The sequence below is a fragment of the Pantoea sp. Pa-EAmG genome, from assembly GCF_030024295.1.
In the GTDB taxonomy this organism is placed as follows: Bacteria; Pseudomonadota; Gammaproteobacteria; order Enterobacterales; family Enterobacteriaceae; genus Pantoea; species Pantoea dispersa.
Genome location: NZ_JASEWO010000002.1, coordinates 1 through 57095, shown reverse-complemented (window position 1 = coordinate 57095; position 57095 = coordinate 1). Strand labels below are relative to the sequence as shown.

Genomic DNA, 57095 nt, shown 5'->3' with positions numbered 1-57095 from the left:
CATCGAAGATTTACGGCCGTTTAAGGCCGCCGATTTTATTGAGGCACTGTTTGCCCGAGAGGAATAATTGGCATGATTCGCTTTGAAGAGGTCAGTAAGGCTTATCTGGGAGGACGCCAGGCGCTACAGGGCGTGGATTTCCATCTGCGTCCCGGTGAGATGGCGTTCCTGACCGGCCACTCAGGGGCGGGGAAAAGTACCTTACTGAAGCTGATTTGTGGCATTGAGCGCCCGAGCGCCGGGCAGATCTGGTTCAGCGGTCACGATATTTCCCGGCTGCGTCACAGCGAAGTGCCTTTTCTGCGCCGCCAGATCGGCATGATTTTCCAGGATCACCACCTGCTGATGGATCGTTCGGTCTACGACAACGTGGCGATCCCGCTGATTATTTCCGGCGCCAGCGGCGAGGATATTCGCCGTCGCGTGTCGGCGGCGCTGGACAAAGTCGGCCTGCTCGACAAAGCAAAAAGTTATCCGATTCAGCTCTCTGGCGGTGAACAGCAGCGCGTCGGCATTGCCCGCGCGGTAGTGAATAAACCGGCGGTGCTGCTGGCGGATGAACCGACCGGTAACCTCGATAACGCGCTGTCAGAAGATATTTTGCGCCTGTTTGAAGAGTTCAACCGCGTGGGCGTTACGGTACTGATGGCGACGCACGACATCGGGCTGATCGCACGCCGCAATTATCGCGTGATGACGCTTAATCAGGGACGTCTGCACGGAGGCCACGATGGTCAATAAACGTAACAAGCGTCCGGCTGCGCCGAAAGCGGCGAAGCAGCCGTCAAAGAGCAAAGCGCTGAAGGGCGGCTGGCAGGAGCAGTGGCGCTACGCGTGGCGCGGTACGCTGTCCGACATGTATCGTCAGCCGCTGGCGACGCTGCTGACGGTAATGGTGATCGCGATTTCGCTGACGCTGCCCAGCGTGTGCTACATGGTGTGGAAAAACGTCAGCCAGGCCGCCGCGCAGTGGTATCCGGCGCCGCAGCTGACGGTTTACCTCGACAAAGCGCTGGATGACACGGCGGCAGAGAACGTGACCGCCGAGCTGAAAAAGCTCGATGGCGTTGACAAGGTGAACTACCTGACGCGTGAAGAGGCGCAAAGCGAGTTCCGCAACTGGTCCGGCTTTGGTGGTGCGATGGATATGCTGGAGCAGAACCCGCTGCCGGCGGTGGCGATCATCACGCCGAAGCTGAACTTCCAGAACTCCGATACCATGGCCAATCTGCGCGATCGCGTGGCGAAAGTGCAGGGCGTGGATGAAGTGCGCATGGATGATAGCTGGTTTGCGCGTTTAGCCGCACTCACCGGGCTGGTGGGGCAGGTGGCGTCAATGATCGGCCTGCTGATGGTGGTGGCGGTGTTCCTGGTGATTGGCAACAGCGTGCGCCTGAGCATTTTTGCCCGGCGCGACACCATCAACGTGCAGAAGCTGATTGGCGCGACCGATGGCTTTATTCTGCGGCCTTTCCTCTACGGCGGCGCGCTGCTCGGTTTCAGCGGTGCGGTGCTGTCGCTGATTCTGTCGGAAGTACTGGTGCTGCGCCTGCAATCAGTGGTGGCGCAGGTCGCCTCGGTGTTCGGCACCAGCTTCGCGCTGGAGGGCTTTTCGTGGGATGAAGGTCTGCTGCTGCTGTTAATCGCGGCCATCATCGGCTGGATTGCCGCGTGGCTGGCGACAGTGCAACATTTACGTCGTTTTACGCCGCAGTAACCCATAGCAACGATTTTTTGATATACTCTTCCTCTGCTGCCGACGACCTGGGAGCAGAGGATTTCTCCGATTTCCCCCGCCGTCATCTGTGTGTAAAATATTCACTGCTATAATTGAACTTGTGGATAACTTTGACGTCCAAGTAGCACAGATTGCTTTTGGTTTTCACGCGTCGTTGACATAATGTAACGGCTGCGCAGGGAAACGAGCAGCAAGTCCATTGAATTTGTGAGGGTTTGAATGACCAAAGAAATGCAAACTTTAGCGATTGCGCCTCTGGGTAACCTGGAATCATACGTCCGGGCTGCCAATAACTGGCCGGTATTAACGGCAGAAGAGGAGAAAGCATTAGCGGAGAAACTGCATTACCAGGGCGATCTGGATGCAGCTAAGACGCTGATCCTGTCTCACCTGCGCTTTGTTGTTCATATCGCTCGTAACTATTCCGGTTACGGCCTGCCGCAGGCGGACCTGATCCAGGAAGGTAACATCGGCCTGATGAAGGCGGTGCGTCGCTTCAACCCGGAAGTCGGGGTGCGTCTGGTGTCATTTGCCGTACATTGGATCAAAGCGGAGATTCACGAGTACGTGCTGCGTAACTGGCGTATCGTGAAAGTTGCCACCACCAAAGCACAGCGCAAACTGTTCTTTAACCTGCGTAAAACCAAGCAGCGTCTCGGCTGGTTCAATCAGGATGAAGTCGAAATGGTGGCGCGCGAGCTGGGTGTCAGCAGCAAAGACGTGCTGGAAATGGAGTCGCGCATGGCGGCCCAGGATATGACCTTCGACATGTCGTCTGATGACGATGCGGGCGAAGGCAAGCCGATGGCACCGGTGCTGTATCTGCAGGATAAAACCTCTGACTTTGCCGACGGCATTGAAGAGGATAACTGGGATGCGCACGCCGCTGACAAGCTGAGCGATGCAATGCTGAGCCTGGATGAGCGTAGCCAGCACATTATCCGCGCCCGCTGGCTGGATGATGACAACAAAACCACGCTGCAGGAGCTGGCCGACCAGTACGGTGTGTCTGCCGAGCGCGTGCGTCAGCTGGAAAAGAACGCCATGAAGAAACTGCGTATGGCGATTGAAGCCTGATTAACGGCTGACAGATAAATGGGGCGACCAGCGGGTCGCCCTTTTTTATGCGCGTAATAACCGGCGATGACTTATGACCTGTGCGGATTACAGCACGGTCGCCATGAATGGCGACCCTACAGGACACGCATGCATAGGCATCGTTAATCACGATCCCACGCAATCTGTACACTCGTCCTGCGCATTCATGCGCACCGCTCTGCACGGCGTAAAATCGCCGCTTAACGCACCCACCCGTCGCTCTGCGCGCGGAAACCACACGCCTGCATAAACGCCGCGCGTACGCGCTGATCGTCTTCGCCGTCATCGGCAACCCACCAGTGATCCAGCGCGCTGTTCTGCGCTATCGTCTCTTCCAGCAGATATTGCCCTACGCCGCGCCGCCGCGTGACTTCACGCACTTCCAGCTGCGTAATCTTGCCCAGCGTACCGCGAATCTCCAGCCGCAGCGCGCCAAGCAGGCGATCGTTAAAGCGCGCTGCATACAGCCGCTGCGCTTCACTGAGGCTGGCTTCCAGCTGCGCGATATCCTGCTGCGGCCAGACTTTGGCTAAATCCAGTCGATCCTGCGGCGTCAGCGTGCTGATGCGCTGAATAGTGAGCTTCATAACCCTTACCTGTACTGGCAGAAAGGCCTTAGTGTAGCGAATTTAGACAGTCAGAGCGCTGTCACTTTTTTGCGATGAAAAGAGGTCAAATGCCAGCCACTTTGCCAGGATTGTGGAGTAAGCCAGCATCGATCGCTGAAAAAGCCAGCATAACGCGCTGGCCTGGTGGTGAAAAACCGGCCATAAAAACCAGAGTAATCTGCTGTTCCCGTCAGCTTTTACTGAATATGTCAGTTGATTTACAGAAGAAAGTTCCTGTTTAATAACCTGAAAAATAAAGCCTTATTACCAATAAATGCCAAAAAAGAGCGCTAACTCATTATTCTAAAATCAGTTTTCCTCTTTGACTGGCAGAAAATAAACCAAACACAACGACACACGACACAACAGATGGGGAAGTTCGCATGAAAATGAGTAAAGGACGCGCATTACTGGCGGGTTGCGTAGCGCTGGCGATGAGCCATGCGGTACTGGCGAAAGACATCAAAATTGCGATTGTCGGTGCGGCAACCGGCCCGGTGGCGCAGTACGGTGACATGCAGTTCACCGGTGCGGCCCAGGCGATTAAGGACATCAACGCCAAAGGCGGCGTAAACGGTGACAAGCTGGTCGGCGTAGAATATGACGACGCCTGTGACCCGAAACAGGCGGTTGCGGTGGCCAACAAAGTGGTCAATGACGGCATCAAATACGTTATCGGCCACCTGTGCTCCTCCTCCACTCAGCCGGCATCAGACATTTATAACGATGAAGGCATTCTGATGATCACCCCGGCGGCTACCGCGCCTGAACTGACCGCGCGCGGCTATGCCGACGTGATGCGTACCACCGGTCTGGATTCCGATCAGGGCCCGACCGCTGCCAACTACATCCTCGATCAGATCAAACCAAAACGTATTGCCGTGGTGCATGACAAGCAGCAGTACGGTCAGGGCCTGGCGGAATCCGTGCAGAAAACCCTGAAGGCGAAAGGCGGCAACGTGGTGCTGTTCGAAGGGATCACCGCTGGCGATAAAGACTTCTCCACGCTGATTGCGCGCCTGAAGAAAGAGAACGTCGATTTCGTTTACTACGGCGGTTACTACCCGGAACTGGGCCAGATTCTGCGTCAGGCCAAAACCGCCGGTCTGAAAGCCGGCTTTATGGGACCAGAAGGGGTCGGCAACGCTTCCCTGTCTAACATCGCGGGTGACGCCTCTGAAGGCCTGTACGTGACGCTGCCGAAGCGCTACGACCAGCTGCCAGACAACAAAGCGATTGTGGACGCGATCAAAGCCAACAGCGCATCAAACCGCAAAGATCCAACCGGCCCGTTCGTCTGGACCACCTATGCGGCTATTCAGTCACTGGTGGCGGGCATTGAGCGCAGCAAAAGCGATGAGCCTGATGCGATTGCTAAAAACCTGAAAGAGGGTGCGCCGGTACCCACCGTGATGGGTAACCTGAGCTGGGACCAGAAGGGCGATCTGAAGGGCTTCGAATTTGGCGTCTTCAAATGGCACAAAGACGGTTCTTCTACCGCAGTTAAGTAAGCACGCTCCTGAATTGTCCCTCTCCTGATGGGCGAGGGCAGGGTGCGGCACCGCGCGCACGCGCTGAATGAGGCGCTGCGACGCGGTGCTCTCACCCTAACCCGGTGCCGAACGCACCGGGGATTTCCCGTTTACATGCAGGTCCTCACTATGTCCGAGCAGTTTCTCTATTTCATTCAGCAGATGTTCAACGGGGTCACCCTCGGGAGCACTTACGCGCTGATCGCCATTGGTTACACCATGGTTTACGGCATCATCGGCATGATCAACTTCGCCCACGGCGAGGTGTACATGATCGGCAGTTATGTCTCCTTTATCGTGATTGCCGCCCTGATGATGATGGGTATCGACACCTCGTGGCTGATGATTGCTGCCGGGTTCGTGATGGCGGTGATTATCTCCAGCGCCTATGGCTGGAGCATTGAGCGCGTGGCGTATAAGCCGGTGCGCTCCTCCAAACGCCTGATCGCGCTGATCTCGGCGATTGGTATGTCGATCTTTCTGCAGAACTACGTCAGCCTGACGCAGGGCTCGCGCGATCTGGCGCTGCCCAGCCTGATCACCGGCCAGTGGACGTTGGGTGAGAGCAACGGCTTTGCCGCCACGCTCACCACCATGCAGCTGGTTATCTGGGTCGTCACCTTCCTCGCGATGCTGGCGCTGACGCTGTTCATTCGCTATTCGCGCATGGGCCGCGCCTGCCGTGCCTGCGCTGAAGACCTGAAAATGGCCAGCCTGCTGGGCATCAACACCGACCGCGTCATCTCACTGACCTTTGTGATCGGCGCAGCGATGGCGGCCGTGGCTGGCGTGCTGCTGGGGCAGTTTTACGGCTCCATCAACCCGTTCATCGGCTTTATGGCCGGCATGAAAGCCTTTACCGCGGCGGTACTGGGCGGCATCGGCAGCATTCCGGGCGCGATGATTGGCGGCCTGGTGCTGGGCATTGCGGAAGCGCTGACATCAGCCTATCTGTCGACCGAATATAAAGACGTGGTGTCGTTCGCGCTGCTGATCGTGGTGCTGCTGGTGATGCCAACCGGTATCCTGGGCCGTCCGGAGGTGGAGAAAGTATGAAACGCCTCGGTCTGGTTAACGCCGTGGTCTCCACGGTGATGCTGCTGGTACTCGCCAGCTTCTTTATGGGTATGCGCCTCGATCTCGACGGCACCAAACTGGTGGTGGCGAATGCGGGCGCCGTGCGCTGGAACTGGATCTTCCTCGGCTGCGCAGTGGTGTTTGTGTTCCAGCTGCTGCGTCCGCTGTTGCAGGGCAAGTTCAAGCGCAGTGGCAAAGGGCTGGTGCTGCCGGGTTTTGACGGTTCGACACCAAAACAAAAGCTGCTGATGCTGCTGGTGATTGTTGCCGCCGTTGCCTGGCCCTTCTTCGTGTCGCGCGGCAGCGTGGATATTGCCACCCTGACGCTGATCTACGTGATGCTCGGCCTCGGCCTGAATGTGGTGGTGGGCCTGTCCGGCCTGCTGGTGCTGGGCTACGGCGGCTTTTACGCCATCGGTGCTTACACCTTTGCGCTGCTGAATCACTATTACGGTTTTGGCTTCTGGGAAAGTCTGCCGCTGGCCGGCATTGTTGCCGGTGCCTTTGGCCTCCTGCTGGGCTTCCCGGTGCTGCGGCTGCGCGGTGACTATCTGGCGATTGTGACGCTCGGCTTTGGTGAGATCGTGCGTATTCTGCTGCTGAACAGCACATCAATCACTGGCGGTCCCAATGGAATCGCGCAGATTCCCAAGCCGAGCCTGTTTGGTATTGAATTTGGCCGGCGCGTCAGTGAAGGCGGCTGGACCACCTTCCACGATCTGACGGGCCTGGCGTACGATCCCAATCACCGCGTGATTTTCCTTTATCTGGTGGCGCTGCTGCTGGTGGTGCTGACGCTGTTCGTCATTAACCGTCTGCTGCGCATGCCGCTGGGCCGCGCGTGGGAAGCGTTGCGTGAAGATGAGATCGCCTGCCGCTCGCTCGGTCTCAGTCCGACGCGCATCAAGCTGACGGCCTTTACAATCAGCGCGGTGTTCGCCGGTTTCGCCGGTACGCTGTTTGCCGCGCGTCAGGGCTTTGTCAGCCCGGAATCTTTCACCTTTGTCGAGTCCGCGTTTGTGCTGGCGATTGTGGTGCTGGGCGGCATGGGTTCGCAGCTGGCGGTGATCCTGGCCGCGATTCTGCTGGTGGTGTCGCGCGAGCTGATGCGTGATTTGAACGAGTACAGCATGCTGGTGCTCGGTGGGTTGATGGTGCTGATGATGATCTGGCGTCCGCAGGGGCTGCTGCCGATGAAGCGTCCGCACCTGAAGCTGAAACAAGCAAAACAAGGAGAGCAGGCATGAGTCAGCCTTTATTAGCCGTTGAAGGCCTGATGATGCGCTTCGGCGGCCTGCTGGCCGTCAACAACGTGGCGCTGGAACTGCATCCGCAGGAGATCGTCTCGCTGATTGGCCCGAACGGGGCGGGGAAAACCACGGTATTCAACTGCCTGACCGGTTTCTATAAGCCAACGGGCGGCACCATCAAACTGCGCGATCAGCCATTGCAGGGCCTGCCGGGGCAGAAGATTGCGCGCATGGGCGTGGTGCGAACTTTCCAGCACGTGCGCCTGTTCCGTGAGATGACGGTGATTGAAAACCTGCTGGTGGCGCAGCATCAGCATCTGAAAAGCGGCGTGTTCTCCGGGCTGTTTAAAACCCCGGCGTTCCGGCGCGGCGAGAGCGAAGCGCTGGACCGCGCGGCCAGCTGGCTGGAGCGCATTGGCCTGCTGGAACTGGCTAACCGCCAGGCCGGCAATCTGGCTTACGGCCAGCAGCGCCGGCTGGAGATCGCCCGCTGCATGGTGACGCGTCCGGAAATCCTGATGCTCGACGAACCGGCCGCCGGCCTCAACCCGCGCGAAACGCACGAGCTGGATGAGCTGATCGCTGAACTGCGCGGCGAACACAAGGTGACGGTGTTGCTGATTGAACACGATATGAAACTGGTGATGGGCATTTCTGACCGTATTTATGTGGTGAATCAGGGAACGCCGCTGGCCAACGGTACGCCGGAAGAAGTGCGTAACAACCCGGATGTGATCCGTGCTTATTTAGGTGAGGCGTAACATGGCGAACCCGATTTTAACTTTACAGGGTATCAGTGCGCACTATGGCCCGATCCAGGCACTGCATAACATCAATCTGCACATCAGTCAGGGCGAAATCGTGACGCTGATTGGCGCTAACGGCGCGGGTAAAACCACGCTGCTCGGGACGCTGTGTGGCGAGCCGCGCGCCACCAGCGGCACCATCACCTTTGATGGCAAAACGATTACCGACTGGCAGACGGCAAAAATCATGCGTGAAGCGATTGCCATCGTACCGGAAGGCCGGCGCGTATTTTCGCGCATGACGGTGGAAGAGAACCTAGCGATGGGCGGCTTTTTCGCGACGCGTCAGCAGTATCAGGAGCGCATTGAGCGCGTTTATCAGCTGTTCCCCCGGCTGGCGGAGCGCAAAGTGCAGCGCGCCGGCACCATGTCCGGCGGTGAGCAGCAGATGCTGGCGATTGGCCGCGCGCTCATGAGCCAGCCGCGCCTGTTGCTGCTGGACGAGCCGTCGCTGGGTCTGGCGCCGATCATTATCCAGCAGATTTTCGACACCATCGAACAGCTACGTAAAGAGGGCATGACCATCTTCCTCGTCGAGCAGAACGCCAACCAGGCGCTTAAGCTGGCCGATCGCGGTTACGTGCTGGAGAACGGCCACGTGGTGCTGGAGGATAGCGGTGAAGCGTTGTTGTCCAATGAAGCGGTGAGAAGCGCGTATTTAGGCGCCTGACCTGGCTTACTTGTCAGATTGCGGTTGGGCAGTGCTCGCCATCCTCACGTACTACATGTACGCTGCGGTGGCTGCGCGCTGTCCGCCCGTAATCTGACTGCGCCGCCGACGGTCATTAACCGGAGTGCGGAATAACAAATAATTCCCACCCACTTACACTCCATCGCCCCTGCGCTTATCCCGTCACACTCCCGTCATAATCCTGTTATTTTTCCGTCATTTCCTCGTGTCATGTTACTTCGCGAACAAAAAATGCGTGATATCGCGCGCGCCACAAGCACAGGAAACCCTTATGTCCGCTTTTACGCTTCGTCCCCGCCTGATGAGTCTGCTGCTCGGTCTGGCGATCAGCGGTAATGCGCTGGCTGCTACCGAAATCCCTTTCTGGCACTCAATGGAAGGCGAGTTAGGCAAAGAAGTCGATTCTCTGGCACAGCGTTTTAACCAGGCTCACCCGGATTACAAAATCGTTCCGACCTACAAAGGCAACTACGAGCAGAGCCTGGCTGCGGGTATCGCTGCGGTGCGCAGCGGTAAGGCACCGGCCATTCTGCAGGTTTACGAAGTGGGCACCGCCACCATGATGGCCTCTAAAGCCATCGTGCCGGTGCATGAAGTGTTTAAAGACGCCGGCGTGCCGATGGACCCGAAACAGTTTGTTCCTGCGGTTGCCGGTTACTACAGCGACAGCAACGGCCAGCTGATCTCACAGCCGTTTAACAGCTCCACGCCGGTGCTGTACTACAACAAAGACGCGTTCAAAAAAGCCGGTCTTAACCCGGATCAGCCACCGAAAACCTGGCAGGCGCTGGCGCAGGATGCCGCCGCGCTGCGTAAAGCCGGCATGAGCTGCGGCTATGCCAGCGGCTGGCAGGGCTGGATTCAGATCGAAAACTTCAGCGCCTGGCATGGCCTGCCGGTTGCCACCAAAAACAACGGCTTTGACGGTACCGACGCGGTGCTGGAGTTCAACAAACCCGTGCAGGTGCGCCACATCCAGCTGCTGGAAGAGATGAATAAGAAAGGTGATTTCACTTACTTTGGCCGTAAAGATGAGTCGACGTCCAAGTTCTATAACGGCGACTGCGGTATCACCACCGCCTCATCCGGTTCGCTGGCCGACATTAAGCATTACGCCAAATTCAACTTTGGCGTGGGCATGATGCCGTACGATGACACTGTGCCGAACGCACCGCAGAACGCCATTATCGGTGGCGCCAGCCTGTGGGTGATGAAAGGCAAAGATGCAGCGACTTATAAAGGTGCGGCGGAGTTCATGAAGTTCCTCGCCCAGCCGGATATCGCGGCAGAATGGCACCAGAAAACCGGTTATCTGCCGATCACCACCGCGGCTTATGAGCTGACCAAACAGCAGGGCTTCTATGACAAAAACCCGGGCGCGGACATCGCCACGCGGCAGATGCTGAATAAAGATCCGCTGCCGTTCACCAAAGGGATGCGTCTGGGCAACATGCCGCAGATTCGTACCATCGTCGACGAAGAGCTGGAAGGCGTGTGGACCGGAAAACAGTCGCCACAGGCAGCGCTGGACAACGCGGTGAAACGCGGCAACGAACTGCTGCGTCGCTTTGAACAGCAAGTGAAGTAACTCCGTAATGGCGGGATGGACGGGTAAGTCCGTCCCGCTGTCTCATTCTGACGAGCCTGCTATGTCCTCATCATCACGTCCGGTTTTCCGCGCCCGTTTGTTGCCGTATCTGCTGGTGGCACCGCAACTGGCGATCACCGCGATCTTTTTTCTCTGGCCCGCCGGAGAGGCGCTGTGGTACTCGCTGCAAAGCATCGATCCGTTTGGCATCTCCAGCACCTTTGTTGGCCTTGATAACTTCCGCCGCCTGTTCAGTGACGACTACTACCTTGATTCGTTCTGGACCACCCTCGTGTTTAGCGCGCTGGTGACGGTATGCGGCATGACATTCTCGCTGCTGCTGGCGGCACTGGTGGATTACGTTATCCGGCTGAAAAAGCTCTATCAGACGCTGCTGCTGCTGCCCTATGCGGTGGCGCCGGTAGTTGCGGCGGTGCTATGGATGTTCCTGTTCAATCCGGGGCTGGGGCTGTTCAGCCATCTGCTGAACCAGCTTGGCTACAACTGGAACTATGCGCAGAACAGCGGTCAGGCGATGTTCCTGATTGTACTTGCGTCGATCTGGCAGCAAATGAGCTACAACTTCCTGTTTTTCTTTGCCGCGCTGCAGTCCATTCCTAAATCGCTGGTGGAAGCCGCGGCGATTGACGGTGCCGGACCGGTGCGCCGTTTCTTTAATCTGTCGCTGCCGCTGATTACGCCGGTCAGCTTTTTCCTGCTGGTGGTGAATCTGGTTTACGCCTTTTTCGACACCTTCCCGGTGATCGATGCCGCCACCGGCGGCGGGCCGGTACAGGCCACCACCACGCTGATCTACAAAATCTACCGCGAAGGCTTCACCGGACTCGATCTCTCGTCGTCCGCCGCGCAGTCGGTGGTGCTGATGTTGCTGGTTATCGGCCTGACCATTCTGCAATTCCGCTTTGTCGAGCGTAAGGTGCAATACCAATGATTGAAAACCGACGCGGGCTGGATATCTTCGCCCACACGCTGCTGGCGCTGGGGGTGCTGACCATTCTGTTCCCGCTGTACGTGGCGTTTGTCGCCGCGACGCTGGATAACAACGCGGTGTATCAGGTGCCGATGACGCTGGTGCCGGGCCCGCATCTCATCGACAACATCACCCACATCTGGCGCGATGGCGTCAACGGCAGCGCGGCGTTTGGCCTGATGATGCTGAACAGCCTGATCATGGCGCTGGGCATCACCGTGGGCAAAATCACGGTGTCGATGCTCTCGGCGTTTGCGCTGGTGTGGTTTCGCTTTCCGCTGCGCACGCTGTTTTTCTGGCTGATCTTTATCACCCTGATGCTGCCGGTAGAAGTGCGTATTTTCCCGACGGTGGAGGTGATCTCCACGCTGCACATGCTGGACAGTTACAGCGGTCTGACATTGCCGCTGATGGCCTCCGCGACCGCCACGTTCCTGTTCCGCCAGTTTTTTATGTCGCTGCCGGATGAGCTGATTGAAGCGGCGCGCATTGACGGCGCCAGTCCGATGCGTTTTTTCTGGGATATCGTGCTGCCGCTGTCAAAAACCAATCTCGCCGCGCTGTTTGTCATCACCTTTATTTACGGCTGGAACCAGTATCTGTGGCCGCTGCTGATCATCAACGATGCCGGCCTGAGCACTGCCGTGGCGGGGGTGAAAAGTATGATCAACACCAGCGGCGGTCCGACGCAGTGGAACGAAGTGATGGCGGCGATGTTATTAACCCTGATCCCACCGGTGGTGGTGGTGCTTGTGATGCAGCGCGCTTTTGTGCGTGGCCTGGTGGAGAGTGAGAAATAGATGGCAGCGGTAACCCTTCAGACCGTGACGAAATCGTATGACGGCAAAAACCAAATCATTCAGCCGCTGAACATCACCATCAATGACGGTGAATTTATGGTGATGGTCGGCCCATCCGGCTGTGGAAAATCGACGCTGCTGCGCATGGTGGCCGGGCTGGAGCGCGTCACGTCGGGCGATATCTACATCGATGATCGGCGCGTCACCGACATGGAGCCGAAAGATCGCGGCATCGCCATGGTATTCCAGAATTACGCGCTCTACCCGCACATGACGGTGGGAGAAAACATGGCTTACGGCCTGAAGATCCGCGGCATGGGCAAGGAACAGATTACCCAGCGGGTGATGGATGCGGCGCGCAGTCTGGAGCTTGATCACCTGTTGCAGCGCCGTCCGCGCGAGCTCTCCGGCGGCCAGCGTCAGCGCGTGGCCATGGGCCGCGCCATCGTGCGGGAACCGGCGGTGTTTCTGTTTGATGAGCCGCTGTCGAACCTGGATGCGCGCCTGCGCGTGCAGATGCGTCTGGAGCTGCAGCAACTGCACCGCCGGCTGAAAACCACCAGCCTGTACGTCACGCACGATCAGGTTGAAGCCATGACGCTGGCGCAGCGCGTGATGGTGATGAATAAAGGCGTGGTGGAGCAGGTGGGCACGCCGGTGGAGGTGTATGAGCGTCCGGCCAGTCAGTTTGTTGCGTCGTTCATCGGCGCGCCGGCGATGAACCTGCTACCCGGTCAGATCAATAGCGATGGCTCGCGCTTTACGCTCGATGCGCTCAACAGCCTGCCGCTCGGCGCCGGCAAAGCACGATGGGCCAACCGTCCGCTGACGCTCGGCATTCGTCCCGAGCATATTCAGCTCAGCAGTCGTGAGGCCGGCGGTGTGCCGCTGGTGGTGGATACGCTGGAGATCCTCGGCGCGGACAATCTTGCGCATGGCCACATTGGCAACACGCGGCTGGTGGTGCGTTTGCCGCATAGCGAGCGGCCGCAGGCTGGCAGCAGCCTGTGGCTACAACTGCCGCCAGATGCGTTACACTTCTTCGATTCTACCCATGGAAAGCGTCTGGAATGAGTGTAAAAAACTGGCCCTATCCGCACATTGTTGCGCATCGCGGCGGCGGCAAGCTGGCCCCGGAAAACACCCTGGCGGCGATTGATGTCGGCGCGCACTACGGTCATACCATGATCGAATTCGACGCCAAACTGTCACAGGATAAGCAGATTTTCCTGCTGCACGATGACACGCTGGACCGCACCAGCAACGGCTGGGGCGTGGCGGGCGATCTGCCGTGGCAGCAGCTGGCGCAGCTGGATGCCGGCAGCTGGTTTAGCCGTGAATTTGACGGTGAACCGCTGGCATTGCTGAGCGAGGTGGCCGCGCGCTGCCGCCAGCATCAGATGATGGCCAACATTGAGATCAAACCCAGCAGCGGTACAGAGGTGGAAACCGGACGTGATGTGGCGCTGGCCGCACGAACGCTGTGGCAGGGACAAACGGCACCGCTGCTGTCCTCGTTCTCGTACGCGGCGCTGGAAGCGGCGATGCAGGCCGCGCCGGAGCTGCCGCGCGGCCTGCTGCTGGATGAGTGGCACGACGACTGGCAGACGCTTACCGCCGCGCTCGACTGCGTCTCCATCCATTTAAATCATCGCTTACTGGACGCCGGACGCACCGCCGCGCTTAAAGCCGCCGGTCTGCGTATTCTGGTGTATACCGTGAATCAGCCCGCGCGGGCGCGCGAGCTGCTGAGCTGGGGCGTGGATGCCATCTGTACCGATCGCATTGATGCTATCGGCCCGGACTTCCGTTAATTGCCGTACTGCGTTTGTGTATTGCTGTTCTGCTGGCCCGGCTGCGACTGAATCACGCGCTGCCGGGCGCTATCGCGCCGCTCCTGCAGCTTACGCTGCATCTCCTGATTTTGCTGCTGCTGATCCTGACGCAACTGCTGCTGCTGTTGCTGCTGCTGGACCTGCATGCGCGTCTGCATCCGCTGCTGGCTTGGGTTATAGCCGGGTTGATTCGGTTGGTTAGTGTTGTTCAGCATGTTCGCCATGCCGCTCAGCGGCATCAGTGCCGCGATAACAATCAGCCATTTTTTCATGGTGTTCCTCCATCAGTGCGGCCTGCTGTGTGAGGTTGCTCGCCACCCGGCAGCAACCGCCGCAACCATAAGTTTATGCGATATCACAAACCCCAAAACCAGGAGTGCACCTAATTTGGCTTAACTGCTATCTTTTTTACAGTATTTGCAAACACTTGCAGCAATCAATAACAAATGTAAACAACTGAAAGGATGGTGGCGGGATGAGGATACATAACGGTGTGCGCCAGTTCGGCTGGGCGCTGTTAATGAGTTTTACCGTGGTGCAGGGGGCGCAGGCGGCGCCAGCCAGCGCACCGCCGGTGTCATATGGCGTCGACAGCGACACCTTTCACCCGGTGAAAGCGCAGCACGGGATGGTTGCATCAGTGGACGCCATGGCAACCCGGGTGGGCGTCGATATCCTCAAACAGGGGGGTAACGCGGTAGATGCAGCGATTGCGGTGGGCTTTGCGCTGGCGGTCACCCACCCGCAGGCGGGCAACCTGGGCGGTGGCGGCTTTATGCTGCTGCGCACCGCTGCCGGCCGCACCACCGCCATCGATTTCCGCGAGATGGCGCCGGCGCGTGCCTCGCGCGATATGTTCCTTGATAAGCAGGGCAACGCGGATAGTAAGTTATCACTCACTTCTCATCTGGCTTCCGGCACGCCGGGCACCGTAGCCGGTTTTGCCCTGGCGGCGCAAAAGTACGGCACGCTGCCGCTCAGCACGCTGCTGGCGCCGGCGATCAAGCTGGCGCGCGACGGCATCATTGTTAACGATGCGCTGGCTGACGATCTCGCTACCTATGGTAAAGAGAACCTGATCAACCACGACAACAGTCGCGCCATTTTCTACAAAGCCGACGGTCAGCCTTACCAGAAGGGCGATCGCCTGGTGCAGAAAAACCTCGCGCACAGCCTGCAGCTGATTGCCCAGCAGGGGCCGGATGCGTTCTACAAAGGCAAAATTGCCGATGAGATCGCTGCCGAAATGGCGCAGCACGGCGGACTGATTGGCAAGGCGGATCTGGCGGCCTACCGCGCAGTGGAACGCAAGCCGGTAAGCGGCAGCTACCGTGGCTACGAGGTGTTCTCCATGCCGCCACCGTCGTCCGGCGGCATTCATATTGTGCAGATCCTCAATATCCTGGAAAACTTCGACCTGGCGAAATGGGGCTTCGGCAGCGCGGACGCGATGCAGGTTATGGCCGAAGCGGAAAAATATGCCTACGCCGACCGCTCCGAGTATCTCGGCGATCCCGACTTCGTTAAGGTGCCGCAGCAGGCGCTGACCAGCAAAGCCTACGCCAAAACGCTGGCCCAGCAGATTGACGTCAACAAGGCGCGCCCCTCAGCCGACATCAAGCCCGGCAAGCTGGCACCGTACGAGAGCAATCAAACCACTCACTTCTCGGTGGTGGATAAAGACGGCAACGCGGTGGCGGTGACCTATACGCTGAATACCTACTTTGGCAGCGGCGTGGTGGCCGGAAACAGCGGCATTCTGATGAACAATGAAATGGATGACTTCTCCGCCAAGCCGGGCACGCCAAACGTGTATGGTCTGGTGGGCGGTGAGGCGAACGCGATTCAGCCGGCCAAACGTCCGCTGTCATCAATGTCGCCGACCATTGTAGCGAAAGACGGTAAAACCTGGCTGGTGACCGGCAGCCCGGGCGGCAGTCGGATTATCACCACGGTGCTGCAAATGGTGGTGAACAGTATCGATTTCGGCATGAACGTGGCGGAAGCCACCAATGCGCCGCGCTTCCACCATCAGTGGCTGCCGGATCAGCTGCGCGTCGAGAAGGGCTTCAGCCCGGATACGCTGCGTCTGCTGGAAGCAAAAGGTCAGCATGTCAAAGTGCTGCCGGCGATGGGCAGCACGCAGAGCATCATGATTGGCCCGGACGGCATGCGTTACGGCGCATCCGACCCGCGCTCGGTGGATGATTTGAGTGCCGGGTATTAACGTCGCGCAATAAATTGCGCCGCTACCTCACCGTGCACCGGCCGGTAGCGGCGCGATTCATCGCGCATTCCCTTTCAGACGCGCCATGTAGTGCGTATCGATCATCTGGCCGTCGCGGACCGCGAAACCTCTGGCGGTACCTTCAATCTCAAAACCAAACTGCTGATACAAACCCATGGCCTGGTGGTTATCCGCAAACACCGTCAGTTCAATCCGCGTGACCTGCAGCCAGTTGTCACACAGATCCACCATCGCCGCCATCAGCGCTTTACCCACGCCGCGCCGATGGAATGTCGGATCAACGCCCATGCCGATAGTGGCGCAGTGACGGCGGCGTGCCACCGCCATAACTTCCAGCGTCAGCTGACCGACAACCTGCCCGTCAATACAGGCCACCAGCATGGTGACATGGGGACGGGGATTCGCGAGCCGCTCCTGCCAGAGTGACGGTGACTGATACGGCAGATGCAGCGTGCCCGCCTGGGTTTCCGGCTGGCTATAGATACGCGTCAGAACGGCGGCATCTTCGGGCGTTGCGTGACGAACAGTAACCTGACTCATAAAGCAGCTCCTTGCACTCAGTGAATGAAATCCCCTTTAACATCAGGGAATTCGCACGCAACGTCAACGGTAAAAAAATCGGGAAAGGGCTTTACAGACGCGAATGATAATGATTATTATTGTCAACGCGAATCCGGCAGCGTCTCCTGACAAACCGGGTAAGCACGACATTGCTCACATTGCTTCCAGTGTTTCTTAGCCAGCTCGGGTGCTGGCTTTTTTTTTGCCTGCGCGTTAACCGATCGCCGTCCGTGGCAATCCACTGCACGGGGAGATTACAGCGTGTACCAGGTGGCCGCGCCGGGACCGACCGGCAGGTTAAACACGAACACCCACAGCACAAACAGCAGCGTCCAGCCAATCATAAACACCACCGAATAAGGCAGCATCATCGCCACCAGCGTACCGATGCCCATATCACGACGGTAGCGCGCCGCCACTGCCATGATCAGCCCGAAGTAGCTCATCATCGGCGTAATCACGTTTGTCACTGAGTCACCAATGCGGTACGCCGCCTGGATCACCTCAGGCGCAAACCCGACCAGCATCAGCATCGGCACGAAAATCGGTGCGGTCACTGCCCACTGGGCCGACGCGGAGCCAATCATCAGATTGATGAAGCCGCAGATCAGGATGAAGCAGACGAACAGCAGCGGGGCGCTCATATCCAGTGAAGCCAGCAGGCTGGCACCTTTCACTGCCACCACCGTGCCGAAGTTGCTCCAGTTGAAAAAGGCGACAAACTGCGCGGCAAAAAACACCAGCACGATGTACATTCCCATGCTGCTCATGCTGGTGGACATGGCGTGAATGACATCGCGATCGCTGCGCATGGTGCCCATCAGGCGGCCATAAACAAAACCGGGGATGGCGAAGAACACAAAGATAAATACCACGATGCCTTTCAGGAACGGTGAACCCGCCAGCGTGCCGGTTTTGGGATTCAGTAATACGCCGTGGCCGGGAATGACCGTCAGCGCCAGCAGCAGTGACACCACCAGCACCGCCCAGCCCGCACCTTTGAGTGCCCGACGCTCGCCAGGCGACAGCTCGCCCATGTCGCCGCGCACCGCATCACCTTCGCTATCCTGATAGCTGCCCAGCTTGGGTTCGACGATGCTGTTGGTGATCCAGGTGCCCAGCCCGGCAATCACAAAGGTGCTGATAAACATGAAGTACCAGTTCACCTCCGGGCCAACACTGTAAGCAGGATCGATGATCTGCGCTGCACTCTGGGTAATGCCGGAGAGCAGTGGATCAATAGTGCCAAGCAGCAGATTGGCGCTGTAACCGCCCGAGACGCCGGCAAACGCGGCCGCCAGTCCAGCCAGCGGATGGCGACCGAGCGAGTGGAAGATCATCGCAGCCAGCGGAATCAGCACCACATATCCCAGCTCCGAAGCGGTATTCGAGACGATACCGGCAAACACCACGGTAAAGGTGATCAGCTTCTTCGGGGCGTTAAACACCAGTGCGCGCATCGCGGCGGACAGCAGGCCAGACTGTTCGGCGATGCCGACACCCAGCAGCGCCACCAGCACGGTTCCCAGCGGGGCAAAGCCAGTGAAATTCGTCACCAGATGACTGACGATGCGCTGTAAGCCTTCTGCGCTCAGCAAACTGACCACGTGAATCACCCCGTCCGGCGCGCGCCCGGCGGCACCGATCGGGCGCGGATCGATCACGCTCACGCCTAATGCCGCAGCAATAGCCGACGCGACGAGGATAAACAGGGAAAACAGTGCAAACAGCGTAATCGGGTGCGGCAACAGGTTGCCCAGCCATTCAACGGTATTGAGGAAGCGTTCGACAGGACGCTTCGCAGGTGAAGTGGTTTTTTCCATGAGGTCATTCTCCTTATATACAGCGGGCGAGCCGCTTTTTGCCCGGTTTGCCATAGTAAGAAGAGGGAAAAAACGATCAAGAGTGAGTTTCTGTTTAAACCAGGGATAATGCGAGGTGTATTTATTTATCTTACTGATAATATTTATTTAATTTTATTTATCTTTCTAATGTAAGGTTAGTTAAATAATCTGTTTTTTTATTTTTATGTGAGGTTAATCCGCTTTAGGATTTAAATAATCACGAAGGATTGCTTTAATGTTTCTTTTCCAGCAGACCAGTCTTGTTTTTATCTGCTGGTATTTTTCAGTTGTGTCTGTGAGAGGTTGCGCCGCAACGGCATAACATGACAAAAAAATGATAAACTCAGCTTATCTCTGACCTCAGGCGCACACGATGAAGAAGAAAAGACCGGTATTACAGGATGTTGCCGATCGCGTCGGCATCACAAAAATGACCGTCAGCCGCTATTTGCGGAACCCCGATCAGGTCTCTGCGGCGCTGCGCGACAAAATCGCCGTGGCGCTGGATGAACTCGGCTATATCCCCAACCGTGCGCCCGACATGCTCTCTAACGCCACCAGCCGCGCGATTGGCGTGTTGCTGCCCTCGCTCACCAACCAGGTATTTGCCGACGTGCTGCGCGGCATTGAAACCGTGACCGATGAAGCGGGCTATCAGACGCTGGTGGCGCACTTCGGCTATAACTCGCACAAAGAGGAGCTGCAGCTGCGTTCGCTGCTGGGCTGGAACATTGATGGCGTGATCCTCACCGAACGTTCCCATACGCCGGGCACGCTGCGCATGCTGGAAGTGGCGGGCATTCCGGTGATCGAAATGATGGATTGCGTCACGCCGTGTCTTGATATGGCCGTGGGCTTCGACAACGTCGAGGCGGCGCGGCAGATGACGCATGCTATCCTCAGGAAAGGCCATCGTCACACCGTCTATCTGGGCGCGCGCCTCGATGAGCGTACGCTGCAAAAGCAGCAGGGCTACGAACAGGCGATGCGCGAAGCCGGGCTGACGCCGCACAGCGTCATGATGGAAGATGCCTCCTCCTTCAGCGCCGGTGCCCAGCTGCTGCGCGAGGCGCAGAAGCGCTATCCGCACACTGACAGCCTGTTCTGTACCAATGATGACCTGGCGGTAGGCGCGATGTTTGAATGCCAGCGCCAGGGGTTGCGCGTGCCGGAGCAGATGGCGATCGCCGGCTTTCACGGCCACGACATCACGCAGGTGGTCAATCCGCGGCTGGCTACGGTGCTGACGCCACGCGAACGCATGGGGCGTGAATCAGCCGCCATGCTGCTGGCGCGGATTGGCGGCGATCGCAGCGTGACCGCGCCGCTGGATGTCGGTTTTGAGATTGCCGAAGGTGGCAGCATCTGATTTTGGCGATTATTTGAGTCAGTTCACACTTTCGTGCTTTTCCGCCTAACAAGGGTTGCCAGTCCTGCAGTGGGCTCCGACAATGATAATCAAATTTGTTATCGGTAACATTGGCAGGCAACCTGCCGGAGCGCAAAACCATGACCACGCCATCTCCATCGCACCACGTCTTTATCCTGATGGGTGTTTCCGGCAGCGGAAAGTCTGCCGTCGCCAATCAGGTGTCTCATCAGCTCAGCACCGCGTTTCTGGATGGTGATTTCCTGCATCCGCGCAGCAACATCACCAAAATGGCGGAAGGCCATCCGCTGAACGACGACGATCGCCAGCCGTGGCTGCAGGCGCTGAATGATGCGGCGTTCGCGATGCAGCGCACCCAGGCGATCTCTATTATCGTCTGTTCGGCACTGAAGAAGTCCTATCGCGACATCCTGCGTCAGGGCAATCACAACCTGAAATTCATCTATCTGAAGGGCGATTTTGCCACCATTGAGTCTCGTCTCAAGGCGCGCAAAGGCCACTTCTTCAAACCGCAGATGCTGGTAACACAGTTTGAAACCCTGCAGGAACCGGGTGCCGACGAGCCGGATGTGCTGGTTGTCGATATCAATCACTCACTGGATGAGGTAGTTGCGGCCACGGTTGCGACCATCGAGGGCGCAATCAACAAGGGCTAGTCATGAGTACCGCAACGCTGGTGTTAACCGCAGCAGGCTCTGTCCTGCTGCTGCTGTTTTTGGTGATGAAAGCGCGTATGCACGCCTTTGTCGCTCTGATGTTAGTGTCGATGGGTGCCGGTCTGTTCTCCGGTATGCCGCTGGATAAAATTGCTGAGACCATGCAAAAAGGCATGGGCGGCACGCTCGGCTTTCTCGCCATTGTGGTGGCGCTGGGCGCCATGTTCGGCAAAATTCTGCATGAAACCGGTGCGGTCGATCAGATCGCCATTCGTATGCTGAAAACCTTTGGCGAGCGGCGCGCGCACTATGCGATGGGCATTGCCGGGCTGATTTGTGCGCTGCCGCTGTTCTTTGAAGTGGCCGTGGTGTTGTTGATCAGCATCGCCTTCGCCGTGGCACGCCGTACCCACGATAATCTGGTCAAACTGGTGATCCCGCTGTTTGCCGGCGTCGCCGCCGCGGCGGCCTTTTTGCTGCCCGGACCGGCACCGATGCTGCTGGCGGCGCAGATGCACGCTGACTTTGGCTGGATGATCCTGCTGGGGCTGTGCGCGGCGATTCCCGGCATGCTGATTGCCGGTCCGCTGTTCGGCAACCTGATTGCGCGCCATGTGACTTTCAGCGCACCGCCGGAAGATCATCAGCCGGACGTCAGCGAGGGCCAGCTGCCGTCGTTTGGCTTTAGCCTGTCGCTGATTCTGTTCCCGCTGCTGCTGGTCGGGCTGAAAACCATCGGCGCGCGCTTCACCACACCGGATTCACGTCTGTATGCGTGGCTGGAGTTTATCGGCCATCCGTTTACCGCCATCCTGCTGGCGCTGCTGGTAGCGATTTACGGCCTGGCTTACCGTCAGGGCATGGATAAAGAGAAGGTGATGCAGGTATGCGGCAGCGCGCTGCAGCCGGCGGGGATTATCCTGCTGGTGATTGGTGCGGGCGGCGTGTTCAAGCAGGTACTGGTGGATTCCGGCGTGGGCCCGGTGCTGGGCCACGCGCTGACCGGTGCCGGCATGCCGATTGCGCTGGCCTGTTTTATTCTCTCCGGCGCGATTCGGGTGATTCAGGGCTCGGCCACGGTGGCCTGTTTAACCACCGTCGGGCTGGTGATGCCGGTGATTGAACCGTTGCATTACAGCGGTGCGCAGCTGGCGGCGCTGTCGATCTGCATCGGCGGCGGCTCGATTATTATCAGCCACGTCAATGATGCCGGTTTCTGGCTGTTTGGCCGCTTCACCGGTGCCACCGAAGGCGAGACGCTGAAGACCTGGACGCTGATGGAGACGATTCTCGGCACCACCGGCGCCATCGTCGGGATGATCGCATTTAGTTTGTTGTCGTAATGGCAATGCGCAATAAATTGCGCCGTTACAGATTAATGCACAGCCTGTAGCGGCGCGATTTATCGCGCGTTGTAAAAATGATTAATCCACCTCGCGCTCATCGTCCGGCTGGTCCAGCACAGTGTACGCTACCGCGCAGAACAGCGAATTCAGGCGCTTCATATCTCCCAGCAAACCTAAATGCAGCGAACTGGTTTCGATGCTTTGCACATTCTGCCGATGCAGGCGCTCGACGTGGGCGTGGGAATAACGGCGAATCAGGATGCGGAAACGGTGCTTGGCACGGCGCAGACGCTTCGCGCTGGTGACGTCGTGCGACAGAAACACCGACAGGCTCAGGCGCAGGTTGCTTAACACCTGCTCCTGCAGCGAATTCAGCTCTTCCAGCCCTTCCGGCGAAAACGCCCGGCGCGCCTGCAGCGATTTGTCCGCTACGTCGGCGCTCATGCGCTCGATAATGTCGCCTGCCTGCTCCAGATTCAGCGCCATCTCAATCACCTCGGCCCAGCGGCGTGAATCCTCTTCCGCCAGGTCCTCCTTCGGCATGCGCGCCAGATAGAGCTTAATGGCGGTGTACAGCACATCCACATCATCATCCAGCCGCCGCACTGCGCGCTCCTCGCGCAGTTCGCCCATCACCACCTTGTTGAAGCTCTCCAGCATCTGCTCCACCACATCGCCAATGCGCAGCGTCTCCCGCGCCGCGTTGGCCAGCGCCAGCGCCGGCGTATCCAGCGCGCTGCTGTCGAGGTGCTTAGGCTTGAGATGGGTCTGGTTTTCCGCATCGTCGGCGATCATGCGGCGGCACAGGCGCGCCATCGGTTCGGCAAACGGCACCATCACCAGACAGCGCACCAGGTTGTAGAACACGTGGAAGAAGATCACCATCTCTTCATCGTTAACCGGCAGCTTATCCAGCAGATCGGCGATGTAATCGACAAACGGCAAAATAACGATGCTGCCAATCAGCTTGAACAACAGGCTGCCGAGCGCCACCCGCTTGCCGGCAGCATTCGATCCGCTGGCGTTGATCATCGCCAGCAAGCCGCTGCCGAGGTTAGCGCCAATCACCAGACACAGCGCCACTTTGAACGAGATAACGCCGGTGGCGGTCAGCGTGGCGGTAATCAGCACCGCGGCCAGGCTGGAGTAGCTGATGATGGCGAATACCGCGCCAATCAGCGCATCCAGCATGATATCGCCGGTCAGCGTGGAGAACAGTACCTGCACGCCGGCGGCCTGCGTAATGGGTTTGGCGGCGGCGACAATCAGCTGCAGCGCCAGCAGAATCAGCCCGAGGCCGATGGCTGCGCGTCCGATCTGACCGGCGCGCGTCTGTTTGCGGCTGAGGAAAAATACTACGCCAAAAAAGATAAACAGCGGCGACAGCCAGGAGAGATCGAAGGTCAGGATGCGTGCCATGATGGCGGTACCGACGTCGGCACCCAGCACCACCACCAGCGCCGGCGTCAGGCTGACCAGATTCTGCGCCACAAACGAGGTGACTAATAACGTGGTGGCGTTACTGCTCTGCACCAGCGCGGTAACGCCAATCCCGGCAAGAAAGGCCATCGGCTTTTTTTCCACGCTGCGGCTTAACACGCGACGCAGATCGGCACCGTACACGCGCATCACGCCGGTGCGGACAATGTGGGTGCCCCATACCAGCAGGGCGACGGCGGAGAGAAGGTTAAGCAGGGTTAGCACGAATAAAGGCTCCTATGCGCCAGGCAGAAAACAGGCGGCTGCCTGCCTGGCGATAAGCACAGCCGATAAATACCTGCGTCGCGCTGCGTTGCCAATTTTTCGTTTAATTTAAGCGACCTGGCGCAACGTCGACATCTCTAACTGTAGTCCAATCTGCATGCCGGCGGGGTGTAAATCTGCCACGCTGCGGTTGAGCACATCCACCGACAACTCGACCTGATTCGCCAGCACGCGATAGCGGATCACGTTCCCGAGCAGGCTATGGCTGAGAATGGTGGCCTCGATGCCTGCCTGCGGTGCGCACAGCTGGATGGATTCCGGACGAATCGCCACCTGGCTGCTGAACGGCTGGCCGGTCAGCTGCGTTGCCTGTTCGGCGCTCAGCAGGTTGTAGTTGCCAATAAAGCCCGCGGCAAACAGATCCACCGGCTGGGTATAGAGCGTTTCCGCGTTGCCGTTTTGCACAATACGACCGCGGTTCATCAGCACAATACGGTCCGACAGCGTCAGCGCCTCTTCCTGATCGTGGGTGACAAAAATGGTGGTTAGCTTCAGCTCCTGCTGAATGTGGCGAATCTGCTCGCGCAGATGGCGGCGAATGCGGGCGTCCAGCGCCGACAGCGGTTCATCCAGCAGCAGCAGACGCGGCCGCGTCACCAGCGAACGCGCCAGCGCCACGCGTTGACACTGACCACCCGACAGCTGGTGCGGATAGCGGCGCGCGAAGTCGGTCAGCTCCACCAGCGCCAGCGCTTCCATCACGCGTTGCTGAATCTCGCCGGCGGGCAGTTTCTGCATCTTCAGGCCAAACGCGACGTTCTTCTCTACCGTCATATTGGGAAACAGCGCATAGCTCTGGAACACCATGCCAATGGTACGTTTCTGCGGCGGCAGCGGCACCAGATCCTGGCCCTGCAGCAGAATGGTGCCGCTGTCGACATCGGTCAGGCCGGCGATGCAGCGCAGCAGTGTTGACTTGCCGCAGCCGCTCGGGCCGAGCAGGGTGACAAACTCACCTTCGTCGGCGCTGAAATCGATGTTTTCAAAAATGGTGGTCGGGCCGTAGCTTTTATTCAGTTGGGTAACGTTCAGGTAACTCATGGTCAGCCTCGTTCAGGATTGAGGGCATTGGCCAGCCAGGTGACCAGCAGGACAACCGCAAAATAAGAGATCACCAGCGCGCTGGTGAAATGCCCGCTGCCGTTGCGCATGTTGTAGAGATAAACCTGCAGCGTTTCATAGCGGGTGCCGACCAGCAGGTTAGCAAAGACAAACTCACCAATCAGAAAGGAGAAGGAGAGCAGCACGGCAATGAACACCCCTTTGCGCAGATTTGGCAGCACCACAAACAGGGCTGCCTGCCAGGTGCTGGCGCCCAGCAGATGAGCCGCGTCAATCAGCTCTTTCAGGTTGATGGCCTGCATATTGTTGGCAATGGCGCGGTAGATAAACGGCAACGCAATGGTGAAGTAACAGCCGATGAGAATCCACGGCGTGCCGGTCAGCATCAGCGGGCCCGAGGAGTAGAGCTGCAGCAGCCCGACCGACGAGACTACCGGCGGCACGGCAAACGGCATCAGAATCAGCACGTTCATCACCGCGTCCAGTTTTGGATAGTAGTAAGCGATCACAAACATCGCAGGCAGCACCAGCAGCAGGGAGAACAGCAGCGCACCCACGCAGATCAGCAGCGAATGACCGAGCGCGGTGAGGAAGCGCGGATCGCTCCACAACTGCGTCAGCCACTTCAGGGTAAAGCCCTGCGGCAGAATGGTATCGCTCCACTCGCTGGAGATGCCGTACAGCAGCGTCGCCAGCAGCGGTGCGGCGAGCACGATCAGCAGCAGCCAGACAATCAGGCGATGGTAGAGTTTTTCGACGCGAGACATGTCAGGACTCCTGTACGCGGGCATGCAGATAGCTGCGACGCACCAGATACTGCTGCACCACGGTAATCAGCGCCATAATCAGCACCAGCAGCATCGCCAGCGCGCCGCCGGTATTGGGATCGAGCGAGATATCGCCTGATACCAGCGCGGCGATGCGCACCGGCACCACGTTGAAGTTGCCGGTGGTCAGCGCGTAAATGGTGGCGTAGGCGCCAAGCGCGTTGGCCAGCAAAATTACAAAGGTGCCGAGCAGTGCCGGAAACAGAATCGGCAGGCCGATGTGCCACCAGTAGCGCCAGCGGCTGGCACCGAGCAGTGCCGCCGACTCTTCCCAGTCTTTCCGCAGCCCGTCAAACGCCGGGTAGAGCAGCAGAATACCGAGCGGAATCTGGAACCAGGTGTAAACCAGCACCATGCCGTCGCGCGAAAACAGCTTAAAGCTGTCCAGCCAGCCGTAGTGGCGCAGCAGCAGCGTCAGGCAGCCGTTCAGTCCGAGCAGGATGACAAAGGCGAAGGCCAGCGGCACGCCGGCGAAGTTGCTGGTCATATTGGTGAACGACAGCAAAAAGCGCTGAAAACGCCCGGTGCCGAGCTTGTGCAGCGAATAACCGGCAAGCAGCGCGATCAGCAGGCCGTAAACGCTCGACCACAGCGAAATATCCAGCGACAGGCGAAAAGCCTGCAGGTAGAACGGTGAAGTGAGGATATCGCTGTAGTTGTCGATGCCCCAGCGCTCATTGATATCGCTCCAGAAGCTGTTGATGGCAATCCACAGCAGCGGCGCGAGCTGGAAGGCGATCCAGAACAGCACGAACGGCAGCAGCAGCAGCGAGGCCAGGGTTTTGCCCTTCATCAGCGCGGCTCCGCCAGCAGACCGCGACACAGCGGTTTGTCGTGCGGGACGCCGAGCAGGGTGCAGACGGTGCCGCACAGGTCGGTTTGCTGCGGCTCCAGGTCGGGCTGCAGCGAGAAGCCGCGGCCAAAAACAAACAGCGGCACCTGCGTCTCTTCCGGCAGAATACCGCCGTGCGAGCGATCGTCGTTCATGCCGTGGTCGGCAGTGACAATCACCTGATAACCGGCGGCCAGCCAGCCCGGCATCCACTGCGACAGATAGCCATCCGCCATTCGTGCCCGGTTACGGTACTGCGGTGATGACAGGCTGTGCTTGTGCCCGGCATCGTCGATGTTCATTGGGTGAATCAGCAGGAAATCGGGATCGTGCTGCAGGCGCAGGCTTTCGGCATCCTCAAACAGATGCGAGTCGGGGTAACCGTCGTCCCAGTAGAAATGGCCGTACTGGATCGGCAGGTCGGGTGCGTTAGTGTGGCGATCGCGCGCAGCGTTGAACGGCGAGCGGTTATACAGTTCGCTCACCCAGTGATAAGCGGCAGCGGCGGTAGTGAGTCCGGCGTCGCGCGCATAGTGGAAGATACTGCGCTGATTGCTCAGGCGATTGACGCCGTTGTGAATGATGCCGCTGCGCACCGGCGGAATGCCAGTCAGAATGCATTCGTACAGCGGACGCGACAGCGACGGCAATTCGCAGGTTAGCGTGTAATAGTGGCCGTTGCCCTGTTTGCATTCGGCAAACAGATAGCCCATGGCGTGCTGCGCTACCTGATTACTCAGCCCATCGAGTACCACCAGGATTGTTTTCATCCCCGCTCCCTCAGGTGCGCATGAATGCGCACCCTGTAAAAATTGGTGATAGGTACCGGCGCAATGTATTGCGCATTGCCGGAAAACGGATGCACGATACACCGCGCCGCTACGGTATGTGCGACTGGCAAAATCTCTGCGTTACTGCTTCATGTTAATAACCACATTCTCCTGCCACAGGCGCGGCAGCAGTTTTGAGGTCTTATCCCAGGCAGCCTGATCTTTGATCGGACGGGCATTTTTATATTCCGACTGCGGCAGCAGTTTGGCCTGCACGTCCGCCGGCAGCGTTAAATGCTCGGCGCGGATCGGGCGCGCATAGCCTTTCGCCAGGTTGATCTGGCCCTCATCCGACAGAATGTATTCACGCGCCAGCTTCGCCGCATTCGGATGTCTGGCGTATTTGTTGATGATGGTGGTGTAGCCAGAAGTCACGGAACCGTCGGACGGGATCACCACTTCGTAGCGATTTTTATCAATCTGGTCGCGGTAGTTCAGACCGTTGAAGTCCCACACCACGGCCACCTGAATTTCGCCTTTTTCGATGTTGGCGATCACCGGGTCGGTCACGCCGAGACGGCCCTGTTTCGCCAGCTCGCCGAAGAACGCCAGCGCCGGCTTGATGTTCTTCTCGTCACCGCCCAGCGCATAGCTGGCGGCGAGGACGCCGTTTGCCGCCTGAGCAGCCGTGCCGACGTCGCCGATAGTGACCACATACTTACCTTTTTTCAGATCGGCCCAGCTGTGCGGTGCGTCTTTCACCTGCTGCTTGTCGATCAGGAAAGCGATGGTGCCGGTGTAGGCCAGCATCCAGTTGCCATCGGCGTCTTTCGCCCATGCCGGAATCTGATCCCAGTGGGTCGGTTTGTAAGGTTGCGCCACGCCTTTGGCGACGGCAATCGGACCGAAAGCGGCGCCCACGTCGCCGATATCGGCGCTGGCGTTATCCTGCTCGGCGGCAAACTTCGCCAGCTCCTGCGCCGAAGACATATCGGTATCGCTGTGCTTGAGACCGTATTTGGTGCTGAGATCGTTCCAGGTATCTTTCCAGTTGGCCCAGGTGTCAGGCATACCGACGCTGTTCACCTGGCCTTCGGCGCGCGCGGCTTTTTCCAGCGCGGCAACATCGTTATCGGCGGCCTGCGCGGCGGGCAGCGCAAGCAGAACGGCACTGGCTACTACAGAAGAGATAAACGCTTTCATCTCGGTTGCTCCGGGTGTAAGTTGTGGGTCGTCGTGGTCTAGTCCAGCAAGAACCGAGCCAATGTAGCCCGGATAGATGAAGGTTTTATGACCGGGGTGTTGAAATGGGATGTGGCGCGTCGTTCCACATGCGGTTACAGCGCGCTAAAGCGTGGGATGTGCCTTGTCACATTGTAGTCATCGAACTGTCATAGTGCAGATTTGCCCCAAAATGAGGCTAAAAAAATGTCGTCGAAAACCGCAGATGTGATCGCCGCCGCACTATGCGAACGGATTGAAAACGGAGAGTTTGTCACCAGACGATTGCCGGCCGAGCGCGCGTTGAGCGAACAATATTCCACCACGCGCATCACGCTTCGTGAAGCGCTTGGCCTGCTGGAAGCGCAGGGCGTCATCTACCGCGAACTGCGGCGCGGCTGGTTTATTGCGCCGCCGCGCCTCATCTATAACCCGGCACATCACAGCCACTTTCACGCCATGGCGCTGCAGCAGGGGCGCATTGCCAGCACTGAGGTGATGGAGGCGCGCGAGGTGCCGGCGCAGCTGGCAATTGCGCGTCATCTGCAACTGCTGGAAGGCGATCAGGTGTACCGCATTCGCCGCCTGCGCCGCATTGATGGCCGCGCGGTGCTATACGTCGAGCATTACCTCAATCCGGCCTTCTTTCCCGGTCTGCTGCGTGAAGATCTCACCCGCTCGCTGACCGATCTGTATGACCAGCGCTACGGCATTCACTACGGCGGCGCACGGTTTACCATTGTGCCCGGTCCGCTTCCGGCGCGGGCGGCGCCCGCACTGAACGTGGCGAGCGGTACGCCCGGCCTGCTGATTACGCGTATCAACCGTGACCAGCATAAGCGGGTGATTGACTGCGACTGCGAGTACTGGCGTTATGACGCGCTGTGCGTTGATGTTGAGGTGTGATGTATTGTGATTTAGATCACATTACAGCATGATAGCGCCAGAAGAATCTCGTCATCTGAGGCGCAAAATAATGACAACAAAACCAGCGGCGGGGCAGCTTATTGCTTCGGTATTACAGTGGGTACTGAACATTGGCCTGGTGATTCTGGCCGTTATTCTGGTGGTGTTTCTCGGTAAAGAGACCATTCACCTGGCGAATGTGCTGTTCAGCACCGGTGAGCAGGCGTCTTCGTATCTGCTGATCGAAGGCATTGTGATCTACTTTCTCTATTTCGAGTTTATCGCGCTGATTGTGAAGTACTTTCAGTCCGGCTATCACTTTCCGCTGCGCTACTTCGTCTATATCGGCATCACGGCGATTATTCGTCTGATCATTGTCGATCATAAAAATCCTTTCGATACGTTGTGCTACTCGGCGGCCATTTTGATTCTGGTGGTGACGCTGTGGCTGGCCAACAGTAACCGCCTGAAACGCGAGTAATTCCTCCCGCGACGCCAGCGTGGCACAAGCAGATGTGTCACGCTGAGCGCGGTGCGCTACACTAGGGCAACTTTTTTACCGGAGATGTCCTGATGTCGCATGACGCGCTGCGCCAGTTACGCGCACTGCACTGGCTGCCAGCCTCTTCCCCGTTACTTTCACCGCCGCTGCTTGACTGGCTGCTGGAAGAAGACTCAATGACGCGCCGCTTTGAGCAGCACTGCCAGCAGGTTACCGTACAACTGCTGCGGGAAGCGTTCATTACCGCCGATGAGATGCCGCAGGAAGCAGCGTTTCTGCCTGCCGACACGCGCTTCTGGCTGCGTGAAATCGTGCTGTGCGGTGACAATGAACCCTGGCTGATTGGCCGTACCGTGGTGCCGGAGAGCACGCTGAACGGCCCGGAACAGATGCTGCAAAATCTCGGCACGCGACCGCTGGGACGCTACCTGTTTTCCTCCTCGACGCTGAGCCGCGATTTTATCGATCCGGGCCAGATTGATGACCTGTGGGGACGCCGCTCGCGGCTGCGCCTGTCCGGAAAACCGCTGCTGTTAACTGAACTGTTTTTACCGGCGTCGCCGCTGTACCGCGCGCTGAAGCAAGGATAACGCCCCGTGCAAAAGACTTTAACCATGAGCAAATGGCAGGCCTATAGTCGCCTGATGCGTATTGATAAACCGATTGGCACGCTGCTGCTGCTGTGGCCGACACTGTGGGCGCTGTGGCTATCAGGCATGGCGATTCCGCCGCTGTCGGTGCTGCTGGTGTTCGTCCTCGGCGTGTTTGTGATGCGTGCGGCGGGCTGCGTGATCAACGATTATGCCGACCGTAACGTCGACGGCCACGTGAAACGCACCGCCGCGCGGCCGTTAGCCAGCGGCGCGGTAACGGAGAAAGAGGCGAAACTGCTGTTCGCCGGCCTCGGTCTGCTGGCGTTCCTGCTGGTGCTGACCATGAACCGCATGACCATTCTGCTGTCATTTGGCGGGCTGGCGCTGGCGTGGGTTTATCCCTTTATGAAGCGTTATACCCATCTGCCGCAGGTGGTGCTGGGCGCGGCGTTTGGCTGGGCGATTCCGATGGGCTGGGCGGCGGTTAGTGAGTCCTTACCCTTTGTCTGCTGGCTGGTGTTTCTCGCCAATATTTGCTGGACGGTGGCTTATGACACCCAGTACGCCATGGTTGACCGCGACGACGATCTGAAGATTGGCGTGAAATCCACGGCGATTCTGTTTGGGCGTTACGACAAGCTGATTATCGGGTTGTTACAGCTGGCCGCGCTGGGCCTGATGGCGCTGGTGGGCATTTTACTGCATCTGAACGGTGCGTTTTACTGGTCGCTGCTGCTGGCGGGCGGGCTGTTTGTGCATCAGCAGAAACTGATTGCCGGGCGTGAACGTGAGCTGTGCTTCCAGGCATTCCTCAACAACAACTACGTTGGCCTGGTGCTGTTTATTGGCGTGCTGCTTAATACCCAGCCGTTTGTTGCGCTGTTCTGATGGTGGGGTGATTAACCCCGGCGGCGTGCCGGTCGCCGCAGTGGGAAGCGCGTTCTTTTCGCGCCTGAATTCTGAAAATGAAACCGCGGCGCAATCTGGCGTGTGACAGATGCGCCGTGGTTTTCAGTCGCCCATTAGTCGTGCGCCACGGCACTCTCAATGGTCAGACGGACATCGCTGGTGACCAGTTCGGCCAGCATCTGCCACATCATATTGGTACGTTCAGCATCCGCATCACCGGAATCACTGATATAGCCTTCATCACGCAGCGACAGCACCAGCGCGGTAAAGACCGCCTTATCAAAGAACTCCGGCGCATTGATACCGTGCAGCACTGACAGACGCTGAGCCAGCGTGCGGCTCTCTTTCTCCAGCGTGCCACGGTTAATGGTCGGCTTGGCGCTGAGAATGGCGAAGGTAATGGCAAAACGCTGCAGCGTTTCACGAATCCCGGCCGCCAGCAGCTGCAGCGTACGGTAACGCGCCGCACTCATTTTCAGCTGGCCTTCCTGTACGGTAATCAGCCCCTGCCGCGCCATTTCGGCGCAGAGCGCATTCAGCAGGGCCGGCAGTTCGGCACTGTCCCAGCGCAGGAACAGTTCGCTCTTCAGCATCGGATAGACCAGGCTGACCTGACGCAGCAGTTCCGCCTCGCTGATCTCCCGATGCTGCTGCACGATAGCGGCAATCAGCGACGGCATCACCAGCATATGGTGGATGTTGTTGCGATAGTAGGTCATCAGCACCGCCTGCTCGCGCGGCAGAATGATGATCTCGCCAATACTGTCCTGCTCGGTCTCGAACTTGTTCATACCCATGGCGTGATCGAGCAGCGCTTCAGCGCTGAGATCCGGCACGGTTGACTCGGGTGAGTACGGCACATTGCGCAGCAGCTGGGTGTAGCACTCCAGCTGTTCCGTCAGCTGTTCACGCGTCAGCGAACGCTGGCGCGATGCCAGCAGCGCGGTTACGCACAGGTTCATGGCGTTGGCCGCGCCGGCTTCGTTGATGCGTACCATCAGGCGTGCCGCGATATCGTTCACCACCGGTGTCATCCACGCCGGACGCTGAGGATCGATAGGGTCAATCGCTTCACGCCACTCCGGAACCTGTTTGTTGAGATAGTTAACCAGCGACAGCGGCTCACCGAAGTTCACATAGCCCTGGCCGAGGTTACGCAGCTTGCGCAGGCCGCGCACCATCTGCATAAAGCCCTCTTTCTCTTTTGCGGCACCGCGCAGCTCTTTGGCATAAGTGCCGACTTCCATCACGTGCTCATAACCGATGTAGATTGGCACAAAGGTGATAGGACGGCTGCCGCCGCGCAGCAGCGCCTGTAACGTCATCGACAGCGTGCCGGTTTTCGGGTCGAGCAGACGGCCAGTACGTGAGCGCCCGCCCTCAACAAAATACTCAACCGAATAGCCGCGGCTGAACAGCTCGCCCAGATACTCGCGGAACACCGTGGAGTAGAGCTTGTTGCCTTTAAAGGTACGACGAATAAAGAAGGCACCGAGGCGACGGAAAATCGGTCCGGCTGGCCAGAAGTTGAGATTGATACCGGCAGCAATGTGCGGCGGCACCAGGCCCTGATGATAGAGCACGTAGGACAGCAGCAAATAATCCATGTGGCTGCGGTGGCAGGGCACGTAAACAATTTCGTGACCATCCTGCGCCAGCTGGCGCACGCGTTCGCCGCCGTGCACGTTAATGCCCTGATAGAGCCGACTCCACAGCCAGCCCATCACACGGTCAGTCACGCGGATCGCTTCGTACGAGAAATCCGCCGCCACTTCTTCCATCATTTCGATGGCGTTCTGCTGCGCTTTTTCATGCGAAATTTTCTTGCTGCGCGCTTCGTCTTCAACCGCTTTCTCAATCGCTTTGGACTGCAGCAGCTTGTTGAACAGATCCTGGCGTGCCGGCAGACGCGGGCCGACGGCTGCCAGCCGCTGGCGGGCAAAATGAATGCGCGCGACACGTGCCAGTTTCTGCGCGATCGACTGATCGGTACCGTGTTCGGTGGCCATCTGACGCAGTGAAACCGTGGGCGAGAAGCGGACAAAGCTGTCGCGACCGTGCCACAGGATGGCAAAGAACTTCTGTATACCGTTAAGAATACGCAGATGTGGCGTCGGTTCGCCCTGAATTTCACGGCCTGGCGCACGGCCAAACATCACGGAAACCGGCAGCATCTGTACGTCCAGCGCCGCATTATTGCGGTGCAGATCGAGGTAGTCATGGAAAAGCTTGACCGACTCCGGGTTCGCCACGAAATAGGGGAAGACGCGCGGCCCATCGTGAATAAATACGTGGCGCGGCAGCAGGGTGCCGTCAATCTCCAGCGGCGCCAGCGGATCCGGCAGATCGTGCTTCAGGCACTGTGCGCGTAGCGTGAGCAGGTCCGCCTTTGAATCATAAGGCAAAACATACATCACCGGACGGGTCGGATCGATACCGTGTTCCGAGATCGGATCGGTCGGAATGACCTTACTTTTTACCAAAATAGAGAGTGGTAAATTCAACAATTTGTAATAGAGTTTACGCCAACCTGACATAGACAACTTGAAGCCTCTTGTTAGCAAAGCGCGGCAAGCATACCAGAAAGTGCGGCGAAGATCTGTGGCTGTGCCACCTCGCGCGCCCAGACATTGACGTCAAAAACAGTTAAGGGTTCCACAACATGGCAAATAACGTCACCGGTTTCCTGAGAATCATTAAAGCCGCCGGTTATTCCTGGCAGGGGCTGCGCGCTGCCTGGCAGCATGAAGCCGCTTTTCGCCAGGAGGCGATTGCCGCACTGGTCGCGGTTGCCATCGCCTGCTGGCTGGATGTCGATGCCATCACGCGTGTGTTGCTGATTGGCTCGGTGGTGCTGGTGGTCATTGTTGAGATCCTTAATAGTGCCATCGAAGCCGTGGTGGACCGCATCGGTCAGGAGCGCCATCCGCTGGCAGGACGCGCCAAAGACATGGGCTCGGCGGCGGTACTGCTGGCTATCTTACTGGCTCTGTTTGTCTGGATCGCGCTGCTTTGGTCGCATTTGCGATAAACATTCCACATTCATCAAGCCGCTGATTTTTCCCTCTGTTTCGGTTTTCATTTCGCCAATACCTGTATATACTCACAGCGACTGTATAAACAACCAGGGGGCGGGATGAAAGCGTTAACCAGCAGGCAGCAACAGGTCTATGACCTGATTCGCGACCATATTAATCAGACCGGCATGCCGCCAACGCGTGCTGAAATTGCTTCGCAACTGGGCTTCCGCTCGCCTAACGCTGCTGAAGAGCACCTGAAAGCGCTGGCGCGTAAAGGTGTCATTGAAATCGTCTCCGGTGCATCGCGCGGTATCCGCCTGCTGATGGAAGAAGAGGCGAGTGAAGGGCTGCCACTGATCGGTCGCGTCGCCGCCGGCGAACCGCTGCTGGCGCAGGAACATATCGAAGCCCACTATCAGGTCGACGCCAACCTTTTCAAACCCTCTGCCGATTTCCTGCTGCGCGTCAGCGGTATGTCGATGAAAGATATCGGCATTATGGACGGCGATCTGCTCGCGGTGCATAAAACGCAGGAAGTGCGCAATGGCCAGGTGGTGGTTGCGCGTATCGATGATGAAGTCACGGTGAAACGCTGGAAGAAGCAGGGCGCGATTGTCCAGCTGCTGCCGGAAAACAATGATTTCCAGCCGATTGTCGTGGATACCCGTGAACAGTCGCTAACCGTGGAAGGGCTGGCCGTAGGCATCGTGCGCAACGGCGAGTGGCTCTGAAACCCGGTTGATCTCCCCCGCTGCGGCGGCGCTCGCGCGCTGGCCGCAGTCTGCTTTAATCATACTTTTGTTCCCGGCCCGTAAGGCGCTCGCTCAGGCCGACTACCGTAACCCTCGGGATGGGGCTGATGCAGCTATTTTCCTCTTCTGATAAAGCGCTGTGGCGACTGGCGTTGCCAATGATCCTCTCCAATATCACCGTGCCGCTGCTCGGCGTGGTCGATACCGCCGTGATTGGCCATCTTGATAGCCCGATCTACCTCGGCGGCGTGGCCGTAGGCACCACGGCAACCAGCTTCATCTTTATGCTGCTGCTGTTTCTGCGTATGAGCACCACCGGTTTAACCGCGCAGGCCTTCGGGGCCGGCGATAAACAGGCACTGGCGCGCGCACTTATGCAGCCGCTGCTGATCGCCCTCGCCGCCGGGTTGCTGCTGGCGCTGCTGCGTTCTCCTGTCAGTAGCCTGGCGGCAACGCTGATGGGCGGCAGCGCGGAAGTCCAGCAGCAGGCGCAAATCTTCATTGAAATCCGCTGGCTGAGCGCACCAGCTACGCTGGCTAACCTGGTGATTCTCGGCTGGCTGCTGGGCGTGCAGTATGCGCGTGCGCCGATGGTTCTGCTGATTGTCGGAAACCTGGTCAACATCCTGCTCGATCTGCTGCTGGTGCTGAAATTGCACTGGGGCGTTGCCGGTGCCGCCGCCGCCACGGCGCTGGCCGAATACGTGACGCTGGCAGTGGGATTATGGATGGTGGCGCGCGTGCTGAAACTGCGCGGCATCGATTTTAAACTACTGAAAAACAGCTGGCGCGGTGACGCGGCGCGGTTATTTCGCCTTAATCGCGACATCATGCTGCGCTCGCTCATGCTGCAGATCTGCTTCGCCTCGCTGACCCTGCTGGGTGCACGCATCGGACCGGATGTGGTTGCGGTCAATGCGGTGCTGTTGATGTTCCTGACGTTTACTGCCTATGCGCTGGACGGCTTTGCTTACGCTGTGGAAGCCTGCTCGGGTGAAGCTGTAGGGGCAAAAGATCGCAGCCGGCTGCTGCTGATCTGGCATGCCGCCTGTCGCCAGGCGGGTATCGTTGCGCTGCTGTTTGCGCTTATTTATGCGCTTAGCGGCGCGCACATTGTTGCGCTGCTTACCTCGCTGCAGCCGCTGCGTGAGATGGCCGATCGCTTTCTGCTGTGGCAGGTAATTTTACCGCTGGTCGGCGTCTGGTGTTACCTGCTGGACGGCATGTTCATCGGCGCGACACGCGGCCGCGAAATGCGAAACAGCATGATCATGGCTGCAGCAGGTTTCGGCATCACTTTGCTGACGCTGCCGTGGTTAGGGAATCACGGTTTATGGCTGGCGATCACGGTGTTTCTGGCGCTGCGCGGCCTGACGCTGGGATGGATGTGGCGCCGCCACTGGCAGCGTGACAGCTGGTTCAGCCAGCCATAAGCACAGCGCAGGCACCAGAATAATCTGTAATTTCGTGCACAATCCGAAGCGGCTACTATAATTATCTCAAACGGCGCAGATAAGCAGCGCGTTATATGGTTATTTCCGGCATTACATGAGAAATACACCATCTCACTCAGGAAGACGTGGAGGATTGTTATGAACAAAGACGAAGCGAGCGGTAACTGGAAGCAGTTTAAAGGGAAGTTTAAAGAGAAATGGGGCAAGTTGACCGATGACGATTTGACCGTGATCGAAGGGAAGCGCGATCAGCTAGTGGGTAAAATCCAGGAACGTTACGGTTACGCCAAAGATGAAGCTGAGCGTGAATTGAAAGACTGGGAAAGTCAAAACAAAGATTACCGCTGGTAAGTCTCCCGCTTTAAGGATGATGCTCCTACCCGCTGATCGTTACGATCGGCCTGGCACACGGACGTGCCAGTTACCCTTTACGCACCTTCTTCTTACTTTCCACTTCATGATCGTGCTGACAGCTACCCGGCTGCGTGCAGGCTGCCACTTCGGCACAGTTTTCACACAGGCCGTGCGCCTCAATAACGCTATGACGTAAGGTAAAACCCGCCTGATCGGCCAACCCGGCGATGATCTTTTCCACGCCGTGCGCGTGCTTCTCACTGACGGCGGCACAGTTGTCGCACACCAGCATCACCGATGTGTGCGCCGGCTCGTCGAAATGGTGGCACACCACATAACTGTTATTTGACTCCACCCGATGAATAAATCCCTGCTCCAGCAGGAAATCCAGCGCGCGATAAATAGTTGGTGGTTTCGCCTGGGGTTCACTGATGCGCAGCTGGTCCAGCAAATCGTAAGCGCTAATGGAACCGTTCTGCTCCGCCATCAGGCGCAGCACTTCTGCGCGCTGCGTAGTGAGGCGCACGCCACGGTCAAGGCACAGAGATTCAGCCTGCGTGAGCAGTTGTTCGGGCGTGAGGTTTGGCATAAGCATTCTCCAGGTGATGGGTGATGTTATTTTATCACACAAACTTTTACGCTGCTGCCATTGCTTTTTTACCTGATATCATCCAGGAAATGTCTGTCTTTCAGCCACTTATCTGCCGCGTTGCGCCCTGGTACCTCCTTCTGTTAAGCCATGCTTTTCCTTCCTGAGTTTTTTCTCACAGGTTAACCCATCTTTTTGCTTTGCAACTCACTGACTTAGTGGCTATGGTTCAAAAGGTTTTAAGTAATTTCTGGCATCAATTTAGCTGACGTTCATATTTCTGCATAAAACAACAGCAGAATGGTGCGGGCGTGACCAATTCTGCGAATAGCAATGCTAATTCCTTTCAATTCACAGCAATAAAGCGTTAGCCAGCGTTCAGAATAGGGCTAATAAACTATTCCGTCGTAGAGACAGTCAACGACAATTAAAAGGTGATGGCAGACTCATGGTGAAGACATTATTCAGACGCAAGAAAATTGCTTATGTTGTTGGTTTTAATGCTGTATTTGTTACCTCATCAGCATTTGCTGCTGGCACCTGGTACGATGCGCGTAACGATGCCATGGGGGGAACCGGTGTCGCTTCCTCAACCTGGAGCTCGGCAGTGCTGGCTAACCCGGCATTGATGACCAAAGCGCAGCCTGAAGATAACGTCAGCATCATTTTTCCTTCAGCCGGGGTGCAGATTACTGACAAAGACAAATTAGTGGATCGCGTAGACGAAATTACTGATACGGTGGACCGCTATCGTGACGTGATCAACAACATCACGCTGCCGGAGATCATCAATGGCGCGCCTCAGGTCAGAGCCGCGGCAGGTGATATGGCCAATCAGCTGCGCGATCTGCGCGGTGATAAAGCGAATGGCACCGCAGGCGTGGCGTTAGCCGTCAGCATTCCCAACGAGACCCTTCCTTTCGCCTTCATCACCAAAGCCTACGGCACGGCGCACATCCGCGCTAACGTAGTACAGGGCGATATTGATTATCTGGATCAGGTCGCAAATGGCCGCATTCCTTTGCCGGGCGACCAAAATAATCTGCGATCCAGCGCCAACGGCCTGGCTGCGCTGATCACCGATTACGGTGTCGCAATGGCACATGAGTTCACCATCGCCGGTCACCCGGTCTCCGTTGGCGTCACGCCGAAGCTGCAGAAAACCTGGCTGTATAACTACACCGCCAGCGTTTATAACTACGACAAGAATGATATTAACGACAGCCGCTATCGCAGCACCGATACCGGTTTCAACGTCGATGCCGGTATCGCTACCGACTTCGCGGAGAACTGGACCTTCGGCGTGACCGGGCAGAACCTGGTCTCGCGCGATATCGACACCAAAGAGGTTAACGGCTATCGCGATACGTATCAGATTCGCCCACTGGTAACCACCGGACTGGCGTGGAATCGCGGACCCTTTACTCTGACCGGCGATGTCGATCTGACCGAAACCAAACGTTTTAAATCGCAGGAGAGCAGTCAGTACGCTGGCGTGGGTGGTGAATATCGCGTGCTGGACTGGCTGGCGCTGCGTGCCGGCTATCGCGCGGATATGAAGTCGAATGACACCGATGTGTTTACGGCCGGTCTCGGCGTGTCGCCGTTCAACAACGCGGTGCATCTGGACCTGGCCGGTTCGGTCGGCAAAGACAATACCTGGGGGGCCATGGTGCAGCTCGGGTTTAACTTCTGACCACACGATGACGGGCGGCTGTGTCGCCCGTCACAGCTGTGATATCATTGCGCAGTTTCTCATCACTTAACTGCGGATTTACTGCGTTTCATGACCGATACATTCTCTTCGCAACGTTTCTCCATCGCCCCAATGCTGGACTGGACCGACCGTCACTGTCGCTATTTTCACCGTCAGCTGAGCGGCGACACGCTGCTGTACACCGAAATGGTGACCACCGGGGCCATCATCCACGGCAAAGGCGACTATCTGGCCTATAGCGAGGCGGAGCATCCGCTGGCGCTGCAGCTGGGCGGTAGCGATCCGGCCGCGCTGGCAACCTGTGCAAAGCTGGCTGAAGCGCGCGGATACGATGAGATCAACCTGAACGTCGGTTGTCCGTCCGATCGGGTACAGAACGGCCGTTTTGGCGCGTGCCTGATGGGTGAGGCGGCGCTGGTCGCGGACTGTATCAAAGCGATGCGCGATGTGGTCAGCATTCCGGTCACGGTGAAAACCCGCATCGGTATTGACGACCAGGATAGCTACGCCTTCCTGTGCGATTTTGTCGGCACCGTGGCGCAGCAGGGCGGTTGTGATACGTTCATTATTCATGCGCGTAAAGCGTGGCTGTCGGGTCTCAGCCCGAAAGAGAACCGTGAAATTCCACCGCTCGATTATCCGCGTGTTTACCAGTTGAAGCGGGATTTCCCGGCGCTGACCATGGCAATCAACGGCGGCGTTAAGACGCTTGAAGAGGCCAAAGCGCATCTGCAGCACCTGGACGGCGTGATGATGGGGCGCGAGGCCTATCAAAATCCCGGCATTCTGGCGCAGGTTGATCGCCAGCTGTTTGGCCGCGAGACACCGGTGGCCGATCCGGTCGCCGTGGTGCGTTCCATGTACCCTTACATCGAAGCCGAACTGGCACAGGGCACCTATCTGGGACACATTACGCGCCACATGCTGGGCCTGTTCCAGGGCATTCCCGGCGCGCGCCAGTGGCGCCGTCACCTGAGCGAAAATGCCCACAAACCGGGCGCCGACGTCCGCGTGCTGGAAGCGGCGCTGGCGCTGGTGGCCGACCGCATTGTGCAGGAAGCCTGATCCCGCGAGCCGGCCTGGTCAGGCTGGCAGGACGGTTTGAACCGCACGGTTTCATCGTGCGGTTTTTAATTCACCAGCAGTTAGTCAATTTCACCAAATCAACGTCCCCTCCGTCTTGCATCTAAGCGATAATTCAATGGCTTAGCGATCGTTACGACCTGGCACGTATCTTGTAATACCTTCTGCATTACTGATACAGGAGAGCGCTCGTGGAAATATTATTCGTTATCGGCTTTTTTATGATGCTGCTGCTGACAGGCGTATCGCTGCTGGGCGTGATCGCCGCGCTGCTGGTGGCCACGGTGGTGATGTTTCTCGGTGGGCTGTTTGCGCTTGTTATAAAATTGTTGCCGTGGCTGGTGCTGGCGGTGGTCGCCGTGTGGCTGTATCGCGCATTTACCACGCCGCAGGGAGAAGTGAAACTTAACCGGCTGAAAAGGAAAATCAGCGACTTAGAGAAGAGAAGCTGGCGCTAAATGCGGTTACGATCACAGAGTTGGTGATTGCTTAGTACGAATTCGCAATTAAACATATTTTTTACTTATGTTTTCTGTCAGGATGCGTAAAGAAATTCAGACGAATTCATCGCCGCTGACCCTACACCAGCGCGAACTATAAAAAAGAAAGAAAAGGGCTTCCTTCGGGAAGCCCTTCATCATTTCTGCTATCAGGGAATCAACAGGCTGGAACCCTGAGTGGCACGACTCTCCAGCACCTGATGCGCACGCACTGCATCGCTCAGGGCAAATTTCTGCTGCTCCGGCACGTTAAGCTGAATAGCGCGGCTGGCGATAAGCGAAAACAGTTCGCCGCTGGCGCGATCGAGCTCTTCACGGTTGGTGATATAGCCAAACAGGGATGGGCGGGTGACAAACAGCGAGCCTTTCTTGTTGAGAATGCCGAGGTCAACGCCGGTCACCGGGCCGGAGGCATTACCAAAGCTCACCATCAGGCCGTGGCGGCGCAGGCTGTCGAGGGAGGGTTCCCAGGTATCTTTGCCCACTGAGTCGTAGACTACCGCCACTTTTTCACCGTTGGTCAGTTCGCTGACGCGCTGGGCGATATCCTCTTCGCGATAATTGATGGTGGCCCAGGCACCGGCATCTTTGGCGATCTGCGCTTTCTCCGCAGAACCGACGGTGCCAATCAAATGCGCGCCCAGCGCTTTCGCCCACTGGCAGGCAATCAGGCCCACGCCGCCCGCGGCGGCATGAAACAGGAAAATTTCATCGGCTTTTACTTTGTACGTCTGACGCAGCAGATACTGCACCGTCAGGCCCTTGAGGAAAGAGGCCGCAGCCTGCTCAAAGCTGATGCTGTCCGGCAGAATCACCAGCCGATCTTCCGCCACATTGTGCAGCTCGCTGTAGGCACCCAGCGCGGCCTGGCAATACACCACGCGATCGCCCGGCTTGAAACGCGAAACCGCGCTACCCACTTTTTTCACGATGCCTGCCGCTTCAGTGCCCAGGCCGGACGGCAGCGAGGAGACCGGATACAATCCGCTGCGCACGTAGGTATCGATATAGTTAATACCAATCGCCTTGTTCTCCACCTGAACTTCATGGTCGGCGGGATCGGCTAGTGTGAAATCGACCCATTGCAATACTTCCGGGCCGCCGTGCTGGTTGAACTGAATTCGCTTTGCCATTCTGACTCCTGTGATTGTTCATCCTGGGACGGTATACTTGCGCGTCCCTTTCACGATCGGTAATGCATTCACTATGGCAGGAAATAAACCCACCAACAAATCCAACGAACCCCGCGATCGTCAGCTGGAAGGCGTGAAAATGCCGCCGCACTCTATTGAAGCGGAGCAGTCGGTGCTCGGTGGGTTGATGCTGGATAACGAACGCTGGGATAACGTCTCCGAGCGCGTGGTCGCGGAAGACTTCTTCAACCGCTCGCACCGCATGATTTTCTCTGAAATGCAGCGCCTGCTGGAAGCCGGTCAGCCCATTGATCTGATTACCCTGTCAGAGTCGCTGGAAACGCGCGGTGAGCTGGAAATGGCGGGCGGCTTTGCCTATCTGGCCGAGCTGGCAAAAAATACCCCAAGTGCGGCGAACCTCGGCGCTTACGCTGACATCGTGCGTGAACGTGCGGTAGTGCGTGAGATGATTTCGGTGGCTAACCAGATCGCTGATGCCGGTTACGATCCGCAGGGCCGCAGCAGCGAAGAGCTGCTGGATTTCGCTGAATCCAACGTCTTTAAAATTGCCGAACAGCGCGCCAATAAGGATGAAGGCCCGCAAAATATCGAGCAGATTCTCGAAGCGACGGTATCGCGCATTGAAGCGCTGGTGTCAACGCCGCACGATGGCGTGACCGGCGTCGATACCGGCTATCAGGATCTCAACAAGAAAACCGCCGGTCTGCAGGGTTCAGATCTGATCATTGTCGCGGCGCGTCCGTCGATGGGTAAAACCACTTTCGCCATGAACCTGTGCGAAAACGCCGCCATGCTGACAGACAAACCGGTGCTGATTTTCAGTCTCGAGATGCCCAGCGAACAGCTGATGATGCGTATGCTGGCCTCGCTGTCGCGCGTTGATCAGACGCGTATCCGTACCGGTCAGCTGGAGGATGAAGACTGGGCGCGCATCTCGGCCACCATGGGCATCCTGTTAGAAAAGAAGAACATGTTCATCGATGACTCGTCCGGTCTGACGCCAACCGAAGTGCGTTCACGCGCGCGCCGCGTGTTCCGTGAAAACGGCGGCCTGAGCATGATCATGATCGACTACCTGCAGCTGATGCGCGTACCGGCGCTCTCCGACAACCGTACGCTGGAGATCGCCGAGATCTCACGCTCGCTTAAAGCGCTGGCGAAAGAGCTTAATGTACCGGTGGTGGCGCTGTCGCAGCTTAACCGCTCGCTGGAGCAGCGCGCCGATAAGCGTCCGGTTAACTCGGATCTGCGTGAATCGGGCTCGATCGAGCAGGATGCGGACCTGATCATGTTCATCTATCGTGACGAGGTATATCACGAAAACAGCGATCTGAAAGGCATCGCCGAGATCATCATCGGTAAACAGCGTAACGGTCCGATCGGCACAGTACGTCTGACGTTCAACGGCCAGTGGTCACGCTTTGATAACTACGCCGGACCGCAATACGACGACGAATAATCGCGCTTCCACAGTTGCATGCACGATTTGTGCATGCATTTCACGTCATCAGAAAATAGTGTTGGACAACCTCGTCAATTATCAGGTTATCTGTAGCAAAGCGAATCCTATAACGCTGTGGACACAGAATGACTCAGGTAGACGATTACGACCTTAAGATACTGACACTACTACAATCTAACGGCCGCCTTACCAACCAGGAACTCAGTGATTTAGTCGGACTTTCGGCGTCGCAATGTTCACGCCGGCGCATTAATCTCGAACAGGCAAATCTTATTCTCGGCTATCACGCGCGGCTCTCGCCGGACGCGGTAGGGCTGGGTATGGTCGGCTTGATCGAGGTGCGACTAAAAAATCACACGCCCGATTACGAAGAGAGTTTTCACCGCATGGTGGAGCAGGAAGCGGCGATTGTCGACGCGTTCAAAACCACTGGTGACGCCGACTATCTGTTAAAAGTCGCGGTGGCCGATTTAGCGGCGCTGAGCGCGCTGATCAGTCAGCTCGTCGCTGGCCATCAAAGCGTGGCGCATGTGAAAACCTCGGTGGTACTCAACCGTTTAAAAGAGAACGGCTTGATGATGATCCCCGAGCACAAAGTGCGCCAAAAGAGTGCATGATGTGCCAGTGTGGTGCAGATTTGTGCCGTTTTTCGCGCAAAGCGCGCACCAGAAACCGAATTTGTGCATGAATCGATTATTTTACAGCAGATTGATGCACATAAACCTGCAATAAAGCGCCTTAGTTATCAATTGGATAATCGCTGGCACCCATCGGCGGCGACAGGAAGCCGCCGATGTGGTGCGTTTTTTGCAAATGAACGCCATCATTTGCAAAGAGATCGCGCCATGGATAACGCTGTACAACCTTCCCGCATTCCCCACACCCGTACAGAAGATGCGCTGGCTATCGTGCTTGGCACGCTGATGGTGTCGTTTGGCGTCATTTTGCTGAAACAGGCGGGCGCGCTGACCGGCGGTACGGCGGGCGTGGCTTTTCTCATCAGCTACCTGTCGCCGCTCTCGTTCGGTAGCGCCTTCTTTCTGATTAACCTGCCGTTTTACTGGCTGGCCATTCGCCGCATGGGCTGGGAATTTACCCTGAAAACCTTCTGTGCGGTGGGGCTGGTATCGCTGTTCACCCATCTGCACCCGCTGTTTATCCATTTTTCTGCGTTAAATCCGTTTTATGCGACATTGTTCGGTAACGTGGTGATGGGGATTGGGTTTATAGTGTTGTTTCGTCACAAAGCCAGCCTCGGTGGTATCAATATTCTGGCGCTCTGGCTGCAGGATCGCTCTGGTCTGCGCGCCGGCAAACTGCAAATGGCGCTGGATACCTGTGTGGTACTGGCCTCGCTTTTTGTGGTATCGCTGCCGATGCTGCTGGCCTCCATCGCCGGCGCGGTGATGCTCAACCTCATCATCGCCATGAATCACCGTCCCGGCCGCTATTTTGTTTGATGACGTCGACCCACACATTTATGAATAATCATGGAGATCTGCACCGTGTTTCAAAACGTTGATGCCTATGCTGGCGATCCGATTCTGTCGCTGATGGAAACCTTCAAACAGGACCCGCGTGACCACAAGGTGAATCTGAGCATCGGCCTCTATTACAACGAAGCCGGCATCATTCCTCAGCTGCAGGCGGTGGCCGCCGCGGAAGAGCGTTTGCAGGCGCAGCCACATCAGGCTTCGCTCTATCTGCCAATGGAAGGATTGGGTCCGTACCGTAACGCCATTGCGCCGCTGCTGTTTGGTAAAGAGCACCCGATGCTGCAGGCGGGGCGCATTGCTTCCATCCAGACGCTGGGCGGATCCGGCGCGCTGAAAGTGGGCGCAGATTTCCTGAAGCGTTACTTCCCGGACGCCAGCGTATGGGTCAGCGATCCGACATGGGAAAACCATGTGGCGATCTTTAACGGTGCCGGTTTTAACGTTAACACCTACCCGTGGTACGACGACGCCACCAACGGCGTGAAGTTCGATGCCTTCATCGCCAAACTGAAAACGCTGCCGAAGCAATCCATCGTGTTGCTGCATCCGTGCTGCCACAACCCGACCGGTGCGGATCTGACCAACGCGCAGTGGGATCAAACCGTTGAGGTCCTGAAAGCGCAGGAGCTGATTCCGTTCCTCGATATCGCCTACCAGGGCTTTGGTGCCGGCATGGAAGAGGACGCTTACGCGATTCGCGTGATTGCCGCGGCGGGCCTGCCGGCGCTGGTGAGCAACTCCTTCTCGAAAATCTTCTCGCTGTACGGTGAGCGCGTGGGCGGCCTGTCGATTGTCTGCGACAGCGCAGAAGAGTCGGCACGCGTGCTGGGTCAGCTGAAAGCGACCGTGCGTCGCAACTACTCCAGCCCGCCGAACTTCGGTGCTCAGGTGGTTTCCTGCGTGCTGAACGACGAAGCGCTGCTCAACAACTGGCTGGCGGAGGTGGAAGCGATGCGCCTGCGCATCATCGAAATGCGCCAGGTGCTGGTCAATGTGCTGAACAGTAAACTGCCCGGCAAAAACTTTGATTATCTGCTGAAGCAGCGCGGCATGTTCAGCTATACCGGCCTGAGCGCGCAGCAGGTGGACCGCCTGCGCGAAGAGTTCGGCGTGTACCTGATCGCCAGCGGCCGCATGTGTGTCGCCGGTCTCAACAGCCGCAACGTCAATCAGGTAGCTGAGGCGTTTGCTGCCGTAATGTAATTGACGCGATGCCTGTCAGCCGCGCGGCTGGCAGGCACCCGTTTCAGTCATCCACGCATTGTCTGTTCCCGCTGTACCTTCGCCGCACCCCGCTTTTCCACGCTTCTCTTTGCCAACCATGCTGGCTGGCGGCCGCATTTAGCATAGGTATAACACCTTAACCCCGGGTAATCGGGACGGGTCTTGTGTGTTCCTGTTAGTGAGGGCGCTATTTTTTGCCGGCGCGCTTTGGCGCACTGCCAGAGCGCTCGCCAATCACAATAAGGAACCGCCCATGAGCTATTTCCCTTCCGCACTGAAACCCCTTTGCATTGCCATGACGCTGGCGCTCGCACTGCCTGCTGCGGCCGTTGAGCTGACGCGTGATAACGGCGCGCCGGTCGGCGATAACCAGAATTCACAAACTGCCGGCGCCAATGGCCCGGTGCTGTTACAGGACGTGCAGCTGATTCAAAAGCTGCAGCGCTTTGATCGTGAACGTATTCCGGAACGTGTGGTGCACGCGCGTGGCACCGGCGCGCACGGTGAATTTCGCGCCAGCAAAGATATCAGCGATCTGACTATCGCTGAGGTGTTTAAACCGGGAACGGTGACGCCGGTCTTCGTGCGCTTCTCCAGCGTGGTGCACAGCAAGCATTCGCCGGAAACGCTGCGCGATCCGCGTGGTTTTGCCACCAAATTCTATACCAGCCAGGGCAACTGGGATCTGGTGGGCAACAACCTGCCGGTGTTCTTCATCCGCGATGCGATCAAGTTCCCTGATATGGTGCACGCGTTTAAACCGGATCCGCGCACTAACCTCGATAACGATGCGCGCACCTTCGATTTCTTCTCCCACGTACCGGAAGCCACGCACGCGCTCACCATGCTGTTCTCCAACATGGGCACGCCGGCGACCTATCGCGAAATGGACGGTAACAGCGTGCACGCCTACAAGTTTGTGAACAGCCAGGGCGAAGTGCACTACGTGAAGTTTCACTGGAAAACGTTACAGGGCGAACGCAACCTCGATCCGGCTGAATCGGCAGCGATCCAGGGGCGCAGCTACAGCCACATGACAGAAGATCTGGTGGCGGCGATTAACCGCAAAGCGTTTCCGAAGTGGGATCTTTACATTCAGACCATTAAAGCCAGCGAAGTGGATAAGTTCGATTTCAATCCGCTCGACTCCACCAAAATCTGGCCGAACGTGCCCGAGGTGAAAGTCGGGCAGATGGTGCTGAATCGCAACGTCGACAACTTCTTCCAGCAAACCGAGCAGGTGGCGATGGCCCCGTCCAACCTGGTGCCGGGCATTGAGCCGTCTGAAGATCGCCTGCTGCAGGGCCGCCTGTTCTCCTATGCTGATACCCAGCTGTACCGCGTGGGCACTAACGGCCTTAGCCTGCCGGTGAATGCGCCGCGCGTACCGGTCAGCAACGGCAATCAGGATGGCATGATGGACAGCGGTAATGCTGATGACAAGGGCGTCAATTATCAGCCCAGCCGCATCTATCCGCGTGAAGAGCTGCAAAGCGCGCGTTACAGCCATACGCCGCTTAGCGGCAGTACGCAGCAGGCGATGATCGCCAAACCGCAGAATTTCCGCCAGGCAGGGGAGCTGTATCGTTCCTTTAACGCGAAGGAGCGGGGCGATCTGATCACCTCGCTCGGTGGCGCGCTGAAAAGCGCCGACGCGCAAAGCCGGCTGGCGATGCTCTCGTTCTTTTATAAGGCCGATAGCGAGTACGGCACGCGTCTGGCGGCGGTAACGCAGGACGATATCACCACGGTAAAAGCGCTGGCTGACAAGCTGAGCGACTGATGCGCCGGCGGCAGAGCAAGCGCTCTGCCGCTTTTTCCCGCTGAAGGGTTTACCTTTCGCCGACATGCTGCACACTTAAGTAAACGGTTTAACCCAGGAATGTGGCATGTGGCAGCAACAAACTCTCACGCTGAGCGCGAAGGCGCGCGGCTTTCATCTGATCACCGACGAGATTGTCGGCCAGCTTAATGGCTTAACGGACCTGCGCATCGGCCAGCTGCATCTGCTGTTGCAGCACACCTCAGCGTCGCTGACGCTCAATGAAAATTGCGATCCTACGGTGCGCAGCGACATGGAGCAGCACTTTCTGCGGCATGTTCCAGAGGATGCGCCCTACCAGCACGACTATGAAGGCGCTGACGACATGCCGGCGCACATTAAATCGTCACTGCTTGGCGTATCGCTGCTGATCCCGGTCAGCCGCGGCAAACTGCTGCTCGGCACCTGGCAGGGGATCTGGCTGGGCGAACATCGGGTACACGGCGGCGCGCGGCGCATCGTCGCCACCTTACAAGGGGAATAAAAACATGAACACGTCGGATTTACTGACCTACTGCATGAGCAAACCGGGCGCTTCACAAAGTTATAAAGATGAGTGGGACGCAACCCAGGTGAAAAGCGATGGCGTGCTGTTTGCCATGGTGCATGACGTTGAAGGGCGACCGGCGTTGTCGCTGAAAACCTCGCCCGCGCTGGCGGAATTATTGCGCGATGAACACCACGATGTGTTTCCCAGTGAACATCTCAATAAGTCGCACTGGAGCACGCTGTGGCTGGATGGATCGCTGAAGGATTCGCAGATTTACTATCTGGTTGATGCATCGTGGCAACAGGCTGACGCCACGCGCGCGGCGGGCGTCAGCCATGATGATGAGACGCGCTGATTAAGCCGCAGACTCTTCACGCAGGGTGTTGATATCAATCACGAAGCGATACTTCACGTCGCTTTTCAGCATGCGCTCGTAGGCGTCGTTGATCTGGTTCATAGCGATCAGCTCGATATCCGAAGTGATACCGTGCTTGCCGCAGAAATCCAGCATTTCCTGGGTTTCGGCGATACCGCCAATCAGTGAACCGGCAATGCTGCGACGCTTGAGGATCAGGTTAAACACCTGCGGTGCCGGGTGATCGTGCTCCGGCGCGCCAACCAGCGTCATGTTGCCGTCGCGCTTCAGCAGGGCGATAAACGGGTTGAGATCGTGCTGCGCGGCGACGGTATTTAAGATGAAGTCGAAGCTGTTGGCGTGCTGCGCCATCTGGTCAGCATCTTTCGAAATCACCACTTCGTCAGCGCCGAGGCGTTTGCCATCTTCAATTTTTGACGGTGAGGTAGTGAACAGCACCACGTGCGCGCCCATCGCATGCGCGATCTTCACGCCCATATGGCCGAGGCCGCCCAGACCAACGATACCAACTTTTTTGCCGGGACCGACATTCCAGTGACGCAGCGGGGAATAGGTGGTGATACCGGCGCACAGCAGAGGCGCAACGCCCGCCAGATCGAGGTTTTCCGGTACGCGCAGCACAAAGCTTTCATCAACCACCATGCTGGTGGAGTAGCCGCCGTAGGTGATGGCGCCGGTTTCACGATCCTGGCCGTTGTAAGTGCCAACAAAGCCGTTTTCACAGTACTGCTCGAGTCCTTCCTGACAGCTTGGGCAGCTGCGGCAGGAGTCGACCATACAGCCGACGCCGACTAAATCGCCCACTTTATATTTGTGCGTGTGCGCGCCAACGGCGGTGACGCGACCCACGATTTCATGGCCTGGCACCACCGGGAATACGGTGTTGCGCCATTCGTTGCGCGCCTGGTGCAGGTCCGAGTGGCAGACGCCACAGTACAACACTTCAATCTGCACATCATGAGCGCGCAGTTCGCGCGGCTTATAATCGAACGGGGCGAGTTTGGCTTTCGCGTCCTGTGCGGCATAGGCATGCGTAATATTCATGGTGTCTCCAGTCAGATGTGTCGTGAGTATTTGCGAGGGGTCCGTTCAGTGATGACACTGCAGGACAGAGGCGCGTCAGCGGCGCCAAAAAGGAACGCAGTAAGAATAGTCAGCGGGACGCGATGCGTATATGCCTGAAGTTGTCTGTTTCTTGCCTGTTTCTGCATTTGCTAAGGCATTCAGACAATAGCACCGGCTGGTAAGCAACCGGAGCGGTGAGCCGTGGCGAGATCAGAAAAAACGCGCCGCAACAGCGGGTGCGGCGCGTTAAACCTACTTTTTCAGCATCGGCTTGAGGAAGCGTGCAGTATGCGATTTTTCGCACTGTGCAACGGTTTCCGGCGTGCCGGCCACCAGAATTTCACCGCCGCCGCTGCCGCCTTCCGGACCGAGATCGACAATCCAGTCAGCGGTTTTGATCACGTCAAGGTTGTGCTCAATCACCACGATGGTATTGCCCTGATCGCGCAGCTGATGCAGTACTTCCAGCAGCTGCTGGATGTCGGCAAAATGCAGGCCGGTGGTCGGTTCATCGAGAATGTACAGCGTCTGACCGGTACCGCGCTTCGACAGCTCACGCGCCAGCTTAACGCGCTGCGCTTCACCGCCGGACAGCGTGGTTGCCGACTGGCCAAGACGAATATACGACAGGCCGACATCAATCAGCGTCTGCAGCTTACGCGCCAGTGCAGGTACCGCATCAAAGAACTCACGCGCCTCTTCGATGGTCATCTCCAGCACTTCGTGAATGCTCTTGCCTTTGTATTTAATCTCCAGCGTTTCGCGGTTATAGCGTTTGCCTTTGCACTGATCGCACGGTACATAAATGTCCGGCAGGAAGTGCATTTCGACCTTGATTACGCCGTCGCCCTGACAGGCTTCACAGCGGCCGCCGCGCACGTTAAAGCTGAAGCGGCCCGGATTGTAGCCGCGCGAACGCGCTTCCGGCACGCCGGCAAACAGTTCACGCACCGGGGTAAAAATCCCGGTGTAGGTGGCCGGGTTTGAGCGCGGCGTCCGGCCGATCGGGCTCTGATCGATGTCGATCACTTTATCGAAGTGCTCCAGCCCGGCGATCTCGCGATACGGCGCAGCTTCACCGCTGGTAGCACCATTCAGCTGGCGCTGCGCAATCGGGAACAGCGTATCGTTAATCAGCGTTGATTTGCCGGAACCGGACACGCCGGTGATACAGGTAAACAGCCCAACCGGAACCGTCAGCGTGACATCCTTCAGGTTATTACCGCGCGCGCCGCTCAGTTTCAGTACTTTGGACGGATCGCCTTTCACCCGCTCTGCCGGCACCGCGATTTCACGCTTGCCGCTGAGGAACTGACCGGTGAGAGAATCTTCGTGCGCCATGATGGCATGCACATCGCCCTCGGCTACCACCTGGCCGCCGTGCACGCCAGCGCCCGGACCGATATCAATAATATGGTCAGCGGCGCGAATCGCGTCTTCATCATGCTCAACCACGATCACGGTATTACCGAGATCGCGCAGGTGAATCAGCGTCGACAGCAGGCGCTCGTTGTCGCGCTGATGCAGACCGATGGACGGTTCATCCAGTACGTACATGACGCCAACCAGACCGGCACCAATCTGGCTCGCCAGACGAATACGCTGTGCTTCACCGCCGGACAGCGTTTCCGCTGAACGCGACATCGACAGATAATTCAGGCCGACGTTGACCAGGAAGCTCAGACGGTCGCCAATTTCCTTCAGCACTTTCTCGGCGATTTTGGCGCGCTGGCCGCTCAGCTTCAGATTGCGGAAGAAGTCCATGGCGTGGCCGATGCTCATATCCGAGATGGTCGGCAGGTTGGTATCTTCCACGAACACATGGCGCGCTTCACGACGCAGGCGCGTCCCTTCGCAGCTGGCGCAGGCGCGGTTGCTGATAAACTTCGCCAGCTCTTCGCGCACCGCGTTGGATTCCGTCTCTTTGTAGCGGCGCTCCATGTTATGCAGCACGCCTTCGAACGGATGACGACGCACCGAGGTATCGCCGCGATCGTTGATATATTTGAACTCAATGTTCTCTTTGCCGGAGCCGTACAGAATCACTTCGCGCGCTTTGTCGCTCAGGCTATTGAACGGCGCTTCAACATCGAAATCCAGATGTTCCGCCAGCGAGCGCAGCATCTGGAAATAGTAGAAGTTACGGCGATCCCAGCCGCGAATGGCGCCACCGGCCAGCGACAGCTCCGGATTTTGTACCACGCGATCGGGATCGAAATATTGCTGAACGCCGAGGCCGTCACAGGTCGGGCAGGCACCGGCCGGGTTATTGAACGAGAACAGGCGCGGCTCCAGCTCACGCATGCTGTAACCGCACACCGGGCAGGCAAAATTGGCCGAGAACAGCATCTCTTCGGTATCGGGATCGTCCATATCCGCGACGATCGCCGTGCCGCCACTCAGTTCCAGCGTCGTTTCAAAGGATTCGGCCAGACGGGTCGCCAGATCGTCACGCACGCGGAAACGATCGATCACCACCTCAATGGTGTGTTTCTTCTGCAGCTCCAGCTTGGGTGGATCCGACAAATCGCACACTTCGCCATCGATACGTGCGCGGATGTAGCCCTGCGCCGCCAGATTTTCCAGCGTTTTGGTGTGCTCGCCTTTGCGATCTTTTACCACCGGCGCCAGCAGCATCAGGCGCCGCCCCTCTTCCTGCGCCAGGACCTGATCGACCATCTGACTGACAGTTTGTGCCGCCAGCGTGACGTTATGATCCGGACAGCGCGGCTCACCCACGCGGGCAAACAGCAGACGCAGATAGTCATGAATTTCAGTGATGGTGCCGACGGTCGAGCGCGGGTTGTGCGACGTCGATTTCTGCTCAATGGAAATGGCAGGCGACAGCCCCTCAATGTGGTCTACGTCCGGTTTCTCCATTAAGGAAAGAAACTGGCGCGCATAGGCAGAAAGCGATTCAACATAGCGGCGCTGGCCTTCGGCATACAGCGTATCAAACGCCAGCGAAGACTTACCGGAACCCGACAGACCGGTCACTACAATGAGCTTGTCGCGTGGGATGATCAGGTTGATATTCTTCAAATTATGGGTGCGAGCACCGCGGACTTCAATCTTATCCATTCACCTTTCCCGGATTAGGCAACGCTCGCCATGCCTTGCCAGCACGACCAGCAGAAACGCATCATTATGGCACAAAAAATAAACTGAATAAATATCCAGTGTTTTTGCTATTCTGTGTGCCGAAGAAAAATTGGGAGCCTGCTCTGAAGTGGGCACCGTCATTGTGACGTGATACAATTTTTGGCTTAGACTTTTAGCATCAACTCATCGGGAGACAGCAACATGGCCAGTCGTGGCGTAAACAAAGTGATTCTTGTCGGGAATCTGGGTCAGGATCCGGAAGTGCGCTACATGCCGAATGGTGGCGCGGTAGCCAACATTACGCTGGCCACGTCAGAGAGCTGGCGCGACAAGCAAACCGGTGAAAACAAAGAGATCACCGAATGGCACCGCGTCGTGCTGTTCGGCAAGCTGGCCGAAGTCGCCGGCGAATATCTGCGTAAAGGTTCGCAGGTCTACATTGAAGGCCAGCTGCGCACCCGTAAATGGCAGGACCAGAGCGGCCAGGACAAATACACCACCGAAGTGGTGGTGAACGTGGGCGGCACCATGCAGATGCTGGGTGGTCGTCAGCAGGGCGGCAATGGCGGTGGCGCACCCATGGGCGGCCAGGGCGGCGGCAACAATAACGGCTGGGGCCAGCCGCAGCAGCCGCAGGGTGGGGGCAACCAGTTCAGCGGCGGCGCGCAGCAGCGTCCACAGCAGCAGAGCGCACCGGCGAACAACGAACCACCAATGGATTTCGACGACGATATCCCGTTCTGATTGGCGTACCGATCAACGCGTTATCCAGCCCTCGCTTCTGCGAGGGCTCCATTTCAAAAGCTCTTGTCCAACAAAACTTTTCTCTCCGCACGTTCATACAACGACGTTAATGCGCGCGCCACTCCCGCAGTAATTCTTCCGTGGTTTTAACCCGCACCGGATTGCCCGGCATGATCAAATCCGCCCACACCTCGTTGTGCTGATTAATGAGCTGCTGCGCTGACACATAAGTGCGATCGGCGGTGGTGTGGGCGTCGGCCGCCACGGTGATGTGATAGCCAAGGCTGGCCCCGACTTTGATGGTGGTATCGACACAATAATCGGTGGCGCAGCCGCAAATAACAAAGCTGTCGATCTGATACTGTTCAAGCAGCGCCGCAAGCCCGGTCTGCCAGAAGCTGTCGCAGGCGGTTTTGGTCACATAAAGCGCGTCGGCCGGCTGTTCCAGTTCGGCGACAATCTGCCAGTCTGCGGAGTCGACGGCTAAATCCGGCCCGGCATGCTGAATAAAAATCACCTGATCGGCGGCGGCCATCAGCTGATTAATGCGGCCGCAGCGCCCGTCGCGGTCGTAACGCGGCGTTGCCAGCACGCCATTTTGCATATCCACTACCATTACCACCCGTTGTGCCATTGTCGCCTCCTTTATAAGTCAGGCACCAGTGTCGCGCTGAAGTGGCACGCGCGTAAAGCGATTGGGCTTTGCTTTTTTCGTGCGCGCCGCGCATGCTTACTGCCTGATTGCGTGTGGAGGTGTGTGGTGACGGTGGTTCCTGAAGTCTTTCCCTGTGAGCAGGATCGTGCGCAGTTTCAGCACTTTGCTGAGCTGCCGGGCATTGAGCTTTATCAGGCGCACATCTCCCGCTACGCTTTTGAGCCCCATACCCACGAAGCCTTCGGGATTGGCACTATCGAATCCGGCGCGCAGCGCTTTCGCTACCGCGGCACCAATTATGTCGCGCCGGTGCATTCGCTGGTGATGATGAATCCCGATGAACTGCACACCGGTGAATCGGCCTGCGCCGAAGGCTGGCGTTATCGCATGATCTATATCGATCCGGCGGAGATGGATCGGCTGACCGGCGATCGCAACTGGTGGTTCAGCGATGCGCTGCGCACCGATGCGCGCCTGGCGCAACCTTTCTCTCACGCGCTGGCACAGATGTGGCAGGCGCAAAGCGCGCTGGAGCGGCAGGGCGCGCTGCTGGATCTGCTGGAGTGGCTGCGTCCGCTGGCGCAGCAGGGCGTCGCGCGGCCGCGCGAAGGCGCCCACCGCTTTGATGTGGTAAAAGCCTGGCTGCGCGATAACCTGGCAGAGCCGGTGCGGCTGGAAGAGCTGGCGGCGCTGGTATCGCTGTCGCCGTGGCATTTTCTGCGCAGTTTCAAACAACACTTTCACGTCACTCCCCATCAAATGCTGATGGCCTTCCGCCTGTTCGAGGCCAAGCAGCGGCTGGCGCAGGGCGAGAGCGCCGCCAGCGTGGCGGCGGCGGTTGGCCTCACCGACCAGGCGCATCTGACGCGGGCGTTTGCCCATCGCTACGGCATTACGCCGGGACGCTATCAAAAGCAGGTGTTCAGCGGACGTTAACCGCAATCTGCTACAAGCCTTTCACCTTTTCCTGCGCCACACTGTGGCGGATTAAAGATAAAGGAAAGGTGTATGTTTGCAGGAATAGTGTTTGCCCTCGCGGCGGGGCTGATGTGGGGCATGATTTTTGTCGGGCCGCTGCTGATACCCGATTATCCGGGCACGTTGCAATCGGCGGGTCGCTATGTTGCCTTTGGTCTGGTGGTGCTGCCGCTGGCGTGGCTCAGCCGGCGCCGGCTAAAACAGCTGACGCGCCCGGACTGGACGGAGGCGGTGAAGCTGTCGCTGGTGGGCAATCTGCTCTATTACGCCTGCCTCGCCAGCGCGATTCAGCGCACCGGCGCACCGGTCTCCACCATGATCATCGGCACGCTGCCGGTGGTGATCACCGTCACCGCTAACCTCTGTTACGGCCATCTCGAAGGGCGCCTGCCATGGCGCCGGCTGATGCCCGCGCTGATCATCATTGCTGCCGGGCTGGGCTGCGTCAACGCGGCGGAACTGCACGGGCAGGGGCCGGCATTTGATCTCTGGGGCTACCTGAGTGGCCTGCTGCTGGCGGTGCTGGCAGTGGTGTGCTGGACCTGGTATCCGCTGCGCAATGCGCGCTGGCTACGCGAGCATCCTCAGCACAAACCGTCGAGCTGGGCCACCGCGCAGGGGCTGGTGACATTGCCGCTGGCGCTGGTGTTTTATGGGCTGGTGAGCCTGCAGATTCACTGGCAGCAGCCCGATTTCGCTTTGCCGTTCGGCCCGCAGCCGGCGCGCTTTATCTGGCTGATGCTGGCGATTGGTTTGTTCTGCTCATGGCTGGCGGCGCTGTGCTGGAATGCCGCCAGTCAGCGTTTGCCAACGGTGGTGATGGGGCCGCTCATCGTATTCGAAACGCTCTCTGGCCTGCTGTGGACCTTTATTTACCGCCAGAGCTGGCCACCGTTGCTCACCAGCATCGGTATCGGCTGTCTGATTGTTGGCGTGATCTATGCCATGCGCATTAAACCGCAGCGCTTGACCGCACTTCCTTAACCCTGCCTCGCTGCTGAGTGATCCACTCAGCAGCGCTTTCCCCTGATATTTTAGGAATTTGACCAGCCGATAATCTCGCCTCAGTGACCTGATACTGGCCGCCACGCGCACGCTATATAACCGACGAGCGCTACAGCCGCCCGGTTTTCATTCTCTTCCGCTATAAAACTTCCTGCCGTCAGCACGGTAAAAGGTCGACTTTAGCTGCCTTTTAGCATTCCGGTGGGATAAAAAAAGCGCATATCGGGCAACAATTCGCCGGTTTAGCGCGTAAAAAACTCTTCGCCAGTCGGATTTTTACCCGACTGCGGCACTGAAATTCCAGCGTGAGAAGCCACCTTAGCCTTAAGCGTTACCGGCATTGTTAAGAATGATTCCAAACAGCTGCCAGAAAAAAAGATTAAAGATGACTATGGATTTAAGCGCAGTATTTACCGTGGATAACCGTTTTTCGACTTTATAGTTTAAACATCATAACGTTTTTGAACCGGAGTATTCCTGGTGTGGTTTATGAGTTAGCCGACTAGCGCTGATCGCCAAAGCGATCATAAACGCAGCGGCCAGATCCAGTTTAAAACTGAGCAAATGTGTGAGCGGTTACACCGTGTTGTTCATTAACGCTTAACAGA

Annotated in this window: 55 protein-coding genes (1 of these 55 running past the window's edge); 39 read left to right on the top strand and 16 right to left on the bottom strand. The window is 57.8% G+C overall.

The features are described 5' to 3' along the window. From ftsY to rpoH, 4 genes are all read left to right on the top strand, one after another. Positions 1 to 67 carry the 3' portion of a signal recognition particle-docking protein FtsY gene (gene ftsY / locus QMM04_RS00665; protein WP_282995455.1) on the top strand. Its footprint begins 1445 nt before the window's first position, so the window shows 67 of its 1512 coding nt (coding positions 1446–1512); the start codon falls outside the window, past its left edge; it ends in the stop codon at positions 65 to 67. Positions 68 to 72: 5 nt separating this feature from the next. Further along, the gene (ftsE, locus tag QMM04_RS00660) at positions 73 to 741 is read left to right on the top strand and encodes a cell division ATP-binding protein FtsE (RefSeq protein ID WP_021508011.1); all 669 of its coding nucleotides are present in this window, start codon (positions 73 to 75) and stop codon (positions 739 to 741) included. Then, a complete protein-coding gene (gene ftsX / locus QMM04_RS00655; protein ID WP_058770000.1) occupies positions 731 to 1717 on the top strand; it encodes a permease-like cell division protein FtsX in 987 nt (328 codons plus the stop codon). Before ftsE ends, ftsX begins: the two co-directional genes overlap by 11 nt. A 240-nt stretch (positions 1718 to 1957) precedes the next feature. Further along, positions 1958 to 2815 (top strand): RNA polymerase sigma factor RpoH, encoded by an 858-nt coding sequence (gene rpoH / locus QMM04_RS00650; protein ID WP_145886382.1) that lies wholly within the window; start codon positions 1958 to 1960, stop codon positions 2813 to 2815. Between the two features lie 221 nt (positions 2816 to 3036). On the opposite strand, the gene panM is transcribed toward rpoH, so the two are convergent. Further along, the gene (gene panM / locus QMM04_RS00645) at positions 3037 to 3423 is read right to left on the bottom strand and encodes an aspartate 1-decarboxylase autocleavage activator PanM (protein WP_021508008.1); all 387 of its coding nucleotides are present in this window, start codon (positions 3421 to 3423) and stop codon (positions 3037 to 3039) included. Between the two features lie 404 nt (positions 3424 to 3827). Between panM and QMM04_RS00640 the strand changes: the two genes are divergently transcribed. The 10 genes from QMM04_RS00640 to ugpQ all read left to right on the top strand — a co-directional run bounded on the left by QMM04_RS00640 (position 3828) and on the right by ugpQ (position 13993). Further along, positions 3828 to 4955: a branched-chain amino acid ABC transporter substrate-binding protein gene (locus QMM04_RS00640; RefSeq protein ID WP_021508007.1), complete on the top strand. Its 1128-nt coding sequence runs from the start codon at positions 3828 to 3830 to the stop codon at positions 4953 to 4955. Between the two features lie 150 nt (positions 4956 to 5105). Further along, complete coding sequence (gene livH, locus QMM04_RS00635; protein WP_010615899.1) at positions 5106 to 6032, top strand: high-affinity branched-chain amino acid ABC transporter permease LivH; 927 nt, start codon at positions 5106 to 5108, stop codon at positions 6030 to 6032. After that, positions 6029 to 7300: a high-affinity branched-chain amino acid ABC transporter permease LivM gene (locus QMM04_RS00630; RefSeq protein ID WP_059009892.1), complete on the top strand. Its 1272-nt coding sequence runs from the start codon at positions 6029 to 6031 to the stop codon at positions 7298 to 7300. The genes livH and QMM04_RS00630 overlap by 4 nt, the downstream gene beginning before the upstream one ends. Continuing rightward, complete coding sequence (gene livG, locus QMM04_RS00625; RefSeq protein ID WP_021508005.1) at positions 7297 to 8064, top strand: high-affinity branched-chain amino acid ABC transporter ATP-binding protein LivG; 768 nt, start codon at positions 7297 to 7299, stop codon at positions 8062 to 8064. The genes QMM04_RS00630 and livG overlap by 4 nt, the downstream gene beginning before the upstream one ends. A gap of 1 nt (position 8065) precedes the next feature. Continuing rightward, complete coding sequence (livF, locus tag QMM04_RS00620; RefSeq protein WP_282995454.1) at positions 8066 to 8779, top strand: high-affinity branched-chain amino acid ABC transporter ATP-binding protein LivF; 714 nt, start codon at positions 8066 to 8068, stop codon at positions 8777 to 8779. A gap of 292 nt (positions 8780 to 9071) precedes the next feature. Continuing rightward, on the top strand, positions 9072 to 10388 hold the full coding sequence (ugpB, locus tag QMM04_RS00615) for a sn-glycerol-3-phosphate ABC transporter substrate-binding protein UgpB (protein WP_058757579.1): 1317 nt from the start codon (positions 9072 to 9074) through the stop codon (positions 10386 to 10388). A 61-nt stretch (positions 10389 to 10449) separates the two neighbouring features. Next, entirely contained in the window at positions 10450 to 11340 is an 891-nt protein-coding gene (gene ugpA, locus QMM04_RS00610) for a sn-glycerol-3-phosphate ABC transporter permease UgpA (RefSeq protein ID WP_031279792.1), read from the top strand. Next, entirely contained in the window at positions 11337 to 12179 is an 843-nt protein-coding gene (ugpE, locus tag QMM04_RS00605) for a sn-glycerol-3-phosphate ABC transporter permease UgpE (RefSeq protein ID WP_021508002.1), read from the top strand. The genes ugpA and ugpE overlap by 4 nt, the downstream gene beginning before the upstream one ends. Next, on the top strand, positions 12180 to 13253 hold the full coding sequence (locus QMM04_RS00600; protein WP_021508001.1) for a sn-glycerol-3-phosphate import ATP-binding protein UgpC: 1074 nt from the start codon (positions 12180 to 12182) through the stop codon (positions 13251 to 13253). Further along, complete coding sequence (gene ugpQ, locus QMM04_RS00595) at positions 13250 to 13993, top strand: glycerophosphodiester phosphodiesterase (RefSeq protein WP_104187819.1); 744 nt, start codon at positions 13250 to 13252, stop codon at positions 13991 to 13993. The genes QMM04_RS00600 and ugpQ overlap by 4 nt, the downstream gene beginning before the upstream one ends. Here ugpQ and QMM04_RS00590 read toward each other — a convergent pair. Further along, positions 13990 to 14286 (bottom strand): DUF2756 domain-containing protein, encoded by a 297-nt coding sequence (locus QMM04_RS00590; RefSeq protein ID WP_058757576.1) that lies wholly within the window; start codon positions 14284 to 14286, stop codon positions 13990 to 13992. The two genes, ugpQ and QMM04_RS00590, sit on opposite strands and share 4 nt — an antisense overlap. 203 nt (positions 14287 to 14489) lie before the next feature. On the opposite strand from QMM04_RS00590, the gene ggt reads away from it, so the two are divergent. Continuing rightward, the gene (gene ggt / locus QMM04_RS00585; protein ID WP_021507998.1) at positions 14490 to 16241 is read left to right on the top strand and encodes a gamma-glutamyltransferase; all 1752 of its coding nucleotides are present in this window, start codon (positions 14490 to 14492) and stop codon (positions 16239 to 16241) included. Between the two features lie 57 nt (positions 16242 to 16298). Here the strand turns inward: ggt and QMM04_RS00580 are convergent, their stop codons facing one another. Both QMM04_RS00580 and QMM04_RS00575 read right to left on the bottom strand, forming a co-directional pair. Then, positions 16299 to 16802, bottom strand: a complete 504-nt coding sequence (locus tag QMM04_RS00580; protein WP_104187820.1) for a GNAT family N-acetyltransferase — start codon at positions 16800 to 16802, stop codon at positions 16299 to 16301. A 275-nt stretch (positions 16803 to 17077) separates the two neighbouring features. Next, on the bottom strand, positions 17078 to 18646 hold the full coding sequence (locus QMM04_RS00575; RefSeq protein WP_104187822.1) for an AbgT family transporter: 1569 nt from the start codon (positions 18644 to 18646) through the stop codon (positions 17078 to 17080). Between the two features lie 394 nt (positions 18647 to 19040). Here QMM04_RS00575 and gntR point away from each other — a divergent pair, with 394 nt between their 5' ends. The 3 genes from gntR (at position 19041) to gntU (ending at position 22056) form a co-directional block, all read left to right on the top strand. Then, a complete protein-coding gene (gene gntR / locus QMM04_RS00570; protein ID WP_104187824.1) occupies positions 19041 to 20036 on the top strand; it encodes a gluconate operon transcriptional repressor GntR in 996 nt (331 codons plus the stop codon). A gap of 140 nt (positions 20037 to 20176) precedes the next feature. After that, positions 20177 to 20713 carry a gluconokinase gene (gene gntK, locus QMM04_RS00565; protein WP_010615889.1) on the top strand — a complete coding sequence of 179 codons (537 nt, stop codon included), beginning with the start codon at positions 20177 to 20179 and terminating at the stop codon, positions 20711 to 20713. A gap of 2 nt (positions 20714 to 20715) precedes the next feature. Continuing rightward, positions 20716 to 22056, top strand: a complete 1341-nt coding sequence (gene gntU / locus QMM04_RS00560; protein ID WP_021507994.1) for a gluconate transporter — start codon at positions 20716 to 20718, stop codon at positions 22054 to 22056. A gap of 81 nt (positions 22057 to 22137) precedes the next feature. On the opposite strand, the gene QMM04_RS00555 is transcribed toward gntU, so the two are convergent. The 6 genes from QMM04_RS00555 to QMM04_RS00530 all read right to left on the bottom strand — a co-directional run bounded on the left by QMM04_RS00555 (position 22138) and on the right by QMM04_RS00530 (position 28517). After that, the gene (locus QMM04_RS00555) at positions 22138 to 23763 is read right to left on the bottom strand and encodes a Na/Pi cotransporter family protein (protein WP_031279764.1); all 1626 of its coding nucleotides are present in this window, start codon (positions 23761 to 23763) and stop codon (positions 22138 to 22140) included. A 108-nt stretch (positions 23764 to 23871) separates the two neighbouring features. Beyond that, positions 23872 to 24864 carry an ABC transporter ATP-binding protein gene (locus QMM04_RS00550; RefSeq protein WP_282995453.1) on the bottom strand — a complete coding sequence of 331 codons (993 nt, stop codon included), beginning with the start codon at positions 24862 to 24864 and terminating at the stop codon, positions 23872 to 23874. Between the two features lie 2 nt (positions 24865 to 24866). Then, entirely contained in the window at positions 24867 to 25652 is a 786-nt protein-coding gene (locus QMM04_RS00545; protein WP_058757571.1) for an ABC transporter permease, read from the bottom strand. A gap of 1 nt (position 25653) precedes the next feature. Beyond that, complete coding sequence (locus tag QMM04_RS00540; protein WP_021507865.1) at positions 25654 to 26505, bottom strand: ABC transporter permease subunit; 852 nt, start codon at positions 26503 to 26505, stop codon at positions 25654 to 25656. Then, entirely contained in the window at positions 26505 to 27314 is an 810-nt protein-coding gene (locus tag QMM04_RS00535) for an alkaline phosphatase family protein (protein ID WP_058770008.1), read from the bottom strand. The genes QMM04_RS00540 and QMM04_RS00535 overlap by 1 nt, the downstream gene beginning before the upstream one ends. 141 nt (positions 27315 to 27455) lie before the next feature. Next, positions 27456 to 28517, bottom strand: a complete 1062-nt coding sequence (locus QMM04_RS00530) for an ABC transporter substrate-binding protein (RefSeq protein WP_141496157.1) — start codon at positions 28515 to 28517, stop codon at positions 27456 to 27458. Positions 28518 to 28742: 225 nt separating this feature from the next. Between QMM04_RS00530 and QMM04_RS00525 the strand changes: the two genes are divergently transcribed. The 4 genes from QMM04_RS00525 (at position 28743) to ubiA (ending at position 31424) form a co-directional block, all read left to right on the top strand. Beyond that, complete coding sequence (locus QMM04_RS00525; RefSeq protein WP_021507862.1) at positions 28743 to 29441, top strand: UTRA domain-containing protein; 699 nt, start codon at positions 28743 to 28745, stop codon at positions 29439 to 29441. A gap of 70 nt (positions 29442 to 29511) precedes the next feature. Then, positions 29512 to 29922 carry a phosphate-starvation-inducible protein PsiE gene (gene psiE, locus QMM04_RS00520; RefSeq protein ID WP_010616618.1) on the top strand — a complete coding sequence of 137 codons (411 nt, stop codon included), beginning with the start codon at positions 29512 to 29514 and terminating at the stop codon, positions 29920 to 29922. Between the two features lie 92 nt (positions 29923 to 30014). Continuing rightward, positions 30015 to 30533 (top strand): chorismate lyase, encoded by a 519-nt coding sequence (gene ubiC / locus QMM04_RS00515; protein WP_010616617.1) that lies wholly within the window; start codon positions 30015 to 30017, stop codon positions 30531 to 30533. Positions 30534 to 30557: 24 nt separating this feature from the next. Continuing rightward, complete coding sequence (gene ubiA, locus QMM04_RS00510) at positions 30558 to 31424, top strand: 4-hydroxybenzoate octaprenyltransferase (RefSeq protein WP_021507861.1); 867 nt, start codon at positions 30558 to 30560, stop codon at positions 31422 to 31424. A 134-nt stretch (positions 31425 to 31558) separates the two neighbouring features. Here the strand turns inward: ubiA and plsB are convergent, their stop codons facing one another. Next, positions 31559 to 33982, bottom strand: coding sequence for a glycerol-3-phosphate 1-O-acyltransferase PlsB (plsB, locus tag QMM04_RS00505; protein ID WP_059009901.1), 2424 nt, complete (start codon positions 33980 to 33982; stop codon positions 31559 to 31561). Between the two features lie 125 nt (positions 33983 to 34107). Here plsB and QMM04_RS00500 point away from each other — a divergent pair, with 125 nt between their 5' ends. From QMM04_RS00500 to QMM04_RS00485, 4 genes are all read left to right on the top strand, one after another. Beyond that, entirely contained in the window at positions 34108 to 34476 is a 369-nt protein-coding gene (locus QMM04_RS00500; protein ID WP_021507859.1) for a diacylglycerol kinase, read from the top strand. Between the two features lie 105 nt (positions 34477 to 34581). Beyond that, on the top strand, positions 34582 to 35196 hold the full coding sequence (gene lexA / locus QMM04_RS00495) for a transcriptional repressor LexA (RefSeq protein WP_031279762.1): 615 nt from the start codon (positions 34582 to 34584) through the stop codon (positions 35194 to 35196). Between the two features lie 128 nt (positions 35197 to 35324). Beyond that, positions 35325 to 36650 carry an MATE family efflux transporter DinF gene (gene dinF / locus QMM04_RS00490; protein ID WP_125309264.1) on the top strand — a complete coding sequence of 442 codons (1326 nt, stop codon included), beginning with the start codon at positions 35325 to 35327 and terminating at the stop codon, positions 36648 to 36650. Positions 36651 to 36809: 159 nt separating this feature from the next. Continuing rightward, positions 36810 to 37022, top strand: a complete 213-nt coding sequence (locus QMM04_RS00485) for a CsbD family protein (protein WP_021507857.1) — start codon at positions 36810 to 36812, stop codon at positions 37020 to 37022. A 70-nt stretch (positions 37023 to 37092) separates the two neighbouring features. On the opposite strand, the gene zur is transcribed toward QMM04_RS00485, so the two are convergent. Beyond that, complete coding sequence (gene zur / locus QMM04_RS00480; protein WP_088515725.1) at positions 37093 to 37614, bottom strand: zinc uptake transcriptional repressor Zur; 522 nt, start codon at positions 37612 to 37614, stop codon at positions 37093 to 37095. Positions 37615 to 38062: 448 nt separating this feature from the next. Here zur and traF point away from each other — a divergent pair, with 448 nt between their 5' ends. The 3 genes from traF to pspG all read left to right on the top strand — a co-directional run bounded on the left by traF (position 38063) and on the right by pspG (position 40872). Continuing rightward, positions 38063 to 39310: a conjugal transfer protein TraF gene (gene traF / locus QMM04_RS00475; protein ID WP_211724894.1), complete on the top strand. Its 1248-nt coding sequence runs from the start codon at positions 38063 to 38065 to the stop codon at positions 39308 to 39310. A 90-nt stretch (positions 39311 to 39400) separates the two neighbouring features. Beyond that, complete coding sequence (gene dusA, locus QMM04_RS00470) at positions 39401 to 40396, top strand: tRNA dihydrouridine(20/20a) synthase DusA (protein ID WP_104187837.1); 996 nt, start codon at positions 39401 to 39403, stop codon at positions 40394 to 40396. A 209-nt stretch (positions 40397 to 40605) separates the two neighbouring features. Further along, positions 40606 to 40872: an envelope stress response protein PspG gene (gene pspG / locus QMM04_RS00465; protein ID WP_058770016.1), complete on the top strand. Its 267-nt coding sequence runs from the start codon at positions 40606 to 40608 to the stop codon at positions 40870 to 40872. Between the two features lie 191 nt (positions 40873 to 41063). Here the strand turns inward: pspG and QMM04_RS00460 are convergent, their stop codons facing one another. Then, positions 41064 to 42047, bottom strand: coding sequence for a quinone oxidoreductase (locus QMM04_RS00460; protein WP_058774935.1), 984 nt, complete (start codon positions 42045 to 42047; stop codon positions 41064 to 41066). 73 nt (positions 42048 to 42120) lie between these two features. On the opposite strand from QMM04_RS00460, the gene dnaB reads away from it, so the two are divergent. From dnaB to QMM04_RS00425, 7 genes are all read left to right on the top strand, one after another. Then, a complete protein-coding gene (gene dnaB, locus QMM04_RS00455) occupies positions 42121 to 43527 on the top strand; it encodes a replicative DNA helicase (protein WP_282995452.1) in 1407 nt (468 codons plus the stop codon). 128 nt (positions 43528 to 43655) lie between these two features. Beyond that, positions 43656 to 44147, top strand: a complete 492-nt coding sequence (locus QMM04_RS00450) for an Lrp/AsnC family transcriptional regulator (protein ID WP_058757562.1) — start codon at positions 43656 to 43658, stop codon at positions 44145 to 44147. 228 nt (positions 44148 to 44375) lie between these two features. Continuing rightward, the gene (locus QMM04_RS00445) at positions 44376 to 44990 is read left to right on the top strand and encodes a YitT family protein (RefSeq protein ID WP_021507849.1); all 615 of its coding nucleotides are present in this window, start codon (positions 44376 to 44378) and stop codon (positions 44988 to 44990) included. Between the two features lie 45 nt (positions 44991 to 45035). Continuing rightward, complete coding sequence (locus QMM04_RS00440; protein WP_031279758.1) at positions 45036 to 46229, top strand: amino acid aminotransferase; 1194 nt, start codon at positions 45036 to 45038, stop codon at positions 46227 to 46229. Between the two features lie 274 nt (positions 46230 to 46503). After that, positions 46504 to 48033 (top strand): catalase, encoded by a 1530-nt coding sequence (locus QMM04_RS00435; RefSeq protein WP_282995451.1) that lies wholly within the window; start codon positions 46504 to 46506, stop codon positions 48031 to 48033. A gap of 106 nt (positions 48034 to 48139) precedes the next feature. Beyond that, entirely contained in the window at positions 48140 to 48556 is a 417-nt protein-coding gene (locus tag QMM04_RS00430; RefSeq protein WP_021507846.1) for a secondary thiamine-phosphate synthase enzyme YjbQ, read from the top strand. Between the two features lie 4 nt (positions 48557 to 48560). Further along, a complete protein-coding gene (locus QMM04_RS00425) occupies positions 48561 to 48917 on the top strand; it encodes an MmcQ/YjbR family DNA-binding protein (RefSeq protein ID WP_021507845.1) in 357 nt (118 codons plus the stop codon). On the opposite strand, the gene QMM04_RS00420 is transcribed toward QMM04_RS00425, so the two are convergent. Further along, the gene (locus QMM04_RS00420; RefSeq protein ID WP_104187843.1) at positions 48918 to 49982 is read right to left on the bottom strand and encodes an NAD(P)-dependent alcohol dehydrogenase; all 1065 of its coding nucleotides are present in this window, start codon (positions 49980 to 49982) and stop codon (positions 48918 to 48920) included. Positions 49983 to 50255: 273 nt separating this feature from the next. Then, a complete protein-coding gene (gene uvrA / locus QMM04_RS00415) occupies positions 50256 to 53084 on the bottom strand; it encodes an excinuclease ABC subunit UvrA (protein ID WP_021507843.1) in 2829 nt (942 codons plus the stop codon). A 222-nt stretch (positions 53085 to 53306) separates the two neighbouring features. Between uvrA and ssb1 the strand changes: the two genes are divergently transcribed. Next, positions 53307 to 53849, top strand: a complete 543-nt coding sequence (gene ssb1, locus QMM04_RS00410; RefSeq protein ID WP_021507842.1) for a single-stranded DNA-binding protein SSB1 — start codon at positions 53307 to 53309, stop codon at positions 53847 to 53849. 106 nt (positions 53850 to 53955) lie between these two features. Here ssb1 and QMM04_RS00405 read toward each other — a convergent pair whose 3' ends face one another. After that, positions 53956 to 54483 carry an isochorismatase family protein gene (locus tag QMM04_RS00405; protein ID WP_278708987.1) on the bottom strand — a complete coding sequence of 176 codons (528 nt, stop codon included), beginning with the start codon at positions 54481 to 54483 and terminating at the stop codon, positions 53956 to 53958. Between the two features lie 126 nt (positions 54484 to 54609). Here QMM04_RS00405 and QMM04_RS00400 point away from each other — a divergent pair, with 126 nt between their 5' ends. After that, positions 54610 to 55440, top strand: coding sequence for an AraC family transcriptional regulator (locus tag QMM04_RS00400; protein WP_058757554.1), 831 nt, complete (start codon positions 54610 to 54612; stop codon positions 55438 to 55440). A gap of 72 nt (positions 55441 to 55512) precedes the next feature. After that, positions 55513 to 56466, top strand: coding sequence for a DMT family transporter (locus QMM04_RS00395; protein ID WP_058757553.1), 954 nt, complete (start codon positions 55513 to 55515; stop codon positions 56464 to 56466). Positions 56467 to 57095 lie beyond the last annotated feature (629 nt).

Bases quoted from the DNA above. Each gene is read 5' to 3' on its own strand.
- ftsE (WP_021508011.1), top strand. From the start codon at position 73: ATGATTCGCTTTGAAGAGGTCAGTAAGGCTTATCTGGGAGGACGCCAG.
- ftsX (WP_058770000.1), top strand. From the start codon at position 731: ATGGTCAATAAACGTAACAAGCGTCCGGCTGCGCCGAAAGCGGCGAAG.
- rpoH (WP_145886382.1), top strand. From the start codon at position 1,958: ATGACCAAAGAAATGCAAACTTTAGCGATTGCGCCTCTGGGTAACCTG.
- panM (WP_021508008.1), bottom strand. From the start codon at position 3,423: ATGAAGCTCACTATTCAGCGCATCAGCACGCTGACGCCGCAGGATCGA.
- QMM04_RS00640 (WP_021508007.1), top strand. From the start codon at position 3,828: ATGAAAATGAGTAAAGGACGCGCATTACTGGCGGGTTGCGTAGCGCTG.
- livH (WP_010615899.1), top strand. From the start codon at position 5,106: ATGTCCGAGCAGTTTCTCTATTTCATTCAGCAGATGTTCAACGGGGTC.
- QMM04_RS00630 (WP_059009892.1), top strand. From the start codon at position 6,029: ATGAAACGCCTCGGTCTGGTTAACGCCGTGGTCTCCACGGTGATGCTG.
- livG (WP_021508005.1), top strand. From the start codon at position 7,297: ATGAGTCAGCCTTTATTAGCCGTTGAAGGCCTGATGATGCGCTTCGGC.
- livF (WP_282995454.1), top strand. From the start codon at position 8,066: ATGGCGAACCCGATTTTAACTTTACAGGGTATCAGTGCGCACTATGGC.
- ugpB (WP_058757579.1), top strand. From the start codon at position 9,072: ATGTCCGCTTTTACGCTTCGTCCCCGCCTGATGAGTCTGCTGCTCGGT.
- ugpA (WP_031279792.1), top strand. From the start codon at position 10,450: ATGTCCTCATCATCACGTCCGGTTTTCCGCGCCCGTTTGTTGCCGTAT.
- ugpE (WP_021508002.1), top strand. From the start codon at position 11,337: ATGATTGAAAACCGACGCGGGCTGGATATCTTCGCCCACACGCTGCTG.
- QMM04_RS00600 (WP_021508001.1), top strand. From the start codon at position 12,180: ATGGCAGCGGTAACCCTTCAGACCGTGACGAAATCGTATGACGGCAAA.
- ugpQ (WP_104187819.1), top strand. From the start codon at position 13,250: ATGAGTGTAAAAAACTGGCCCTATCCGCACATTGTTGCGCATCGCGGC.
- QMM04_RS00590 (WP_058757576.1), bottom strand. From the start codon at position 14,286: ATGAAAAAATGGCTGATTGTTATCGCGGCACTGATGCCGCTGAGCGGC.
- ggt (WP_021507998.1), top strand. From the start codon at position 14,490: ATGAGGATACATAACGGTGTGCGCCAGTTCGGCTGGGCGCTGTTAATG.
- QMM04_RS00580 (WP_104187820.1), bottom strand. From the start codon at position 16,802: ATGAGTCAGGTTACTGTTCGTCACGCAACGCCCGAAGATGCCGCCGTT.
- QMM04_RS00575 (WP_104187822.1), bottom strand. From the start codon at position 18,646: ATGGAAAAAACCACTTCACCTGCGAAGCGTCCTGTCGAACGCTTCCTC.
- gntR (WP_104187824.1), top strand. From the start codon at position 19,041: ATGAAGAAGAAAAGACCGGTATTACAGGATGTTGCCGATCGCGTCGGC.
- gntK (WP_010615889.1), top strand. From the start codon at position 20,177: ATGACCACGCCATCTCCATCGCACCACGTCTTTATCCTGATGGGTGTT.
- gntU (WP_021507994.1), top strand. From the start codon at position 20,716: ATGAGTACCGCAACGCTGGTGTTAACCGCAGCAGGCTCTGTCCTGCTG.
- QMM04_RS00550 (WP_282995453.1), bottom strand. From the start codon at position 24,864: ATGAGTTACCTGAACGTTACCCAACTGAATAAAAGCTACGGCCCGACC.
- QMM04_RS00545 (WP_058757571.1), bottom strand. From the start codon at position 25,652: ATGTCTCGCGTCGAAAAACTCTACCATCGCCTGATTGTCTGGCTGCTG.
- QMM04_RS00540 (WP_021507865.1), bottom strand. From the start codon at position 26,505: ATGAAGGGCAAAACCCTGGCCTCGCTGCTGCTGCTGCCGTTCGTGCTG.
- QMM04_RS00535 (WP_058770008.1), bottom strand. From the start codon at position 27,314: ATGAAAACAATCCTGGTGGTACTCGATGGGCTGAGTAATCAGGTAGCG.
- QMM04_RS00530 (WP_141496157.1), bottom strand. From the start codon at position 28,517: ATGAAAGCGTTTATCTCTTCTGTAGTAGCCAGTGCCGTTCTGCTTGCG.
- QMM04_RS00525 (WP_021507862.1), top strand. From the start codon at position 28,743: ATGTCGTCGAAAACCGCAGATGTGATCGCCGCCGCACTATGCGAACGG.
- psiE (WP_010616618.1), top strand. From the start codon at position 29,512: ATGACAACAAAACCAGCGGCGGGGCAGCTTATTGCTTCGGTATTACAG.
- ubiC (WP_010616617.1), top strand. From the start codon at position 30,015: ATGTCGCATGACGCGCTGCGCCAGTTACGCGCACTGCACTGGCTGCCA.
- ubiA (WP_021507861.1), top strand. From the start codon at position 30,558: ATGAGCAAATGGCAGGCCTATAGTCGCCTGATGCGTATTGATAAACCG.
- plsB (WP_059009901.1), bottom strand. From the start codon at position 33,982: ATGTCAGGTTGGCGTAAACTCTATTACAAATTGTTGAATTTACCACTC.
- QMM04_RS00500 (WP_021507859.1), top strand. From the start codon at position 34,108: ATGGCAAATAACGTCACCGGTTTCCTGAGAATCATTAAAGCCGCCGGT.
- lexA (WP_031279762.1), top strand. From the start codon at position 34,582: ATGAAAGCGTTAACCAGCAGGCAGCAACAGGTCTATGACCTGATTCGC.
- dinF (WP_125309264.1), top strand. From the start codon at position 35,325: ATGCAGCTATTTTCCTCTTCTGATAAAGCGCTGTGGCGACTGGCGTTG.
- QMM04_RS00485 (WP_021507857.1), top strand. From the start codon at position 36,810: ATGAACAAAGACGAAGCGAGCGGTAACTGGAAGCAGTTTAAAGGGAAG.
- zur (WP_088515725.1), bottom strand. From the start codon at position 37,614: ATGCCAAACCTCACGCCCGAACAACTGCTCACGCAGGCTGAATCTCTG.
- traF (WP_211724894.1), top strand. From the start codon at position 38,063: ATGGTGAAGACATTATTCAGACGCAAGAAAATTGCTTATGTTGTTGGT.
- dusA (WP_104187837.1), top strand. From the start codon at position 39,401: ATGACCGATACATTCTCTTCGCAACGTTTCTCCATCGCCCCAATGCTG.
- QMM04_RS00460 (WP_058774935.1), bottom strand. From the start codon at position 42,047: ATGGCAAAGCGAATTCAGTTCAACCAGCACGGCGGCCCGGAAGTATTG.
- dnaB (WP_282995452.1), top strand. From the start codon at position 42,121: ATGGCAGGAAATAAACCCACCAACAAATCCAACGAACCCCGCGATCGT.
- QMM04_RS00450 (WP_058757562.1), top strand. From the start codon at position 43,656: ATGACTCAGGTAGACGATTACGACCTTAAGATACTGACACTACTACAA.
- QMM04_RS00445 (WP_021507849.1), top strand. From the start codon at position 44,376: ATGGATAACGCTGTACAACCTTCCCGCATTCCCCACACCCGTACAGAA.
- QMM04_RS00435 (WP_282995451.1), top strand. From the start codon at position 46,504: ATGAGCTATTTCCCTTCCGCACTGAAACCCCTTTGCATTGCCATGACG.
- QMM04_RS00430 (WP_021507846.1), top strand. From the start codon at position 48,140: ATGTGGCAGCAACAAACTCTCACGCTGAGCGCGAAGGCGCGCGGCTTT.
- QMM04_RS00425 (WP_021507845.1), top strand. From the start codon at position 48,561: ATGAACACGTCGGATTTACTGACCTACTGCATGAGCAAACCGGGCGCT.
- QMM04_RS00420 (WP_104187843.1), bottom strand. From the start codon at position 49,982: ATGAATATTACGCATGCCTATGCCGCACAGGACGCGAAAGCCAAACTC.
- uvrA (WP_021507843.1), bottom strand. From the start codon at position 53,084: ATGGATAAGATTGAAGTCCGCGGTGCTCGCACCCATAATTTGAAGAAT.
- ssb1 (WP_021507842.1), top strand. From the start codon at position 53,307: ATGGCCAGTCGTGGCGTAAACAAAGTGATTCTTGTCGGGAATCTGGGT.
- QMM04_RS00405 (WP_278708987.1), bottom strand. From the start codon at position 54,483: ATGGCACAACGGGTGGTAATGGTAGTGGATATGCAAAATGGCGTGCTG.
- QMM04_RS00395 (WP_058757553.1), top strand. From the start codon at position 55,513: ATGTTTGCAGGAATAGTGTTTGCCCTCGCGGCGGGGCTGATGTGGGGC.